Raw genomic sequence first — 57,671 nt, 5'->3', positions numbered from 1 at the left:
TTTTCATGTTTAGGTGATGCAAATTACAATTTCAGCCAATAAAAAGAAAAAAAAACGTGTTTGTAACGGATTTTTATCTATTCGGCAAGGATAAATGGCTTTTCTTTTGAAATTGTTGCTGAATTATAAGCTTTAAAGTGAAAATATTAAATTTTGGCTGCTGTAAGCCTTATCTTTAATATTACCCTAAAGTAATGGTCAGCATCTTTTGAATAGTTAAATAATGCATTTTCGCGATAGGTATAATCTAATCGCTTTTTAATGTTTTCCATCCCCGCGCCAAAACCCGATTTATCAATAACAGGTTTGGTTAAATTTGCTGTTTCAATGATAAGATAATCTTCTTCTTGTTTTATGCTCACCTCTGCCGGATCAGCTATTGTTAATAGTTCTCCGTGTTTAAATATGTTTTCTACCAGCGTAATCAGTACCATCGGAATAATCTGCAGGTTCCTGATCTCGTCATCATACCAGAATCGGAGTTGAATATGGTGATCATTACGGAGCTGGTGTAGATTAATGAGGTTTTCTACCTGGTTAATTTCTTCTGCTAATAAAATAAATTCCCGGTCTTTATTGCTGTCGACAGAATAACGCATCATTTCTGAAAGGGAAAGTATGGCCTCTGCAGCTACAGGAGAAGAATCCCGGGCGTTTTGGTAAATGAAATCCAGGGTATTGAACAACAAATGAGGCTGTATCTGGGCTTTTAGAAATGCATTTTCGGATTTCGCAATCTGAATGATATTGTTTAGCCGCAGTTTTTCCAAATCCTCAATTTTTTTTCTTTCTTCTAAAAAATTAAGTAAAAAGTAATAACTGGTAGAAAAACACATGAAATATATGGCCCTGTAAATTGGCCCCGCAAAAAAAGAAGCCGTAAATTCTATTTTAAAAGGTCCGTTATAGTTTGTGTAGTTGATTACAAAATAATCTAAAGCTACAATTAATACTAAATAACCAGCTAGCTCCAGCAGGATAAATAAGGGTAATTTCCACCATCTACCTTTAAGCCTTTTTAACGCAGCAGCAAGCACAACATGTGCATGAAAATAAAAAGTAGCTACGTTAAAGCTATAGAAAATAATATAATTACTGATGGGAGAGAATTTTCCGACAAAAATGCCAATGATAATGGCTTCGTAAAATATGAAGATAGTCCAAATTAAAATATGAAGCTTTTTATCCAATATCCAGCTTAGGATTTTACGAAATTTATTTTTCTCATCTATTGTTGTGTTCATTTGGCTAGTTAATTGGGGGACGGCTATATATGGTTGACAGAAAAAACTGATCGTTTTATCGTTGGGAAAGCAAAAATACTAAAAAATTAGTTTAAGAACGATTTGTTTTGATCGTTTTCTCTTTGATGTACTCCTGAATGCTTTCACGGTAATTATTCCCAACATTGATGGTCAGGTCGTTGATCATTTTTAATGTATTACCATCTACCTTTTCGATATAGTTTTTAGCAATAATAAAGGAACGATGGGCCTGTACAAAATTCTGATAATCCTTTAAAATGATTTTAATTTCTGATAAAGCAATGTATGATACGATGGTCTCGTTTAGGGTGAAAATACGCACGTAATTTTGAAGGCTTTCTACAGCTACAATATCAGCGTACCTCACTTTAATGAGGTTGTTTTTTTCACTTTTGTTCCGTACAAAAAAATAATCATCCTCTTGCTTTGTGGTAACATTGGGGATGCTGGGGGTATGTGGAAAGAGGTGATTAATGGTTTCTGCAAAGCGGGAAAAGGTATAAGGCTTTAATAAATAAGCACTGGCATACATTTCAAAAGCTTCGTAAGCATATTTAGAATGCGAAGTGGTAAAGATTAATTTATCGGTTTTATGCCTGATGGCCTTTGATAATTCAAGTCCCGAAATCATGGGCATATCCACGTCGATAAAGATAATATCAACCTGTGGTCCGGCAGTAATTTCTTTTAAAGCCTGCAGCGGATCAGTATACGATTGAATTAACTGAACGTTTGTGAGGTTATTTATATACGCTTTTATCCCGTTGACGGCATGGTTGTCGTCATCGATTACGATGCAAGTTAGTTTCATTAGGTGTGTGTTATGTTTTACTAAATTATAGCTTGCATTTGTAATTAAAGAAATTATTTTTGCTTTGTATTTTTTAATAGAGATAATTGTAAACAATATGATACGTGTTTGTTTTTAGCATGAAATCTTGCTTAAAAGAAAGCCAAACGGCTAAAATAGGATACAAGAAATAAAACAAAATAATTCAATTGCTTGTATAACAATATATTGCATTTTGATTCGTAGTAATTAGTAAGTATATTTAATTACCTAAACATTCATCCAGAAAATCCCTAAACCTTTTTTACATGAAAAATAAAATCCGCACAACCAATAGATTAAACGTATCCATCACCAAAAAAGTAATAGAATTACAAGAAAGAGGATACGATTGTGACTTTCTTTTACTGGCAAACGGCAGCTTGTTATGTATGCAAACAAATCTAAAATATCCGGTAAGTACAGTAGCCATTAAACAGATGGAACATGGGTACGATTTCTTTAGCCATTCCTACAAACACGTACATACTATAGAAACCGGCAATGGCGAAAGGGGAGTACTCTTAACTGAAAAAACATTTTAAAAAAGCATTTCGTTTTCTTACAATTTTATTTCTGGTAAAGGGTAGAAATTTGTGTTACAATTAAATTTTAAAATATGACACATTCAACCCAGCCAACTATACTCGTTACCGGCGCTACAGGAAGCGTTGGTTCTGCATTGGCAGTACAATTAGCCCAAAGCAACATTCCTTTTAGGGCATTAATAAGAACCCTGGATAAAGCAGGGAATTTAAAACAGCTTAATGGCATTGAATTAGTTATCGGTGATTTTAACGATAATCAAAGTATTACAAATGCTTTGAAAGGGATAGAGCAGGTTTTTCTTTTAAGCAATTCATCGGAAGAAGCCGAAAGTTTACAATGCAATTTTGTTGAGGCAGCAGCTAAAAGCAATGTAAAGCACATTATTAAGCTTTCGCAGTTTGCCGCTGATGTAAATTCGCCTGTCCGTTTTCTCCGTTACCACGCTGCCGTAGAGCAAAAAATTAAAGAAAAAGGTTTACAGTATACCTTTTTAAGACCAAATTTATTTATGCAAGGGCTGCTTGGTTTTGCAGTACCCATTAAATACCAGCAGCAGTTTTTTGCCACCGCAGGTGATGCAAAAATTAGCCTGGTTGATATCCGCGATATTGCAGCTGTAGCGTTGGAAGCGTTGATTGCAAAGGATAAAGAAAATAAAATTTACAACATTACAGGCCCTGAAGCCATTAGTCATGAGGAGATAGCCAAACTTCTTTCTGTTGTATTAGGAAAAGAAATTAAATACATCAACGTTTCTGATGAAGAAATGCAAAAAGCTTTACTTCAGGTAGGTTTCCCCAATTGGCAGGCGGCTGGTTTAATAGAAGATTATGCCCATTATGCCCGTGGCGAAGCTGCCATGGTAAGCCATGTTGTAAAGGAAGTTACAGGCAAGGCGCCTAGAAGGTTCGTTGATTTTGTTAAGGAATATAAATCTGCTTTTGAGTAGGAGGGATTAGCGAAGTTTGAGCAATGTGTATGGGCTTTGTAAGTCTGGAACCGTTCACCGCTATGTATTGTGGTGTCAGCTGGTAACATCTGACACCATTTTTTACAGCAATAAAAAAAACTTTCCACCTTTCGTTTTGTTTAGATTTTATTGAATATATTTAAACAAAATAATGACTTACTCCATTTCAGATCTTGAACAGCTTTCGGGCATTCATTCTCATACCATCAGGATCTGGGAGCAGCGGTATAATGCGCTGTGTCCAATGCGGACAGAAGGCAATACCCGTTTATACGATGATAAGCAGTTAAGAAAGCTGCTAAATATTGTAAGTTTAAATAAAAGCGGTTTAAAAATTTCCAAAATATGCAAGCTTTCTGATGAAGCCCTTGAAACACTTTTAGATCAGCAGCTTACTTATACATCTCCAGACGAAGAAGCCGAGTATTATATTTCACAATTAATTAATAAAGGAATAGCTTTTGATGAATTGTCTTTTAATCATTTGATAGATGAAGGCATTGATAAATTAGGTCTTTCATGCTGTTACCGGAAAATTATATATCCATTGTTGGTCCGTTTGGGATTAATGTGGCGAAAAGACGATATTTGTCCTGCCCATGAGCATTTTTTATCCAATATTATTCGTCAAAAAATATTTACACACATTAACAATCTTCCGCCGGCTTCATGTTCTGCCCGTAAATGGCTTCTTTTTCTCCCTGAAGATGAGGATCACGACATCGGATTACTGTTTGCCAACTATATGCTGAGGATGTACAACCACCAGGTTGTTTTTTTAGGAAGTAAAGTTCCGCTGGACGCCATTGAACGTGTATTTAACTCATTAAATGTTGATGAGGTTTTACTTTTTATGGTAAAATCGCGGTCGGCAATTGTTTCACAGAAATATATTGATCAATTATCAGAAATTTGCTCACCTGCCCAAATCCATCTTGCCGGAAATAGTCAGGTTATTGGTAAATTGATGAATATTGATCATATCAATTGGTTTAAAACGCTCGATGAATTTGAAGCAACAATCCATTACCCAATTTTACATGAAAGAAATTTTTGATCAACTTTCTGCAGATTGCAGCCGGCTCACCACCAAGCGGTATAGTACCAGTTTTTCGTTTGGTATTTATTTTCTTGGTAAAGAATTGCGCCTGCCTATTCATTCTATTTATGGTTTTGTGCGTTTGGCAGATGAAATTGTAGATAGTTTTCACCACTATGATAAAAAGTTCCTGCTTGATAAATTTAAGCACGATACCTTCGAGGCCATTAACCTGGGGATTAGTTTAAATCCGATCTTAAATTCGTTTCAAAAGGTGGTCAATCATTATCAGATTGATCATGAATTGATAGTTCTCTTTCTGAAAAGCATGGAAATGGATCTTTCTACCCAGGAATATACATCAGCATTATACAATGAATATATTCTCGGCTCAGCAGAAGTGGTAGGACTGATGTGTTTAAAGGTTTTTACCAATGGGGATGCCGCGCATTATGAACAGTTAAAACCATATGCGATGAAACTTGGTTCGGCTTTTCAAAAAGTAAATTTTTTACGGGATGTTAAGGCTGATCACCAGGCCCTGAACCGGAATTATTTTCCCAACGCTAATCTTGCGCTATTTTGTGATCACCAAAAAAGGGAGATAGAGCACGAAATTGAGGCTGAATTTGCTATTGCTTTAACAGGAATCAAGATGCTGCCTCCAAGCTCCCGCAATGGTGTGTATTTATCATACATCTATTATAAAAAACTTTTTACAAAGATTAAGCGCTTAAGTGCAGAAAAAATTATGACAGAAAGGATCAGGATTTCGAATACACGAAAAGTTGGTTTGATGTTTGATTCCATTATCCGGAATAAATTAAATGTAATTTAAATGGAAGAACAGGTTATTCTGGTAGATGGGGATGATGTGCCGATGGGCCGGATGGATAAAATGGAAGCACATGAAAAGGGTTTGCTTCACCGGGCTTTTTCAGTTTTTATTTTTAATTCAAAAAATGAACTCCTGCTGCAACAGCGGGCTTTGAGTAAATATCATTCTGGTGGCTTGTGGACCAACACCTGCTGCAGTCATCCACGAGTGGGTGAAACCAATATAAGCGCAGCCGAAAGGCGGTTAAAGGAAGAAATGGGCATGCATTGCAACCTGGATTATCTATTTAAATTTACTTACAGGGCCGAATTTGCTGATGGTTTAACAGAGCATGAGGTAGATCATGTTTTTTTTGGAGCAACCGATGATTTGCCATTAATTAACCACGAGGAAGTGGAGTCGTTTAAATATGTTAATCTGGAAACTTTGATAAGCGATATTAAGATCAATCCAGGTATTTATACACCCTGGTTAAGGATCTGTTTAAACGAAGTGATGGAGCATATAAAGCTTAATAAATAAAAAACGGGCATACAGCCTAAGCCATATACCCGTATCTAAATTAACGCTCTCGGGGACAAATATAAGACTAGTTTCTAAAAATCCTAAAAGTTTAACATTTCTTTTACTTTCAGATTATAGTTGGATTTTTGTGATTTATCTATTGATAAATTAACAAGCTAATATTGAATTATTTACAATTAATTCAATATATAATTCATTAACCCTGTTTTTTTTGTCAGTTATATAATTTTTGGCATTTTTCGCAGTAATGAGTCTGCCGGTGGGTTTTACCTAATTCCTTTTTCTTAATTGGGTGTTTACGAAAACATTCCTTTTGGTTGTAAACCTCCCAGTGTTTACTCAAGGTATTTTCCTTTTTCCATTTCAGAAAATCAAAACTGTATTGGCGGGCTTCTTTAACCAAAGCTTTTAATTTTGCTGGCGGTAAATTTTTAATTTTTGTTAGTGGGTGTACCCGGATCCGGTATAACACTTCGTTTTTAATGATATTGCCCACACCACTAAAAATCTGTTGATCTAACAATACATCACAAACCAGTGCCTCTGGCATTTCTTTTAACTTTTTAATGGCTGCTTTGCTGTTCCATTCATCCGCCATTACATCATTTTCCCAATGGTAATGTTCTTTCACGTTTCCTTCCAGCAGATCAACTTTGCAGGTGTAGAAATTCAGCTCGTCTTTTTTAAAAACAAGCCCCAATGTTAATGGCGTTTTTTTACGCTTGTTGATGAGGTAAGTACCAAATAACATAAAATGGATGCGGACGGTGAAATCATCAAAACAAATCAGGAAATGTTTCCCCCAACTTTTAAAATCATTGATTTTTTGACGTAAAAGCCTGTCTTTGTCAATATTTTTAACATTGCCAGAGACTTCCAGCACTTCAGGGTTACCTAAATCGAGCGCCTTTATTAAATCTTTTAATATTACAATTGACGGGCCTTCGGGCATATCATTCCTCCTCTAGTTTCTGAAATTTAAATTTATCTTTTATATGGGCGTTAAAATACCGCCCTTTCGAACCAGAAGCTTTTAATAACTTAAAAATTCTTTCAGGAACATTTTTGTACAGGTATACCATATCGGTTATAAACATGATTTTTAATGTTTTTTGATCTGTGTTATAACTGAAATGTTTAATCACTGATGAAGGCATAGTTAAGGCTGTATCATTAAAAAACAGTTACCATTATAAATGGTTTTATTCGTTTTTGAGCTCCGATTCTTCTTTCGCCACCTTGATTTTCTCCTTTTTAAGATCAATTCTGATCATGTTGTATAAACTCATATACACATTTGCAACCCAAACGATGGAGAAGAAGGCAATAATATAGCCACGCCAATCGGGATAAATTAATGTAAACCTGGTTATAACCAATAAAATTGCAGTAACATAATGGCTGAAACAATATTCGCAGGTAAAAACATAGAAAAATTTCCGTTTAATAAGTTTATTACAGTTTTTAGAGCGGTCTACACAAAACTCGCGTGCTTCTTTAAAAATCTCTTCTTTGGTAACCGTCCATGCTATACAGGCAACGGGTAAGGCCATAATAAAAAGGTAATAAATGTGTGCTTCCATACGCATTAGTTTCGGGTATAAGTACAACCTTAAAGCCTTGAAAATGTTTAGTTAAGCAAGAAACATTTTTAGGTATATTTATGTTAATTACATAATCAAATTAATATGTTATGGAAAGATCAGAAATTTTATCGTTGTTAGAAGTTATCAATCAACAGGTTAGTTCGTCCGTATTAGGTGGTATGGAAGAAGAATATGAAGAACTCGAAAGTATGGGGCTGATTACCATTAACCGCGAATCGGTACAATGGTCATCAGCGATGACACCCGCCGGTATTGCTTATTTAGGGCATGATTAATTTAGTTGTTTAACCACAGAGTAGAAAACACAGAGATCACAAAGGTGGTAGTACATTGGCTATCCATACAGGTAAAGGTTAAACCATATAGATCCACAAAGAAAAACTCTAGATGGTGCAGATTTCTTACCGTGGATTTGTCCGTCTGGACGTAGTCGAAGCCGCTTTAGTTAGATCAATTAATAATTGCCAGATCATAAATAGATATCATATGTTCTTGCATGATCTGATAGTTTAAAATGATTAGGAATTCGTTTAATTTATGTTTAAATCAATATTATTAAATATGATTACTGTTCAAGCCAAATAGCCCTGATGGAAATGGAAATCCCTTTTGGTAGCTTGTTAAATTGTTTGACTGTGAGATTTTAACCAAAAGGATTGCAATGGACAGCAGGACCGAACCCAATTAATGTTTACAGGCATTGCGCTTCAGAAAAACGTTGGCTAAATTTAATAGATTTCTTGACACGCTTTACTACCAAATCCTGACTGATTTATTGCCGAAATTCCAGTAACTTTGCGGTAAGTTTAGAATTGTGCCCAAATAAACCAGCGGTCATTCTAGCTGCAGATATGAACGATTTACAACTTAGAACAGTAAATGTTACCCGATATGTTACGCCTTTGCGCGAAGGGGGCTCTATGCCTGCCATTGCAGAGGCTGATGATAATTTCCTTTACGTATTAAAATTTAGAGGAGCGGGACAAGGTACAAGGGCTTTAATAGCCGAATTAATTGGTGGTGAAATTGCCCGTATATTAGGCTTACGGGTTCCAGAGCTTGTTTTCGCCCATCTTGATGAGGCTTTTGGAAGAACAGAACCTGATGAAGAAATCCAGGATCTATTAAAAGCAAGTGTTGGACTAAATTTAGCCTTGCATTATCTTTCTGGCGCCATTACTTTCGATCCGACTGTAACAACCGTTGATGCTAAGCTTGCTTCGCAAATTGTTTGGTTAGATTGTTTTTTAACCAATATGGACCGCACCTGCCGCAATACCAATATGCTGATCTGGCATAAAGAGTTGTGGTTAATCGATCATGGTGCCGCCTTGTACTTTCATCATTCATGGCAAAACTGGAAAGAACAGGCTGTTAAACCTTTCTTTTTAGTAAAAGATCATGTATTGTTGCCATGGGCTACAGCATTGGAAAGTGTACATGAAGAATTTACAAAAATCCTTACTCCAGAGAAAATTGAATCTGTAATCAAATTAATTCCTGACGATTGGTTGGAGGGAGAAACAAATTTCGAAACCAAAGGGGAACATAAAAAGGCTTATACTTACTTCCTTACGGAAAGGTTATTACATTCTGATATATTTTTAAAAGAAGCACAGCATGCAAGGGAAATTCTTATTTGAGTATGCTGTAATTCGCGTAATGCCGAGGGTAGAGCGTGAGGAATTTATGAATGTGGGCATTATTTTATTCTGTGCGAAGCAAAAATTTTTAAAAAGTATTTTTGTGTTAGATGAAACGAGGATAAAAGCCTTTTCTGCAGATATTGATGTAGTGGAGCTTAAAGAAAACTTATGCGCTTTTGAGCGGATAAGCGTGGCTGCAAAAGGATCGGGATCAATTGGACAATACGACCAGGCTTCGCGTTTCAGATGGCTTACGGCAACAAGAAGTACAGTGGTACAATGCTCTAAAGTGCATCCCGGTTTTTGTGATGATTCTGGAGAAACGTTAATGAGGTTATACCAGGAGTTGGTTTTATAATGACCAATGATCAAATTTCATCAGTTGCCAATTTGCAATTTTAAGTTACTAAAGCAATTAACCTAAATCAGTTTTCAATTGGCAGTTTACCGTTCTTAGTTAAATCCAACAATTAAACAATTTATACAATTTAGCCGGCAATTTGCAATTACCAAGCAATTAACCCGTAATCAATTTCAATAATTAACCCCTTTAAACTTGCCAAAAGAATATTTCAAAAAACTTCAGGATTTACTGAATACTGAACGCGAAGAAGATTTACAATCCTATCTAAAACTTACTGAAAATACTTCTGCAGCTGATAGGAGGGTTTTGGGCTTAACCTGGTATCCGATTGCGGTCAGGAATAATGAAATTGGTCGTGGCGATTATTTAACAGTTGAACTCGAACGGACAACACATCAGGATTTTTCCCATCAATTTCGTTTTGGTTCTGCTGTGGTATTATTTTCTAATCATGATGCTAAAAATGATCGTATAGAAGGTATTATCACACACCAGAGTGGAAGCCGGATGAAAATCAGTTTACGTGTAGATGAGCTGCCAGACTGGACCAGGGATGGAAAACTTGGTGTTGATTTGCTTTTTGATAACAACAGTTATGATGAGATGCAAAGCGCCCTTAAACAGGCCACACATTTAGCGGATAATGATGCTGAAAATAAACTGATCCGAATTTTAACAAAAGGCGAAAAACCTTCATTCCGCGGAGAAGAAAAGTTTATTATTCCCAATAATTTAAACGATTCGCAGCAGTTAGCCGTTAATAAAATTATTTCTGCAGATCATTTAGCTGTAGTGCATGGTCCGCCGGGAACAGGAAAAACAACCACACTAGTACATGCCATAAAATCACTGGCAAAACACAATGATCAAAAAATCCTTGTTGTGGCACCAAGTAATACCGCAGTAGATTTACTCACCGAGAAATTAGCTGCAGAAGGGTTAAAAGTAATCCGGGTTGGAAATCCGGCAAGGGTTTCGGAAAGGTTGCTTGCAGCTACGCTAGATCATCAAATGGCTGGTCATCCTGAAATGAAAACCATTAAAATGCTAAAAAAGCAAGCCAGTGAATACAAAAACATGGCGCATAAATACAAGCGTAGTTTTGGTAAGGCAGAACGCGAGCAACGCAAAGCCCTGTTTGATGAAGCGCATAAAATTGGAAAAGAGGTAGAAAAAACGGAACAGTATATTATGGATAATCTGTTTACTAAAGCACAGGTTATTACGGCCACTTTGGTAGGTGCAAATCATTACACGGTCCGTAATTTAAAATACAATACCATTGTAATTGATGAAGCCGGACAGGCTTTAGAGCCTGCCTGCTGGATCCCTATTTTAAAAGCCCAAAAAGTAATATTGGCAGGTGATCATTTTCAGCTTTCGCCAACCATAAAATCAAATGAAGCAGCAAGAAATGGTTTAAGTAATACTTTACTTGAAAAGGCAGTAAATCTTCATCCAGAATCTGTTGTGTTACTTAAAGAGCAATACAGGATGCATAAGGATATTATGGGTTATTCATCTAAAGTATTCTATCATAACGAGCTAAAAGCACACCATTCGGTAGCAGACCATTTGTTATTTGCAGGTGATCAGCCGATACAGTTTATCGATACAGCAGGTTGCAGTTACGATGAGAAATTAGATGGAACCAGTACAACAAACCCAGAGGAGGCCTCATTTTTGATCAAACATTTAATGCATCTGGTAAATGATTTAGCCATTCAGCCTTCAGGTAATTTTCCATCTATTGCCATTGTTTCTCCGTATAAACAGCAGGTACAGATTTTAAAAGTATTGATACAGGAGAATGAAATATTAAATCCTTACCTGGATAAGATAACCGTGAATACCATTGATAGTTTTCAAGGGCAAGAGCGGGATGTGGTGTATATCAGTTTAACCAGAAGCAATGCTGAAGGAACTATTGGCTTTTTATCAGACACGAGAAGAATGAATGTAGCCATGACAAGGGCCCGTAAAAAGCTGGTTGTTATCGGTGATAGCGCTACACTTTCGAAATCTATTTTTTATGCAGAATTTATAAAATATGCAGAAGAACTTGATGCTTATCACAGTGCCTGGGAGTTTGCAGACCACTTGTAGCCATAAAACTTACCATGGTGATGGGTAAACTAAATAAAAATAGTTAATTTTACATTAATTGTCCCTCAGTGTATTTATAATATTAGTGTTTTTAAATAAATAGTGATTTTAAAATACATCAATAATTATAGTATCCGCCGAACTATATTAACTATTTATGACTGAAACGATCAAAATTCTTATTGCAGATGATAATGAGATGATGAGGCTGGTAATGAAACGTTTATTTACTAAGTACCTCAACTCGCCAAGTATTGCAGAAACCAAAGATCTACCTGATACTATAAACTATCTGAAGGAAGAAACGATTGATTTTCTGCTCTTAGATATCAACATGCCAAGGGGTGATAGTAATCCTGCTACTGTAAGAGAAATTTTAGCCATACAGCCTGGTATAAAAATCTGTATGTTCAGCGGTAATGACAAGGCGCTTTTAGAACAAGATTATCTGAATGCCGGCGCAATTGGTTTTGTTCAAAAAGATGAGAACATGAGCGATTCACTTCAACAGGTAATCAATAGCGTTCTTAATTAAGCTTTTTCGAGTTTCTTTTCTTCTCCCAGCTTACCAGAGATACTTGCTCCTGCAATTAACAATTCATGGGTTATTGTTTTGGTATATTCGGTTATTTCAGATTTAAAATCTTTTACCGAAGATCCTGAACGGATTTCTTCCAGGCGTTTTTCCCATTGTCCGGTAAGTTCGGCCTGCGCAATTTGTTTATCCTTTACCACTTCATAAACAGCCAAGCCTTTATTGGTAGGCACCAGGTTTCTTTTTTCCCTGGTAATGTATTCTCTTGTAATTAAAGTTTCGATGATGGATGCGCGTGTAGCTGGCGTACCAAGGCCACTATCTTTCATGGCGTAACGGAGTTCTTCATCTTCAATCTCTTTACCGCAGGTTTCGAGTGCTTTTAATAACGATGCTTCGTTATACATCGGTTTGGGCTTAGTCTGTTTTTCTAAAAGAGATTTTTCTGTAATGGGTAATAACTCACCAACCGCTACTTTTGGCAAGGCAGCATTATCTTCGTCTTTTTTATCGTCTTCCGGATCATTAAAAACGGCCCGCCAGCCTGCAGAACGAATTACAGTTCCGTTTGCTACAAAAGTAACGCCTGATTGTATAGTGATTTTGGTAAGTTCTTTTAAACATTCCTGATGGAAAGCCTCAATCATCCGGCCTACAACCATATCATATACAGCTTGTTTATCAGTACTTAAGCCATAAGCCTGTTCGCCCGTCGGTAAAACCGCATGGTGATCGGTTACTTTTTTGGCATTAACGCTCCGTTTATTTAAGGTAATTGTTTGTAAAAACTGTGCCTGTTTTCCAAAATCGGCATGGCCGGTAAACTTTGCAATCAGATCTGGTACGCCGGCAAAAACATCGTCACCAATATAACGTGATCCGGTACGGGGATAAGAAACCAGTTTGCTTTCGTACAGGTTCTGTAAAATATTCAGTGTTTGATCTGCTGTATATCCTTTTTTCTTATTCGCCTCTTGTTGTAAACTACTCAAATCATGCAAGAGGGGTGGTGGTTCTTTTCTGGGTTTAGCTTCTACGGCCGTAATGTTTCCACCGGTCGGGAAACCAGATGATACATCTTCTACCAGTGCAAATAATTTTTCAACCTCTTCTTTATCTTTATAATTGGAGGTAGAAATGGCCTTAAAAGCCTGCTCATCTTTGCTGAGCAAAATGCTGATCTGATAATAGGTTTGCGGCACAAAGTTTTTGATCTCTAAAAAACGGGCGCAAATCATAGCAAGGGTGGGTGTTTGTACTCTTCCCAAAGAAAGCACTGTCCGGTTACCTGCGGAGATACTCAAGGCCTGCGTGGCATTCATTCCCACTAACCAATCCGATTCAGACCGGCAATGCGCCGAATTGAATAAAGTGTCGTAATCTGTACCTGGTTTTAGATTTCTGAAACCATCTTTTATCGCTTCATCTGTTTGAGAAGAAATCCAGAGGCGTTTAAAAGGCTTTTTACACTTTAAATAATAATAAATGTACCTGAAAATCAATTCGCCCTCACGCCCGGCATCCGTTGCTACAATAATTTCGGTAGCCTCATCAAAAAGTTTTTTAATGGTATCGAGTTGTTTTCTTACGGCAGGGTCTTCTACAAAACCATCTTTTGTTTTAATCTTCCTTACCGCAAGTTTGAATTTTTGGGGCAACATGGGTAAATGCTGTTTTCGCCAGCCGATAAAACCATAATCCTGTGGTGGTGCCAATTGTAATAAATGCCCGAATGCCCAGGTAAAAGAATATCCTTTACCTTCAATGTATCCATCTTTTCTGGTGGTTGCTCCGAAAACTTTAGCAAGCTCACGACCAACAGAGGGCTTTTCTGCAATTACAATCTTCATGAATGGGCTTATCTTTTCAACCCCAAAGATGCTTAAAATAATGGCAATAGATTAAAAAAATTACTCACAATAGGCCTTAATGCTCATTTTTGCAAACAATTATGTGCTAAATTTGTCCATGATCCGTACTGATAATTTTTATATCAAATTGATTAACAATTCGGTAATACATCAATCCACTGCTACAATTGATTTTTATTAATGGACAAAATTTATGATCTGCTTGGGAATAAGATAAAAGTGACGCTCCAACCTCAGCTTATCCGGGTATACAGTAATGCCGAGCTTTGGCAATATCTTGATGGCAAGGCGGATAGCAGATTTAAACTCATGGTTGAGGTTATTAAGGCAGATTATAAAACGCATTTTGGTAAGGTACTTGCCATATCAAACGATTCGCTTATTGTCGAAATCCTTGTGCATGTTTATTGCGATTACCTGGGATTATCTTTTAACCGTATGGTTCGGGTAAAATGGATTCAGGCTTTGGTTAATAAGCTGCTTAAACGTGCCGAAGTGGTAGATTGTGGCGAAAAAAGTGTAGATAGTAACCGCTGGGTGTGGGATTTACTGGCTGGAAGTAAATCTTTTTTTATCTACCTGCTGCCTAAAAACCTTAATGCTAAAAATATTAAAAAGCATTAATCTACCTGTGCCGCAAAAATCTGTTCCTGATTTAGAATTACACTTGCTGCCAAAGTTTCATTTAAAAAGGCAGAATTATATTGCTGATCTGAATTATTGATGAAAAGCACTGTGCGGTCTGAAATGGTATTAATTACCTGATCGGCCAATTTTGCAGGAACAGCCGGACAACCCTGACTTCGACCTAATCTGCCCAGTTGATCGATACTTTGCTGACTCACATAACTTGCCCCATGCACTACAATCGATCTTTCACGGGCATTGCTGTTGAAGCCTTGATCCATACCATCCAACTTCAGTGAACGGCCATGTTTACCGAAATAAATTTCACCGGTTAAATAAAAGCCTAAACTGCTCTGGTTGGAGTTAATGTTATTAGAGAAATAAGAAGGTTTATCACCTCCGCTGTTTTGTCCGTGGGCAACCCAGGTATTTAGTAGCAGTTTTTTAGCTGCTAAATCAATAATATAAAGACGCTTTTTACAGCTTTCCTGATCGAAATCGGCAATGGTTAAGATAGATTTTGCATGTAATAAACCCGAATATTTCATGTTGTAAAATCCGGTTAATGCTTTTTCGAAAACCTGTTCACTTAATCCGGCAGAATCTAAATGAACCTGGTGATAAATATTTAAGATGTATTTATTGTATAAACTATCTGCAGCGATGTTTTTGACTGTTTCTTGTTGTGTGTGTGGAAGCTCCGCGGCTTTCCAACTTGTTCCGACAATGCTCATACCCGCTAAAAAAATCGCAGCAATGCCCAGGATGTGTTTCTTCATTCAGTATAAATTTGTTTGATAATGAACTACTTATACGGAGGTTTTAACTAAATGTTGTCCAATTGGGATTTGTATTGCTAGAAATACAGTTGGTTTTACATTGAAATGACTTAAAGGTGTATTATAGCTTTTGAGAATGCTAGCTTTGTTTTGTCGGTATAATATGGCTAACAATGTTTATCTTTTATTGTTATCTCTTAAATCTGTTCAGTATGAAAATTTTATTAACTGGTGCAAATGGTTATATCGGTACAAGATTACTTCCGCTCTTACTGGAAGAAAAACATGAAATCGTTTGTATGGTTAGGGATAAGCGTAGGTTCATTTCCCAATCTGACTTAAGCAATCAGGTTAAGGTTATTACCGGCGATTTACTTGATGCAGAAACTTTAAACGAAATTCCTGAAGATATTGATATCGCTTATTATCTGGTACATTCCATGTCTTCGAGTCAATCGAGTTTTAGTGATATGGAAAAGGCCTCTTCAGAGAATTTTTCGCGGGTGATTAAAACAACAAGTTGTAAACAGATTATTTATTTAACGGGGATTGCAAACGATGAACATTTATCTAAACACCTGGGTTCGAGGTTAGCCGTTGAAGAAGAGCTTAAATCATCGGGAAAGGCCTGCACCATTTTGAGGGCGGCCATTATTATCGGTTCCGGAAGTGCCTCATTTGAAATTATACGTGATTTAACAGAGAAAATTCCGTTTATGATCACGCCAAAATGGGTCGAAACGCGCTGTCAGCCCATCGGGATTCGAGATGTTTTAGCTTATTTGATCGGTGTGCTGCACAACAATAAGGCTTATAACCAAACTTTCGATATTGGTGGTCCTGATATATTAACCTATCGCGAAATGCTTTTGGGCTATGCAAAAGAACGTGGGTTGAAAAGATGGATTTTTACTGTTCCGGTTTTAACGCCAAGGCTATCTTCACTTTGGTTAAATATGATTACACCCGTACCTTACTCTCTTGCAAGAAGTTTGGTAGATAGCATGAAAAATGAAGTGATATGTAAAGATAACCGTATCAAAGAAGTAGTACCACGAGTTTGTTTAAGTTATGCCGAATCATTGCACCTGGCCTTTGAAAAGATCGATCAGAATTCTATTGTTTCGAGCTGGAAAGACGCTCTAAACCGCGGTTACCTCAATTCTAATTTTATGGACCAGATTAAGGTGCCACAAAACGGTACTTTACAATATAAAGTTAAAATGCCATTTGAACGTAAAGCAGAAGAAGTTTTTGATAATATCTGGCGCATTGGTGGGAATAGAGGCTGGTATTTTATGGATTGGCTCTGGCATTTACGTGGATTTTTGGATAAAATGTTTGGAGGGGTAGGCACACGCCGGGGAAGAACCAGTAATACAGATCTTCAGGCTGGTGATGTATTGGATTTTTGGCGGGTTTTGCTAGCGGATAAAAAGGCTAGAAGATTACTTCTCTACGCCGAAATGAAAGTGCCGGGTGAGGCCTGGCTCGAATTAAAATTGGTAGAATTTCATGGAAAGGCATTCCTATCCCAGATTGCCACTTTCAGGCCAAAAGGATTATGGGGCAGGGTGTATTGGTATGCCATGTGGCCTTTTCACATTGTGCTTTTTAAAGGCATGGCGAAAGAGATTACCACTTACAAGCCCAATAACTAAATCTATTTGCCTATTTTTGTGGCATAACGAATAAAGAAATGCCAAACGAAGAAAATGATTACTCTTTTTGGACCAAGTATAAAAGATTTGCCTCTACAGAAATTTTAATGTACCTCATTATGATTATTGGGATCGGTTTGGGGATTATTTTTTTAAGCTAAAGACAAGTTTTAAATAATCAGCCGAATTTACATCGTTAATAAACTTCGAAAATTCAGCATATTGTGCTGCAGGGAATGTTCCGTCATTCATAATAAATTTTCTGTAATAGGTTAATTTATTGCCTTCTAAGCTGGTTTTACAAACATATTGACCAAAGTCGCTTTTAAAGATTTTATTCTGACCTGTAATTAATCCTGTATTCACATTATCGGGCAAGGTATATATAATGGTATCTTCATCTGTATAACCACGATTAATGTAAACAGGTAATGTTCTGTTTTTTATTTCAGGAATGGATTTTTTGATGTTAAAGGCATTCAGCTGTAGAAACATTTTATCACCGTTAATAGGGGCGTAATTTCGAATATTAACGGTAATATCTTCCGTTAGTTTCGGCGAGATGTCTTTTTTCTGGACAAAGACCACCGATTCAAAATCTATGTTGTCGATATTATAAGTTGTTTTAAGCAATTTATGCTGTTCGGTAATCGGTTTTCCGATCAGCTCTTCCTGGTTATCGTATTGCGAACCTTCATAAACCGTATTCATTTTTCCGGTGATGTTTCCATCAGCCAGGATTGCCAGGTTTGCCTTTCGTACCTGCAGGTTTTCGGCAGTTGTTAATTTTGGGGTCTGTAATAATTTCCCTCCTTCAGGCATACAAGCTAGTACCAGACGGTCGTCGGTAAAGGTGCTTAAAAAACCAAAGGGAATTTTCTGACTGGTGCATTCCAGCCACGTGGTGTCGCCTTTTAATGGCATGCACAAAATAATATGGTTACCCTGCACCATACTTGCATATTTTGGATCCATGCTCTTTTTTTCTGAACCTCCTTCTACCACGCAATAATACGATGGGATATCTGCAGCACTCAGCAAACTTTGCATGTAATTTACCAATGCCTTACAGTCGCCATATCCCAGGCGATCTACTTCGCTGGCCGCAATAGGCTGGAAACCACCAATACCAATCTGCACACTAATATATCTGGTTTTATCCTGGAGATATTGATAAATTTTCCGCGCTTTATCCTTATCGGTTTTTTCGTTCTTCACCAAATCTTTTACCATTTGAATGGTTGCAGGCGACAATGTTTTACGTTCTTTTAGTAGATCATCATAAATCCATTTGCCGAGCTCTTGCCAGTTGGTGTAATTGCCTTTATGGTTGTAATAGTAAAAATCGAGCGGAGCAATCTGTATTGTTGTGGCGTAAGTTTCGTGCGCAGGACTATAAGGCTCTGTTCTGACGGCCAAAATGTTATTTACTTTCCAGATGGTTTTTTTCTGTTTTTCATCGTTAATTACTTCCGGGGATCCAGTGTAATTCTGGGTTTTTACCCTGATTTGATCTGTAGGTTTACAAATGAAAGTATAGGTGCTCTTTTCTACTGAAACATCATCTGCAGGTTTTGGTGTCCAGTCGGGGATAATAAGGTTTTGTTTATTCCTGATTTCGTAATTGTAAACGATGGTATAAGGATATTGATTTACCGAAGGAAGATAATGTTTCACTCGACTATCAACAAAAAGCGAGAAGCCATCTGCAGCGCTCACATCTGCAAAATTGTTTTGCGAGAATTTAGTGATGGGCACACCTACGCTATTGTACACTTCGCCCTTAATTCCCTTAATTGAAATGTTTTTATCGTAATAAATCACTAAACGGGCCTCATCTTCACCGTTTTGGTTAAACACTGTAATGGCCTTTTTAACGCTCAGCATTACATTATCCGGCGCACGCATGTCAATCACTGTTTCCTCATTACGGATGCAGGCATTGGCGCGGTTACGCAGGTTGGCAGGAATTAAATCAACATCATAGTTATCCTGGGCAAAACCTGTTATGGAGATAAAAAGCAAAAATAATATCGTGAACAAAAATTTCATCTAATTTGCTTTTTTTAGTAAAAACTCTGTTTTCTGGTTCTGAATAATCTTGCTATAAAATTCTTTTAAGTAAAGGTATTCATCTGGTTGATAGATGGCATTGTTAAACTGCAAAATCTGGCTTATGGTAATGGTATTATCCTGCAGGCCGGTTTGTAGCAGGTATTTTCCGCCAGCATTAGGCAAACCAATAGCCATGTCTTTTGGTTTTTCCAACAGTTCGTACTTTTCGGGCAAGGTAACATTGATAATAATGCGCTCATCTGATGCCGCTCCTAAATCAACAGGATAGGTGCGTTCGTTTAAATTAAACGGATTTTTAGAAATATTATTGATGAAAAATGGACTGAGGTAAAATTGTTTATTGTTTGATCCGTCATTAATGGTAAATTCAATCTCGTATTTTTCTGTTAAAGTGTTTTCTACGCTATCCAGATTGGAAATGCTGTGATCTAAAATTTTAATTCTTGTTAAGCGTTCATCCAGTTTTTCTACATATTCATCAGGGGAGCTGTAGCGCAAAATATCTTTTCTTTTTGCATAAGCAGCGTAACCCATAGTATGTGTTATCATCGTTCCTGTAATTTTTCCATCGGTCGTCATTTTTCCGGTAAGAATGTAACTGGTAACAGATTTCTGGCTGGCTTTTAAATCAATCCAGTAAGAAGGTTTTTTCAGGTTAATAACTCTTCCCTGGTCATTAATGCATCTTAAAGGCAATAAAGCAAAGGGCAGGAGCGGTTCAGTGGCATCCAATAAATAACTTTTATCGCCGATATTTACCTTGGCCACCAGGTAGTTAAAATCGCTCATTACCGGATAAAGTTTATTAACGGTGCCGTTTTCGCGTGTAGATAGGAGCACAGCCTCTGCATCCAGGTTAGCCGCAGAAAGCGCAGCAATTAAACTCAGGTTTACATCTGCAACATTCCCAGATCTGGTGTCGAATGCTTTTTTGATGTTATCTTCTGAATATATTCCATAATAATTATTCCATTTGATCTGTTTTTTGATATAATTATAAATCGATTTGGCTTTTTCAAAGTCATCAGTGCTGCCTTTGGTAATGGTTGGAATCAGGTCTTTGTAAACATCTTTCCTCCTCATCTGATCGCCAAGGGTTTTATAATTGGAGAGCTCATAATCTACATCTTTCCAGGTTTTGGTATAAGATGTTTTTCCACCATTTATATTTTGTACATCAGAAAGTTCGAAATAAATCGCTGATTTAAAATTGCTTGGCGCCGTCATGTTATCTTCCTCTATAAACGCAGGAACATTTTTCATCAGGTAGGTCATCTTCGAACAGTCGATAGCAACACCCGATAGCCGCAAACATTCTTTATTCAGTTCTGATTTCTGATCGGTTAATTTCTGGAAACCACGTAACGAAACATTGTAGTTATATATGCCCGGGATGTAAGCCACGTATTCGCTTGATACCTTCGGAATATCGCCCTGAAACTCCCATGTTTTAAAGTTAAACAGGTTTGGCGATCTTAAAATATAACTGTATTCAATCACCGATCCTTCTTTTAAGTTAGGGAGTGTAAATTTGGTTAAACGGGTATATTTGGATCTGTTTTCGGTAAAAACAGCTTTTTTATCCATTACCGTTTCCACAAAATTATTATCAATATAATTAAAGGTAGAGGCTTTTAACTCGCTGATGGTTTCTTCGCGGTTGCTATCTTTATAAGTCGGGATTACAATATTGGCTTCCTTAAAACCCTCTTTTTTGTAAATTTTGATTTTTACGTGGTGCTCAAAAATTAAAACCAGGCTATGCGTATTATCGTCTATTTGAATCGAAGTGGTTCCGAATTCTTTTAAAACAATGGCATTGGCATTGCTATCCAACGTTTTTCTGTCGAACTGGTAATCATCATGGGTAATGGCCCCATAGTTAAAGTTTTGAGCCTGAACGGTTAATGATATAAATAATAGAAACAGTAAACTTAGCGTCTTATTCATTTGAGCGTATATAAATTGGCGCAATTTAGTGGTAGAAACTAACATTCTGAAATAATTTGACAATTAAATTTATAAATTAATAAAGAGGTTTTACAGAACTAATGAAACCTTTTTAGCACTTTTGAAAAAAAGAATTTGACATTCCGATTCAAATCTAAATGTCGCCAATCTCACATCTTACAAAATGAAATTAAATTTAAAACGCCCTTTAGCATTTTTCGACCTAGAAGCTACAGGAATAAATGTTGGAGCTGATAGAATAGTAGAAATTGCAGTTTTAAAGGCTATGCCAGATGGCGCAGAAATTGTTAAAACATGGCGTGTAAACCCAGAAATGCCTATTCCATTGCAAACTTCGTTAATACATGGTATTTATGATGAAGACATTGCAAACGAGCCAACCTTTAAAACCCTTGCTGCAGAAATTGCCGAATTTATAGGGGAAAGTGACCTGGCCGGATACAATTCGAATAAATTTGATATTCCGATGCTTTTAGAAGAATTTTTAAGGGCTGAAGTGGATTTCGATATGAATAACCGCAAATTTGTGGATGTACAGAATATATTCCACCAGATGGAACAACGTACGCTAAAAGCGGCTTATAAATTTTATTGCCAGGAAGACCTGGTTAATGCGCATGCTGCAGAAGCTGATGTTATTGCTACTTATAAGGTTTTACTGGGCCAGTTAGAAATGTATAAGGAAACCGAGTTTGAAAGCAAACAAGGCATAAAAAGTATTCCTGTGGTGAACGATGTAGATGCACTGCATATTTTTACCAACATCAATAAACCGGTAGATTTTGCCGGCAGATTGGTTTATAATGACGAGAATGAGGTGTGTTTTAACTTTGGTAAACATAAAGGCAAAACTACCCATCAGGTATTCTCTGTTGAACCAAGTTATTATGCATGGATGAAAAATGGTGATTTCCCTCTTTATACCAAGAAGAAACTGGATGAAGAATGGGCAAAGTTTAATGTCAAGAAAAATGAAAACAGGGCTCCAAGACCACAAAACCCTGCTCCGGCAAATAAACCACCGTTTCAAAAGAAACCACAGCCTAAACCAGAAAAACCTACAGAACCTCTAAATAACGATATGTTAGAGCAGTTGAAGATGAAATTTGGCAAGTAGTTAGGTAGGTTAATTGTTTAAACTGGTTAATCGGTTAATTAACTTATTAAAAGTTAAAATATCACCATGCGCTTATCGCTAATCAACAAGCTCGATATAAATGAAATCAATAAAAATATTTAGTCTTTTGTTTTGTACTGCATTTTATGCTGGTGCACAAACCACTTTACCAATAGCTTCTGAATTTCAGAAAACCTATCAAAAGGAAACCAGGAATACAAATGGAAAACCTGGTAAAAACTATTGGCAAAATACTTCGAAATACGATTTGAATGTTGATTTTAACCCAACAAGCAGGTTGTTAAAAGGTAAGGTGCAGGTAACATATACCAATAACAGTCCTGATACGCTGAAAGAAATCTGGTTTAAGCTTTATCCAAATCTATATAAAAAAGGAACGCCTAGAAAAGCAAAATTTTCAGAATCTGATCTTGGCGAAGGAGTGGCGATTGAAAACATGGCAGCCAATGGAAAGTCGATTTCGGATTTTAAAATTGATGGCACCAACATGACGGTTAATGTTCCGGCTGTTTTACCAGGTAAAACCATTAGTTTTTCCATCAATTACAGTTATACTTTAAATAAAGGCTCGCACATGCGTACAGGTCAGGTAGATGAAGGCTCACATTTTGTGGCTTACTTTTTTCCAAGAATAGCAGTGTATGATGATGTTGATGGCTGGAATAAATTCCCATACACCGGTGCGGAAGAGTTTTATAATGATTTCGATCAGTTTAACGCTTCCATTACAGTGCCTGGAGGTTATGGCGTTTGGGCGACAGGCGATTTGAAAAATCCTTCGGAAGTTTTCCAGAAAGAAGTTGTTTCGAGAATGTTGTCGGCTGAAAAAAATGATGCCGTTATTGATGTGATTACCGATAAAGACCTGGCTGATAAAAAAGTAACGCAGCTAAATGCTTTCAATACGTTTAAGTTTGAGGCCAAAAACGTTACCGATTTTGTATTTGCGTTGAGCGATCATTACCTATGGAAATCGAGCAGTTTGGTGGTCGATCCTAAAACAAAGAGAAGAACCCGTGTAGATGCCGTTTTTAATCCAAAACACAAAGATTATTATGAAGTAATCGATTTTGCCCGTAAAACGGTGGATGCGATGAGTTACACTTTTCCAAAATGGCCTTTTCCGTATAACCACGAAACCATATTTGATGGTTTAGACCAAATGGAGTACCCGATGATGGTGAACGACAACCCGGTTGATAATCGCACGGATGCCATTACTTTAACTGACCACGAAATTTTCCATACCATGTTTCCGTTTTACATGGGCATAAACGAAACCAAATATGGCTGGATGGACGAAGGTTGGGCAACAATAGGCGAGTGGCTGATTTCTCCAATAATCGATCCGACCATTGTAGATGAATATGGTGTTCAGCCTACTGCTTCATCTTCAGGAGGGAAAGACGATAGCCCAATTATGACCTTAACGCCAGATTTAAAAGGATCTGGTTCTTTTACCAATTCGTACCCTAAACCTGGTTTGGCTTATCTTTTTGTTAAAGATTATTTAGGAGATGAACTGTTTACCAAAGCTTTGCATACCTATATTAAAAACTGGAATGGTAAACACCCGATGCCTTACGATTTTTTTAACAGCATAAACGAAGGCAGTGGCAAAAACTTAAACTGGTTCTGGAAAGCCTGGTTTTTTGAAGGTGGCGTTACTGATATGGCCATAAAAGCTGTTGATAAAACTTCAGGTGGATATGCGGTTACCATTGAAAATAAAAGCATTAAACCTTTGCCAATTGATTTAACCCTAACTTTTGAAGATGGTTCAGTTCAAAAAAATCATAGTACCATTGGTGTATGGGAAAAAGGCAATCAACAGGTTAAAATTGATGTTAAAACAAACAAAAAATTATCAAAAGTGGTGATGGGAAATCCACATACGCCTGATAAAGTTAAAAGTGATAACAGCTTTTCGGTAAATTAGCATTAAAAAGCTTGAATGTTTAGCTTTAAATGAAAAAATGGCTTAGGTTTTAATCTAAGCCATTTTTTTATAACGAATAAATTTAAAAATCTGAGCTTTGGGGTCTTAATTTCATCATTGCAAACTAAAAAAGGGATTTTGCGTAGGATTGAAGAAATCTTTTTTGATCGTAGATACTTGATTGATTGCTTCGGCTCGCTATACCCAGCCTTCATAATGACGAAATTATTTCAGAAATTCGAGTTAAATAAATAAGTTTTCGCCTGCAGTGATGATATTTTCTTTACTGATGAGATTTAAATTAGGGATATGCCCCAGGCTTTTTACTTTAGCATATTGTTGAATATACCTTTCAGTCTCCGGATTTTCATCACCATTAAAAATAATGCCCTTAACGGGAATTTCGTATTGTTTAAGCAAATTGAGCGATAAAAGCGTGTGGTTAATGCTTCCTAAATAATTTTGGGAAACCAATATGACTTCAGCGGCCAATTTTTTGATCAGGTCAATAATGAGTTCATTTTCGTTTAACGGAACCATTAATCCACCGGCACCTTCTATAATTAAATTGTTATCTGTTATCGGGGTGTTGATCTTGTCGAGGTCAATTTCTATCCCATCAATTCTCGCTGATAAATGGGGAGAAAGGGGGTTTGTTAACCTGTAGCTTTCCGGGTGAATGATTGTTTTTTCATTACTTTTTAAGCTATTAATGGTAATGCTGTCGCTCGTGTCCAAATCTCCTGACTGGATCGGTTTCCAATAATCTGCTTTTAATTTTTCGGTCAGGATAGCGCTGACTAGAGTTTTTCCAATTCCCGTTCCTATTCCTGTTATAAAATATGTTGCCATTTAGTTTAATTCTTTAAGGTTTTTAACCAATGAGATGATTTCATCATCGGTATTGAAAGTATGCAGACAAATCCTCAACCGCTCTTTTCCTACAGCTACTGTCGGACTTAAGATAGCCCTCACATCAAAACCTTTACTTTGCAATATGGTTGCCGCCAGTTTGGTTGCTTCATTTGAAGAGAATAATATACCCTGGATAGCGCTTTTGCTATCTAAGGCAGTGATGCTTTGTTTTTTCAGCTCTTTTCTGAACAGGTCGATTTTTTGATGAATGTGTTGGTGATCTGATTTATCCAAAAACACATAAGCCGACCTGATGGCCACAATATTATGGATAGGGGATGCGGTAGTATAAATAAACGATCGGGCAAAATTAATCAAGTAGTGACGTAAACTTTTGCTACCCAATACAATTGCACCATGCACGCCCATAGCTTTGCCAAAAGTAACAATGCGGGCAAATACTTTTTCTGTAAGGTTTAACTGATGAATTAATCCCTGTCCGTTATTGCCAAAAATACCTGTAGCGTGCGCTTCATCCACGATTAAATTGGCCTGATACTGTTCGCAAAGATTTGATATTTCGATCAGCGGAGCAATATCTCCATCCATGGAATAAACACTCTCTACCACTACAAAAATATTTCCTTTTGCCAGTTTAAGTTTGTCTTCGAGATCGTTTATATTGTTATGATCGAATTTATAACGGGTGGCATGGCTTAAGCGGCAACCATCTATAATACTGGCATGAATCAGTTCGTCGGTAATAATAGTATCGCCACGTTGAGGAACGCTGGATAATAACCCTACGTTGGCATCGTAACCGGAGTTGAAAATTAACCCGTTTTCGGCCAGGTGAAAATCGGCAATCAATTGTTCGGTCTCTTCGGTGTATGCGGTATTACCACTGAGCAACCTCGAACCTCCTGCGCCATTTAAATAATGTAGAATTGTTGTAATATGGTCATCAATTAGTTTTTTCAACTCAGCAGATCTGGCAAAACCTAAATAATCGTTTGAACAAAAATCAAAAGGAAAGTTGTTGACAGATAAATTCCTGATGGAAAGGTTGTTTTTCCGATCCTGAAGTTTGTCCTTAAGAAACTGTTCAATTTTGCTCATCGGTCAAAAATAGAAAAAGCGTCCCGAATAACCGGAACGCTTTTAAAAAATATAATTAATTACTCTTTTTATGCAGCTTATCCTTGTGCAGGAGGATTAGAAACTACAGGTGCCTTATCTTTTTTGCCTCTACCCATTCCTTTTCTCATTTTCTCTCCTTTTTCTTTAGCTTCAGCACGGAAAGCATCCATTTTTGTTTTCTGTTCTGCCGTTAAAATGGCATCCACTTTAGCTTTTTGCTCATCTATTGCAGCTTTGCGTTCTTTCATCTTGCCTTTCATGTCGCCTTGATCAGCAGATCTCCAGGCATCCATTTTCTTCGCGTTTTCTAACTCGATGGCATAGATTTTTGTTTTCTGATCAGCGGTTAAACTTAACTGTTTTTCTAATCTTGAAGTTACCTTGTCTGCACGTTGTTCAGCAGTCATTTTTGGCATTGCCCTTCTGGCATGTTTTGTTGAATCCTGAGCAAATGCAGCGGTTAAACCCATCACTGCAATTGCTATTGTTAAAATTGCCTTTTTCATGTTATGTTTTTTTATGTGTTTGTTATATCAATAGATACATAAAAATGCAAACGGTTTAATCGGCGGTTGTTAAAAAATGTTAATTTTTATTTAATTGTGAGATTGATTTCTGCATTTGCGCCATCATTTGGGTCAGTGTTTCCATAGTTGGATCTGGTGCAGGCTCTGGCAAAGATGTAGATATATAGGCTTTGGCTCTCCAGATTTCAAGGATATCATCTGCAGCAATCGTGTAAGCATCATATACCTTATTATCTGATATCAATTTCAAATCTTTATTTTCCCTGAAGCGGTTGCCAGCCCTTTTATATACTACGCCTTCGTTTTTACTGATCACGATGTAAGTTTCTCCGGTTTTAACTTCATTCCAGTTGTCTAAATATTCGCCAATAATTACACTACCCGGCTGAACAGGTAACATGCTATCGCCCATAATTTCAAATGCCCTAAATGTACCCTGTCTTAAAGCCGCTAAAGGAAGCTGAAATTTTGGAAGATCGCTAATATATTGAGGATCGGAAAAACCATTCAAATAACCTGCACTTGCTTTAACAGGAACCAGTTCGATGTTCTCACGGTCGTTCTGATCTACTGAAATACTAAGTACCCTGAGGTTTGATCCCTGGCTTTTCGGCTTTGGTTTCCAGCTGTCGGATATTTTCTCATTAATGAATTCATCGATGGTCAGATCGAAATATTCTGCTATTTTTTTTAGCAAATCATATTTAGGTTCTGCCCGGTCTTCCTCATAAGCGCCAATCAGCGATCTTTTGATTTCCATAATATCAGCGAAATTCTGCTGTGTATGGCCTTTTTTCTTCCTGAGGTACTTTAAATTATTTGAAATATGCGACATAAAAATAAATTTTAAAATAAATTTGGAATTACTAAAATAGTTAGTAATTTTATGCTCATAAAGTTAGTAATATTATTTTGAATTGCAAGAACATATACTAAATAGTTTAGTTTGAATTTTAAATACAAAATCATGAAAAAGTTTGTTTATATCGTTACCGACAGAAATCGTACAAGTATGCACGTGGGCATGAGCTCTGATTTAATTAAGACACTGGATTTCTACAAACAGATGCCAAACTTGTTTTTTGATAGCGGGCAGCAATTAACCCGTTTGGTGTATTTTGAAGAGTTTAAAACAGAAGCACAGGCATTGGTTCGTTTTAAATCGATCAGCAGGTTTACACGTATGCAGAAGGAGCGTTTGGTGAGGTCTTGCAATCCTGACTGGATTGATTTAACCATTGGGCTTGATTTCGAAAATATTCTTTTGCATAGAAATATCACCAATCAGGTTAAGCTTACCTTTTCGAACTTATCTTAATAAAGTTCAAATAAAAGATTGCTATGAAAAAGATAGGTATGTATAAAATTAATGCTTGAATGACAGGTCCGGTTTTCGGTATCCAATCATTCAAGCATTAAATAGCTTATTTATCGGTTAATTTATCAGGATGTTAATGTTTGTGGTTTTCAATGGTCTAACTTTCCAACATTTCAACCTCTAAATATTTTAATTTTACAACTATATAAAGCAATTTGAAATGATGTGAAATTTAAGTAAGATTAACAGGTTATTGTTTTATTCAGCACCTAAGCTACCTGAGAGCATCTCAGTTTTATGATGCGCCTGAACTTTCCAACTTTAAAACCTTCCAACCATTCTAACTACCATCCAGGCGCAAAGGTTAAACCAAATACCCCGGTTTTAACATCTTTCCGTTGAAACGGAATTGCATAATAAGGTTCTAATACAAAGTAACCAAAAATATTTACCCTTAACGAAATCCCAACACTCATTGCCGGCACACGTTCGGTTGTGGCTTGATAGGTAACCGGTTTTCCTTTCGAATCTAAAACAGGCACACCTTTCTCTAATAATGGCTCTGTAGTGTAAGTAGGCTCACTTTTAAATTTAACTTTAGTATCGTTAGTCCAGGCTAAACCAGCATCAAAGAAAAGGTTCAGATCTGAAAATAAAAACTTTGATGGTATTGCAGCCAATTTTTTAGGTCCGGTAAATGGTAAACGGACTTCGAAATTAAATACAGCAATTTTACTTCCTGCTAATTGATTGATGTCAAAAGATTCGGACGACTGGGCCGAAGTATTTTTGTAAATAGAGTTTGATTCGTAACCCCTGATCAGGTAAGGATAGCCAACATACATCGGATAAAGCCTGTCTGCATCTTTACCAATTCTTAAAGTATTGTAACTTCTTACCGCTATTGTTACTGGTTTCGCTCTCCAATATTTACGCAGATCGGCAGTTATACCCGCAAAATTATAAGTGCCCAGGTATTTTTCTCCACCTATGCGGTATCTATAACCATCAAGTGGTGCCGTTAATCCAAAAATAGAATTGTCGCCAACAAAACCCGCGTTTAATTGATAAAGGGTAAATGAATTTAAGGGTATTCCAACCGCATCGGCCGCTACATCATTTGGAACCCTGCTTTTGTCAGAGCCCAAAAAATAACCGTTCGAATCGTAATAATTACTGTATCGGTCAACACGGTAACTGTAATGCGAAAATGCCCCGCCAAGTTCAAAACGGTGTATTTTACTAAAAGGGTAAGCTCCAAAAACCTGAAATTGATCTTCAAACGTCCTAACAATATCTGTTCTGTCTACCTGTGCTTTAGTAGTTTGATTGTCGCCATTAGGAATATTTTCATAACCGAATGATCTAAAGCCAGATACATAAGGGATGTGAGAAATGGCAGCTCCCCAATTGATCCTGCTTTTTTGGTTGATATAACCTACTAATCCACCTGCATCGTATATTTCTCCATTTACAGAGATATTTGCAATAATCTGATTTGTTCCTAATATATCACTAAACATTCCTACAATACCACCTGAAACACCTGTTCCGAAGCGACTGGTAGAAACGCCAACACCACTATTCGCCAGGTAATCTAATCTGAATTTTGGTCTATAAGGAACTATTCTCATAGAATCGGCAATGATTTTTTCAAACCTGTCGAAATTATTCAGATTAGAATTAATGATGTTTACCCCAATATTTTCCATAGGAGGGAGGATCGCGGCATCAAAGTTTTCTTCGCGGTTACCAATGCGTTTGGCTTTAAAGCTGCTCAGCTTTGCATTATATAGGGTGTAACGTTGGTAACGGTAATAACTGTATACGATATCATCGGTTGTTGAAACTGAAATTGCCGGTGAAAACTCTGTAATTCCACTGATACCCGTAAAGTAATCGGTTAACTGATCAACGGTGTTATCGGCAAAATTGTATTTATATAAATTTCTAAAACCATCTCTGTTAGATAAGAAATAAATATTCTGACTGTTAGCTGAAAATTGCGCATTTAAATTGTTTGCTCCGGGAAAAACATCCAGATTGCTCACGGTTTTAGACGCAATATCGTAAACTGCGAGGTTGATCGGTAATACGGCATTGATTACATTGGCCTGAATTGCTGCCCGATCAGATGAAAACACGAGTTTTTTACCATCAGGAGAATAACTCGGTGCATAATCAGAATACACATCGTCGGTAATCTGGGTTACGGCTTTGGTATCGAGGTTATAAGAGAAAATATCACTTTGACCTTCAACCATGCCTGAAAATGCAATATCTTTTCCATTCGGTGACCATGTTAAGTTACCAAACTGCTGCACCTGGGCCATCGGGGTTTGCGAAACGGTAGTTCCGTTTGCAACATTAATCACCATCATCTGGTTTCTTCCCTGGCTGAAAATACTAAACGCAAATTGTTTACTATCGGGTGACCACGCTCCGGCAGATTCGATAAAGTTAAAATCATCAATGTGGCCATTGGAGATCTGGCTGCTTAATTTTCGGATAATCCGCCCTGTTTTTGCATCTGCAAGGAATAAATCGATACCAAAAAGATCTTTTTCAGACATAAAGGCGAGGTATTTCCCGTCTGGACTAAGGGCAGGGGCCACATTCATGTTTCCTGCATTCTTATTATCAATAATTTTTGTTCCTGTAATTTTAATCTGAGAGCTATCTGCCTTTAACATTGGTTTATAGTGCGCATCGATGGAGTTTTTCCAAAGACCAGACAATGTTTTATCGTCATAACCAAAAGTATACCTTATCGCATTTTCGTAACCATATTTTGCGGTATTTTTAAATAATGGAACAATGGTGGTATCACCATATTGCGAACCAACATAAGTCCAGAATGCCTGACCATAACGGTACGGGAAATATTTGTTGGAGTTGGTTAAATCTTTTAAAGATGGAATATCACGGTTTAACATGGCGTCACGCATCCACATGGAGGTAAAGGCATCTTTTTTACCGATAGAAAGGTATTCAGCCATACCTTCAACCATCCACAATGGGGTTTGACCCACATTTTCGAGGCTAATCGAATCTTTTTCCAGTAAAAGGTGGTATTGAAAAGCATGTACAAGTTCGTGACCTAAAACGTGTCTGGTTTGACTATTCAACTCCATTACAGGCATAATTACCCTGTTTTTGAGGGCTTCGGTAACCCCACCGGTTCCAATGCCAATTTCTCCGTTCAAGACGGTTGTTTGTTGGAAATCGGGGTGATTGTTATATAAAATAATCGGGTTTTTCTTTAAAAAAGTATCCCTGAATACTTCCTGATGCATTTTATACCAGGTTTCGGCATCCTGAGAAAAGCGCTTTAACAGTTTCTCATTTTTAATGTAATAGTAAATTTCAAAATGGGGTGTCTGTAAAACTTTAAAATCAAGTTTTTTATACCTCACTTTATTTTGACCGAAGTATTGGGCTTTAGCGGAAAAAGAAAGAATAAGCAAGAGCAATATGGAACCATACCGTTTTAATAAAGTAGCGCCTATTTTCATATGTGTGGTTTTAGTAATGATTGTTCAATAATTTGCGGAAATGGAATGGTAACAGATCCGGAAATAAAAATAACAATAGTTTAAAAAACTATTAAAAATTTAACACTTTTTAAAATATTACGCCTGTTTTTGGAAGGTTTTTATTTGTAAAAGCTTGGTTTAAATAAAAAAGTATTAACGCTGATTATTATTCTCGTTTTTCTTTCTTTCTTTTTCTTCCTGACGCTGTTTTCTTCTCAATTCGCGCTCTTCTTTTCTTGTTAAGGGAACTGTAGCCGCTGGCGGAGTTTGAACGGGTTCCGTTTTCTTTTCCTCTTTTTTAACTTCCGGATCTGTATTTACAGGCACCTCGGTTACAGGTACATCAGGTACGGTAAAATCGGTCGAATCTACCATTACACTATCGGTTGATGTGGTATCTCTAACAATCTGTGGACTAGGGCAATTGTAGGTTCTGGTAATATCAACAGTAGCTTTGGGGAAAGCACCATAAGTATAACCAGATTTGGGATCCAGGTATACTTTTTCCATAAATTTCGCAAAAATAGGTAAGGCTGTTCTTGAACCTTCACCCTGTTCGCCATTTTTAAAGTGCGCAGTTCTTTCATCACAACCTACCCAAACCCCGGTAACCAGGTCTTTAGTCAGGCCCATGTACCAGGCATCAACATAATCGGATGATGTTCCTGTTTTACCACCAATCTGGTTGTTTTTCTTAAATAAATTTGGCCATTCCCATAACGCTTGTGAAGTTCCTCCAGGTTCTTCCATACCACCGCGGAACATGTAAGTCATTAACCAGGCAATTTCTTCTGTTAAAACGCGTTTGGTTTTTGGCTTAAATTCGTCAATTACGTTGTTATCCTGGTCAGTAATTTTCTCTACCAAAATAGGATCGGTTTTAATACCCTTGTTCATGAAAGTAGCATAAGCTTTTACCATTTCGTAAACGGTAACATCGTTTGAACCTAAACTCACAGATGGAACGGATTCTAAATGGCTATCAATACCGCATTCGTGTGCATATTTAACCACATTATCCCAACCCACCTTTTCGGTAACCTGTGCGGTAATGGTATTAACCGATTTTGCCATCGCCCAACGCAAACTCATTTCACGATAAGAAACGCTGTAATCGGCATTTTTTGGCTCCCAATATTTGGTCTGGCCTTTATCCTGATAAGCAATTTTAACCGGTTTGTCTGTAAATTTATCGCAAGGACTCATACCTTGTTCCAGTGCAGTTAAATACGCAAAAGGTTTAAAAGTTGATCCAGCCTGACGTTTAGCCTGGTTAACGTGGTCATATTTAAAAAATTTATGGTCAATACCACCCACCCAAACTTTTATTTTTCCGCTGGCTGGTTCCATGGTCATCATACCGGTATTCATTATTTTTCCGTAATAACGGATGGAATCCAATGTAGAAAATAAAGTATCGCGATCACCTTTATAAGTAAAAATCTGCATCCTTTTCTTTTTATTGAAATAGGCTTTAACAGAATCGGGGCTATTTGGGAATTTCTTTTGTAAAAGCGCATATACCGGCAGGTTTTTCATTGCCCTATCTGGATAATCTACTTTTTGTTTTTCGGAATCATACCAGGGATCTTCATTACCCCAAACGCTATAAAACCTGCGCTGTAAGATTCTCATTTGATCTGCAACTGCTTCTTCAGCATAGCCCTGAAGCCTTGAATCAATCGTGGTGTATATTTTTAAACCATCTTCATAAAGGTCATAACCATTATCAGTGCACCACTTATCGAGGTATTTTGCTACAGCAGCCCTTAAATAAGAATCGCCATCGCTGCCATCCTGCATTTTACCTTCTTTTAATTTGATGGGCTGCTTTGAAAGCTCCGTCAAACTATCCTTACTCAGGTATTTGTACTTGTTCATCTGCGCCAGCACCACATTTCTTCTTTCTAACGCCTTAACAGGGTTTTTAGTTGGATTGTATAGTGTAGTACCCTTTAACATCCCCACAAGCATGGCAGCATCAGTAGTAGATAAATCTTTCGCTTCTTTATCAAAATAAATCCGGCTGGCCGTTTTTATTCCGTAAGTATTATTACCAAAGGAAACGGTATTCAGGTACATGGTTATAATGTCGTTTTTAGAATAGTTAGACTCCAGTTTTACTGCCGTTTGCCATTCTTTTAGCTTAACAATCAAAGTTCTCACTACAGGAATTTTGATCAATAAACCCTGCGATTTATTATAACGGGTGCGGTAAAGGTTTTTTGCCAGTTGTTGGGTAATGGTACTGGCCCCTCCATCTTTACCTAAGCCTATTACTGCACGGCCAACAGCCTGTACATCAATCCCCCAATGTTTGTAAAAACGTACATCTTCGGTGGCTACGAGTGCCTGTATCACACTAGGGGCAATTTCTTCGTAATTTACCGGGGTTCTGTTCTCTTTAAAATAGCGGCCAATCAGTTTTCCGTCAGCAGTATAAAGCTCCGAACCTACACGAAGGGTAGGTGCTTTAATATCGCGAACACTTGGAGAGTAACCAAAAAGCCACAAAAAGTTAAGCTGAAGCGCAGAAAAGAAAACTATTATAAAAAATAAAACTATTGTAGAATAACGTAAGTACTTGTTTTTTATCTCTTTAAACATATTGGATAAGATGATCTTTAGGTAAAAGTCGTGGCGTTAAATATAAAAAACTCTCTATGCAAATTAACGTATTTAATTTACTTATTTTTTAGTTCTATATTTAAATTGTTAACCCATTGCTTTATCTAAAATAATTTATAAGTATGAAGAACGAATTTAAAGACTTAATTGTACAGGGAGATAAGAAGTTTTTACTAAAAAACCATAAAACAGACTTTACCGGTGGCTATAATAAGGAAAAGGCGAAGGATGCACTGGTGAATTCGAAAATTGAACTTAATCACTTACAGGAGAAATTATATGCAGCCGGAAAACATGCCATACTGATTATTTTTCAGGCAATGGATGCCGCAGGAAAGGATAGCGCTATCGAACATGTAATGAGCGGTTTAAATCCTCAGGGATGCCAGGTTTATAGTTTTAAAGTACCTACAACTGAAGAATATGAACATGATTTTTTATGGAGACATTATAAAGCGCTGCCAGAACGTGGCCGGATTGGTATCCATAACCGTTCGCATTATGAAAATGTGCTAGTGTGCAAAGTTCATCCAGAATATATTTTAAGTGAAAATATTCCTGGTTTTACGGAAGTTAAAAAGATCAATAAAAACTTCTGGCAGCAACGTTATAAGAGTATTAAAAACTTTGAGGAACATTTAACGGCCAATGGAACTGTGATTTTGAAATTCTTTTTGAACGTAAGCAAGGATGAACAGAAACAACGTTTTTTGGATCGGATAGAAGACCCAACAAAAAACTGGAAATTCTCATCAGGCGATATTAAGGAAAGGGCTTTGTGGAATAAATATATGGATGCATACGAAGATGCAATTAATGAAACAAGCACGGAAGAATCTCCCTGGCACATTATTCCGGCAGATAAAAAATGGTTTGCCCGTTTGGCCATTAGTGAAATCATTACAGATAAACTGAAAAGCCTGGATCTTAAATTTCCTGTTTTGGGTGAAGAGGAAGTGGCCAAACTCGGCGAAACGAAGAATATTCTGTTAAGTGAATAAAAAAATGCAGGTCTATAAGCCGGGTTCTGTTTCCTGATTGCTCAGGCTTCTATCATTTATCCACTATAAACGTTGCCGTTTATCTCTAACGACCTACCCACTAACATCGGACGGGCAGCCCTTTATCCCGACGTAAAGTCGGGATGTTAGCCTATTTGGTCTTTCAACTCCCGGGGTTTACAAACCACTGCAGTCGCCTGCAATGCTCGTGCGCTCTTACCGCACGTTTTCACCCTTATCCCGAGGCCGCAAGCGGATACGGGACGGTATATTTTCTGTTGCACTAATCCGTGGCCCAGGTTTTCATTCCTGAACCCCTTTCCGTTAGAAAGCGGGATGCCCTGCGTTGCCCGGACTTTCCTCTCTCCCGATAAATCGGAACAGCGATAGAACAACCTGCATTTTGAGCAAAGATGGGGTTTTTATTCATATTATCACAATTGTGATAACCCTATTCATTTGCTAGTGCATATATTTCATCCAGCACTTTTTTAGAAAATCTAAAATTCGTCTGTTGTATTTTTTGAAAAATGGGTTTTACTGAGATAATTATACCAACATTTTTTGCCTTTAAAATTATACCTAATGTACCTGTGTAAAGAAGGTTTAATCTTTCAGCTGCTTTTCTACCTTTATTATCATCTAAAATAAGAAGAGAACTTTCTGATTCCATCGCTAATGCAATAGCACTTGCTTCACCAGCATCAATATCGAGAGAATTTTGAAATGAAATATTCTTTGGTGATCTGATTTCAATCCATTCAGGTAAAGGAGAACCGAATTCGGCTAAAATAGTAGGAGTGGTTACAATTTGTGAAAAAAGAGACCTTAAAAGATTAAGCTCTCCAATATTTTCTAATAAAATGAAGCAGGTTGTATCAGCGATTACAATTTCATATTTTTTCTGCATCGCTTAACATTTCTGAAACGGGATAATTAAGTAATGAAACGCCGTAATCAGAAAGCAACTCAGAAAAGGTACGCTTTGGTAAATCAGCCATAGCAGCGGCCTGACCCAATGATAACTTTCCAGATTCGTAAAGTTTTGCTGCGATGAAACGTACAGTATCATGCTCATGTTTGCCTAAGCTATCGGGAACTTGAAGGGTTATCGTTGTCATACCTTAAATATACGAATAATATTTATTTACAACCCTGCAAATCTTTCGAAACCTTTGTGTAAGGCACAAATCCCAGCTTATTCCCAAACGAATTGGTTACAAAAACCATTACCTGGGCTACATCAATATCCGCCAACTCGGGAAAAGCAGGCATTTTTTCCTTATATTCTTTGCCATGAATGACAAAAGTTTCGTTTGCTCCATTTTTGATGAAACAGGCCAAACGCGTCTTGTTTGCTTTTAGGAAAACGGAATCGGTTAGGGGCGGTGCAAGCTGGCCTAAGCCTTCTCCGTTTTCGCCATGACAATTCTGGCATTTGGCTTTATAAATGTCTTTTCCGTTCGACATGTAATTTTGGAGGTCGATCGTCTCCTGGTTCTGGCAGGAAACAATAATGGCGATAATGGAAAGTAAAAAGGCAGAATTGATGATGTATTTGCGCATGTATGTTTGTCGTAAAAATCGTCATCTCGAACGGAGTATAGCGAAGTCGAGAAATCTATCGAGTTAGATCTCTCCATTCCACTGCGTTCCAGTCGAGATGACGAACTTAGATTATTACTTTTTATATTCAGCCAATAAAACCGGAATATCCTTTTTCAATTGCTCTACCTGATCTTCCTTGGTGCCATCATAAGCACCGCGGATCCGCCTGTCTTTATCGATTAAAACAAGGTAGCCTTGGTGGATATAACCATCTTTAGCGGTACTGTCTTCGCCAACTGCCACTAAATAGTTTTTCTCGGCCAAAGTGTATACACTATCTTTAGTACCGTAAAGAAATTGCCATTTCGGGCCATCAACACCCAACTTTTGAGCATACTTTTTCAAAACGTGCGGCCTGTCGTATTTAAAATCGATGGTGTGTGAAACGAACATCACATCGGGATTGGTTTTAAAATCATTATAAACCGTCATTAAGTTGCGGTGCATGGTTGGGCAGATGGTGGTACAGGAAGTAAAGAAAAAATCTGCCACATAAACCTTTCCATCGGTAGTCTTGTTGGTGGTTACTACGCTATCCTGATTCAGAAATGACCAATCTGGTATGGTTTGATAAACGGTATCAATTTTTTCTACGCCGGCGGCATCTTTAACGGTTTCGGCATGGCGCTCGCCATAAAATGGAAGTTTACGTTCTTGTTTGCAAGCGGTAAATATTGAAATGGCTAACAGGGATGTTGCCAGATATGCTGTGAATTTATTCATGATTTTATTTTAAAAATGTAAATATACGAGGTATTTTTCTTAAGAGATTAATTGTTTCATGAAGTCCGGGGTAAGATGTCGAAAAGTCCGGAGTTTGGGCGTTTAAAATATTACGGTTTCATATCTTTCAACCTCCGTATTCAGACTCCTGACTTATTTTTTACGTACTTTGTCGGCTCTGCTAAAAACTTCTGTTTACAACTTTCTGAACAAAAATTATAGGTAATTTTATTATAAACCGCACTTTTCGACGCATTTGTTTTAATTTTCGTTTTACAAACTGCATCTACCAAAACTTTTTTAGCTGAATCGATCGGGCTTGTTTTTCCGCTGTCGATTATGGCATTTGCATTCGATTTTAAGCTTATTGTTGCTAATGAAATGATGATGATTGCTGAAATTGATTTTTTCATATTTATATATTTTAAAGTCCGAAGTAGGTCCGAAGACCGAGGTTTGGGTGCTTTGAGACTATACTCTTAGACTTCCAACTTCGGTCTTCTGACGCCTGACTATTCTATTTAACCTGGTACGCTTTAATCAACGAATCCGATTCTCGCGTAACTTTGATATAACCATCCTCTACAGCCCTGATTTTAACCATTTCTGTTTTATAGTAATCAAGGTCTTCCTGTTCGGTTTTTCCTTTGAAATCATCTTTAAAGAAATGCATCCAGTCCATCATTTTCTCGTCTGTCGCATTTAATCTGGTAATTAAATCGTTGATTTTTTGTTTTTCCAGCACTGCATCCGGAGCGAGTTTAACCTGATCAGAAATCAAGATTTTATCGAGTTTCATTTTATTCTTAACTACTTTCTCCCCATCGATCATCAATTTATCGTGGATATTAAGCACTTCCTTGCGTATAGCTTTCGAATCTGGCTCTGTTTTACAGGAGAAAAACAAAACTGTTATCAGACTGAGTAATACCATGTTTAATCTGTTCATATTGTTATGATTTAAAAATTATAAGTAATTCCGACATAAACTTTTCCGGCACTCATCGGGTGGTCGGTTTCTGCTTCCCAGATATTTTTTTGTACACCGGCATTTAAGGCCACATTTTTGTAAAAAACGTCTACACCTGCACCGCCCATCAGGTTATTCATTACATGTTCTCCGGTTTTTTGACCTTTGTATTTTTCTCCGCCAGAATATTCATAAAAGAACTGAGCCGATGGCATGATTTTTACGTCTTTGCCGATACTTTGTGTATAAAAAATATTCAGAAAACTGGTGGTGCTGTTGGCAATGCCTTCATCGCGGCTATTGGTACCATTAACTTTATAAGAAGTATTTAAACTTGCTCCGAATTTCCCCAGGCCAACCATGTAGTTTAAATATACAAAACCATCTGTACTGCCTGTGCCAGCTTGCATTAAGGATGAATAACGGATACCTGCATTGTTTTTGAAATCGTTTTTACCCGTAGGCAACTTAATTCCTGCACCTGCAACCAACTGCTGTTTAAAGTTATCCTCGAGTTTTTGAACCAGGTGATAACCGGCATACAGATTGATATCGCCAACACCAGAAATAGATGAAGTATAACCATTATAACGCTCGCTATTAGAAACGTAAGGCAAAATGGCATTAATTTCGAGTTTGCTGTTGATGAAATATTTCCCCCTGATTTCTAAAGAACGGTAAAGTTCGTAATCTCCGGGATTACCAGCATGGTTCGTAATTGGGGAATCCTGACTTCTGGCCGGGATAAAGAAATTTCCTCCACTTGGGAAAAGAGAATGCGATTGCCCTTCGTAACCGCTGAAAGACCGATAACGGTATAAAAGACTGATGCTATTGCGATTATAGTAAGGAGTAATGCCCATAAAACAGCCGCAGATATCGCAGGCAAAAACCTGACTGCCCATGAGTACAAAAACTAAAATTAATAACTTACGCCTCGCTGTATAATGTATTTTTGATAAATTCATTGTCTGTTAATGTTTTTAAAAATGCTTTAATCTGCTCTTTTTCTGTTGAGCTTAATGGAATACCGTTTTTTAATTGCACATCGAGATTGGCCGAAGCTTTTACGCCTGAATTGTAATGTTCCAAAACCTCATCTAAACTGTAAAAACGACCATCGTGCATGTACGGACTGGTATATTCGATATTTCGTAAGGTAGGTACGCGGAATTTACCAAAATCAGATGCAATACCTGTAATATGCGACCGACCTTCGTCGCTACTTATTAAATCCAAGCCATTACTTCGGTAAGAAAAATCGGTAAAAAATGGTTCTGCATGGCAGGAAGTACATTTTTCTTTAAATAAGTTATAACCAGCCGATTCTGCAGTTGTAAAGGAGATTCCTCCTTCTTTACGCATCACCTTATCGTATTTCGAATTGCCAGAAACCAAAACTGCGGTAAATTGGGTAATGGACTTCAAAATAAGCTGCGAATTGATTTCTGTTGAACCAAAAGCTTGTTTAAATAAGTCAGGGTAAGGTGCTGTATTTTTTAGAAACGCAACGATGGTTTCTATATCCGTGCCCATTTCGCAGGCATCGGCAATGGCATTAAGTGGCGAAGTTTCGATGTTTTTTACGCCACCATCCCAAAAGAAAGCTTTTTGCCAGGCCAGGTTAACAAGGGGAGGTGTATTCCGCTTTCCCTGACAATTGTTTACGCCATGGCTTACTTTATGATCGAGCTGGGTAAACGCAGCAAACTGCTGGTGACAGCTTCCGCATGAAACACTTTTATCGGCCGATAACCTAGCTTCATAAAATAATTTCTTTCCCAGCGCAAAACCTGCATTGCTTAACTTATTGTCTTGAAAATTGTATGCCGGGGCAGGGAAATTTGCCGGAATGGAGAAGGTAATCTTCTTTTCTTCCGGTATTATTTCTTCTTCATTTTTGCTACAAGCATACATCATCGCAATGCTTATCAAAAGCACTGCGATAACGGTTATTTTCCTCAACATTAATTATGGATGTGATCTAAACGGAATAAACCATTTGTATAGTTATTGGCTACAATTACAGAATTTGCACCACCCATAGTGAAATTTAAAGTAGCGAAACTCACATCGGTTTTACCTGTAAATAATGCAGCTGCATTTACAATGAAGTGCATGTTTGGCTTACCATCTGTGCGTACTCGGAGTGGGTTAGCCGCATTAATTTCGGTAGCAAATGTTCTGATCGTATTATTCGGATCGGTTACCCCTCCGATATGAAAAGTAAGGGCATTTCCAGCTGCTGTAGATTGTGGTGAAGTTCCTTCCAGTTTAACAAAAATGTAACCACTGTTCCAAGTCCAGAACATACCATTGATGGGATCTAAAGCACCGGTTTGTGCGCCGGCAAAGTTACGGGCATAATCTACACCAATGGTGTATTCGATTTTGGTATAATCGCCCGTTGGTACATCTTTTAAGGTAATGTTTGTCGATTCGGCTTTCGAAGCGTCAATTAAAAAATAGCTTTCAGGAATTAGATAAGTTGTTCCATCAGCTTTGCTTAATTTGATGTTGCTTACATAATATTTAAAGATGTTGATTTTGAAATCTTCGCCTTTGGCATTTTTATAAGTGGTGGTACTTAAAACCAGCGGGCTTCCGTTTACCTGGTTTTCGAATTCAATCGAAAAAGTAGATTTAGTATCTGCGGTAACTTCATTGCTGTCTTTTTTGCAAGAAGATAATAGTATAACAGGGCATAACAATGCCAAAAAGTATTGTGATAATTTCATTTTAAGAAAATTGGATAAGTAAAAATTAATTTACTGTCATTCTGATCCGATAGCTATCGGATGCAATAAAGAATCTCTGGCATTTCAGCAGAAATTAACATTACAGAAAATGGCAGTTCTAGTGGTTCTTAAGAAAGAGATTCTTCGCTATGCTCAGAATGACAAATAGCCAACCTTAGCGATAGCATAAACTTTCGCATTAAAACCACAAAAAAATACTTAAACCGTTTTCGGTGGATGAAAAATAGAAATGGAGAGGTCTTTAACCGGTTTTTCGATGTAAAGATTTTCTGATGTAATGATAAAATAAGGGATATGATGATTTAAGGCTACTGTCTGAAACTTGGGTTCAGCTTCCGTAACTCTTTTTAAGTTTTCCTGGGTCTGTTTGTTTTTACCTTCAAGGTCTTTTAACTTTTTAGCCAGGAAACACTGTCCATCACAATGAAGTTCAGGGTGTTCTTTATTGATACAAAATACACTGGTAATGTATTCTTTGTTCATTTTATAACCAGAATAGATTACCAACTGCATAAACCCGTTGCTAACGGTGCAGGTAATGATAAGATATATTAAGATTTTTTTGAACATGGTATTGCGCTGCAAAAGTATTAAAGAAATTGGTTGCAGCAAAGAAAAAATAAAAAGGCATATAGATTTCTTAAAACTTTAGATCTATTTAGAGTTGTATAGTGCAATATCCTTTAAAAATTTAAAGTCCTTAAGGTTTAAGGTATAAAGTTCTAATTCGTGAAACATCGCCGTAGATGCAATCAAAGCATCTGGTAGATTAAGATTGTGGGATAAAGAAAATTGCTCTACTAATTTTACTGCTTGTCTGGATATCGGGGAAGAAATGGGTAGAACAAGCAATTTATCTATATCTTTTCTAATCAAACTTAATTCTTTCTTATTTCTTGCTCCGTAAAGTAATTCAGCGCATGTAACATCAGAAATTGCAACATTATTTTGACCAATATTTCTAAAGATATCAATCATTAAATCATTCCCTTTATAAATTTCAATAAAGATATTTGTGTCACATAGAACCATTATCTTTTCCAAGATTTTTCGCGAAGTTCTTTTGAATCAATATTATAGTCGCTCCAGATACCTTTAGATAAGGAAAAATCCACTATTTTGGCTGATTTTTCCGAATCAGTGATTCTTAATTCCGCATCAATATCCCATGATTTTAAAAAGTTTAATAACGCATCAATTTTACGTTGCTCTACATTATCTTTTAAAATTATCGCTGTCATGACGTCTCCTTTATAGCGTAAATATAAGTAATCTATTTTTATTGATAGATTTTCAACTTAAGATTTTATCTTTTTTTCATAGCTCATTCTGTAGATCTATGTCTGTTAGTTAATGCTTCAATCAAAATTACAATGAAAGTTTCCTGCAGTGTGCGGCATCAAATCATGAGCAATCAGTAAAAACCCTGATTATTAAATTCACCTGTGTTTTTAGTTTAAAATAATTTTTACTTATCTTGCCTTACACAAAAATGAAACCTATGAAATTATTTAAAACTATCGCAGTAATGGTGGTATTATCTTCCTGCGCGAAAAAAGAAGTGCGAGATGTACCACCAACTTTTAACGATCCAAACTGGACGAGAATTGAAATTGCGGATGGAAAAGAAGCCCACGCTGTTTATGGAGATATCGATGGTACGTTAATGGTGTCAACCCTTACTGAAATTTATCAAACTACTGATAAAGGCAAAACCTGGCTTAAAACGAAAGTAAATCATCAGCCTATTTATGGTTTTATGTCGGTTAAGGATACTGTTTTTGCGTTACAAGCCAATAGTCTTAAAAATAAAGCCAATGAATTACTCGCCACTTTTAGTCAATATTTTACTTTGGATAAAGGCTTTACATGGAAGCGATGCAGTCAATATAATGTTTCTGAAGAAAGATCGCAGGAATTTGCAACCATTGCTTTAGATAATCAGGTGAAGATTAAACTAAAAGAAAACTTAGAACCTGTTAATGGTAACCCGAATCATCATTATATCTTAAAACGCGATATTGAAATTTTCGAAAAAGGGTTTTCAAAAATACTTGCTGTTCCATTTGATAACCAGATTACCAATTTGCATGTAGATCAATCGGGGAGATTGTATGTTTCTGCTACAAGGAGTATTCATGATAAAAAAACAGGAAAATCTGTTGGAGCTGAAAAGAATGAGCCGGCTGTTATTTATATTTCTAAGAAAAATGTGAGGGAGTTGATTGATCAAAAGTAGTATGTAATTGTTATGCTATTTAAGCCTCTGATCCTGATGTAAAATTCGGGACAGGGTGACTATACTAATCAAGACTGCATTAAATAAACACAGATGAACATTATTCACCTGTGTTTATTCTTTTTTGTCGGTTGGTTAAAATTTGATTCTTAAATAACCCATTTATGGTTGATTGATAAGTTGTTGTATATGATTACCCCAAATTTCATAACCTTTTTCTGTTGGATGTACGTAATCAAGCATCATTCCCGGTAAAAAGGTGCCATCAGCGTTAAGCATGTCCGGACCAATATCAACCAAAGTAATTTTATTTTCTTTTGTGAATAGGGCAAGCTGACGATTGATTTCATTAATCAATATACGACGGTTGCTCTTTGGATCCTTTTCCCGAGGAAAAATAGCCATTACAATTAACTTGGCATGCGGAACCTTTGACCGTACACGCTTACAAATTGCACTTATCCCTTCCACAATTTCTTCTGCAGTATTCATTCTCGCATTTTCTGTTTGGCTGGTATTATTTGTTCCGATATTGATGATCGCCGTTTTTGGTGAAAGCGCATCAAGTTCGCCATGATCTAAACGCCAAAGCACATTCTGAGTTCTATCCCATCCAAAACCCAAATTAAGTACACGAAATTGGCCGAAATATTTCTGCCAAGACTTTGGTCCGTTAGGCGTTTTTAGTTTGCCATTAATATCTCTAACTTTTGGCTCACCGCCCCAAAAATGAGAAATAGAATTACCAATTAAAACAATTTCAGGTTGGATGGAATCTTTAATTTTAATCACCTCTGCGTGGCGTTTGTACCAATCATAACTATCTTGCTCTAACTTTGGCACGGGTATTATTGCCGTATTTGTTGGTTTTTCTTTATCCAGGCTGCTATCTCCCATCAGTTCAGATAGGAGCGGCTCCATAGCCCTTGCCCAGGCTTTGGCACCTTCTGGACTTGGATGAAGCCAATCAGGCATCATGGTTTGGTTTATCGATCCGTCAAGATTTAGAAACACATGGTTTACATCGCAGTAAAATATATTTTTTCCATCAGCCAATTTAGAAACAATATTAGATGCACGTTCCAATATAGCCCGGTGCGATGTGGGGTTTGGCCCACCGTAACAACCCGGGAAACTTCTTAAAATAATAATTTTAGTATTGGGAAGTTTTTGTCTTAATTTTTTAATGATTTCTTCAATACCACCGGCAAGTTGATTTGCGGTATGGCGGGTAGGATAATTTTTTTCATCCACGTTATTTGTCCCAATTTCTAAGGTAACAACTTTAGGCGATTGTCCTTCCAGTTCACCATGATCAATATTCCAAAGAATATTTTCAGTACGGTATCCACTAAAGCCTAAATTAAGTGCTTTACGTGGAGCAAAGAATGTATTCCATGTTTCCTGGTATTGTGGCTTTTCAAAATTATTAGTGATTGAATTGCCAATCATTATTAAATCAAACTTTTCGTTTGCAACTAACTTAAGTTTTTCATCGTGTCTTTTTCTACTATAACCTTCGGTTGAAATTGCCGCAGGATTTTGAGGTAAAATTGCTTTAGCAGGGACAGTATTTAGAAAATTTTTTAAAAGTGTAGTTAATTCATTATTGTTTTTCCAGTTATTTTTGTTGGAAGAAGGATCTTGCAAAAGGTTAAATTTTGCTTTCCCATCGTATCCAATCCATGTTTTGGTATACTCAGAGCCACTATTTATCCACAATGCATTCTCATTTTTATAATAACAGACAAATAAATTAGAGATAGGCTTTAAGGGAGGAGTTATGGCTGGAATAACCGTGCCCTCTATTAATGTGTTTAGGTTTGATGCAGAAATTAACACAACATCATTTGGCTGTTCGATATCTTTAAGCCTTTGGATAGTTCTTGCTGCCAGATTACCACCATTGCCTAAGCCCATAATAATAAATTTTTTATCGCTTAATTTTAGTGAGTCACATTTGTTTTTTAACATTTTAAACGCTTGTTCACTACTTGTCAAAAGTATATCTTTTTCACTTTTGTCTATTTTAGAAATCTGATAATTTAGAACAACTACATCAAACCCCATTTCATCTAAGTAATTTGAAACAGGCAAATTTTCTTTTTTTAAACTAAGTGCATAATTTTCATCAGCAAGCAAAAAAACTGTTCCTTTCGGTGCCGTTTCCTTTGTACGGATAATTCTTAAAAATGGATTTTCTGTACCTTTTGTATTTTTAACAACACTTTGTTTAGTTAATGATTCTCCGTTAATAGATAAGAAGTTTTGTGCTTTAGTTATTCCAGTAAAGCAGAAATAGAATATAAATATAAAGTATTTTGATAATTTCATAGATATCATGTGTTTTTTTAAGATTGGCAAAAAAACAAAAAAACACAGACACCGTTAGATATCTGTGTTTTTTTCTCTTTATTTTCCTGATTTCCTAGGATAAATTGCAATTAATTAACCCTATGCCTGTAAATCAGTCATTACCGCTTTGATTTTTTCGCCAAGTTGTGCGTTAACCTTCTCAAAATCTTTTCTATCTGCTAAAGGCGCATTTACGCTGCAGTAGAATTTAATTTTGGGTTCTGTACCACTCGGACGGGCAGAAACAATGCTTCCATCTTCAGTAATAAATTGTAAAACATCAGATGTTGGATAATCCAGTTTAGTTACTTTTCCGCTTGCTAAATCTGTCTCCTGGCTTAATTCGTAATCTTTCAAAATAGAAACTTTCGATCCACCCAATGTTGCAGGCGGATTTTCCCTGAACTTAACCATCATCGCTTTAATTTCTTCGGCACCCGATTTACCTTTTTTGGTCAGCGAAACTAAATCTTCTTTATAAAGACCGTATTCTACATACATATCCAATAAGGCATTGTATAAACTTGCACCTTTATCTTTATAATAAGCAGTCATTTCAGAAATAAAAGCCGCAGAAACAACGGCATCTTTATCGCGTACTAAATCGCCGATTAGGTAACCGTAACTTTCTTCACCACCACCAATAAAGTATTTTTTACCTTCCAGTTCCGTCATTAACTGACCGATATATTTAAACCCGGTTAAGGTATTGTAATAGGTTACATTTTTCTTTTTAGCAATTGCTTCGATCAGATTAGAGGTAACAATGGTTTTAACAATAAACTGGTTACCGTCTAATTTACCGCTATCCTGCCATGCCGAGAGTAAATAATTGATTAATAAGCAGCCGGTTTGGTTACCGTTAAGCAATACCCATTGTCCGTTATTATCTTTCACTGCAATACCTACGCGGTCGGCATCAGGATCGGTCGCCAATACTAAATCGGCGTCAATTTCCTTTGCTTTATTCATGGCAAGGGTTAATGCTTCCTTTTCTTCCGGGTTAGGGTATACTACCGTCGGGAAGTTTCCATCCGGTGTGCTTTGCTCTTCAACAAGGGTTACGTTTGTAAAACCAAACTGCGCTAAAGCTTTAGGAACTAAAGTAATTCCTGTTCCGTGGATAGGAGAGTAGACAATTTTTAAATCATGCTGTCTTTTTATGGCTTCCGGAGAGATTGAAAGGGCAGTAATACCGTCTAAGTAAAGTTTATCAACCTCTTCGCCAATTAATTCAATGTTAGTCTCAACCCGGTCGAATTTAACTTCGTCGATGCTCTTAATTTTATTTACCTCATCAATAACCAGTTTGTCATCAGGAGAAGTAAACTGGCCACCATCAGCACCATAAGCTTTGTAACCGTTATATTCTTTAGGATTATGCGATGCTGTTAACATTACGCCACTTTTGCAACCAAAATGACGCACGGCGAAAGATAATTCAGGTGTTGGTCTTAACGCCGAAAAGAAATAAACTTTTATGCCGTTTGCAGAGAAAACATCAGCTGTAATTTTGGCAAAATAATCAGAATTATTTCGGCTATCGTGTGCAATAGCCACGCTGATTTTTTCGCCCGGATATTTATTGTTTAAATAATTTGCTAAACCCTGGGTTGCCGTACCAATGGTATATTTATTGATGCGGTTAGAGCCAGCACCCATAATACCACGTAATCCACCTGTTCCAAACTCTAAACTCCTGTAAAACGCATCGGTTAATTCGGTAGTCGCATCTTTATCTACAAGGGCCTGTATTTCTGCCTTGGTTTTTTCATCATAATTTCCACTTAACCACTGGTTGATTGTGGCTTGTGTTGATTGGTCAATTGCCTGCATTGAGCTGTTTTTTTAATTTAATATCTGGTGTTGAACAAATTTTAGTGGATGATGTTTGGTTAAAAACTATTTATTTTCATCCATCCAAATTTTATTTTGTTGAGGGTGTTGCTTTTAAGCTGCTTTTGCTTATTTTCACGCCCCGATACAATAATAAAGAAAATTACATATTCCACTATTAAAAATGAAACCATCATATTTTTTCTATAGCCAAAAGTAATAAATAAATTATGATAGCTTCATTACCTTTAAAAACAATAGGCATTAAATGAAAATATTAAAATTTGGGGGTACTTCTGTAGGTAGTCCCGAGCGCATGACGAAGTTGTTGGATATCATTAATCCAAATGAAGAGCAGATTGTAGTTTTATCAGCCGTGTCTGGTACTACAAATAGTTTAGTAGAAATTGCAAATTATTTTTTAGCTGGAGATAAGAAGAAGGGAAGCGAGTGCGTCGAAAATCTATATCAAAAATATAAAGCTTTTGTTATTGAGTTATTGCCCGTGGCCGAATTTCAGGAACAGGGAAATGAAGTAATCGATTATCACTTCGGCTTTTTGGCTGGATTAGCAAATGATATTTTTACTTCCATTGAAGAGAAAGTAGTATTGGCACAGGGTGAATTGTTATCTACAACTTTATACCATATTTATTTAAAATCGATCGGTGTTGCATCGGTATTGCTGCCTGCTTTAGATTTTATGAAAACGGATGAGGATAACGAACCTGATATTCCTTTTACCACAAAACATTTAACGCCTCTTTTGGAGCAGCATAAAGACAATAAATTATTCATTACTCAAGGATACATTTGCCGCAACAGTTTTGGTGAGGTAGATAACCTTCGTCGTGGTGGCAGCGATTATACGGCATCATTATTAGGCGCTGCAATTCTGGCTGAAGAGGTTCAAATCTGGACGGATATCGATGGCATGCACAATAACGATCCACGTATAGTTAAAGGCACTAAACCGATTGCCCAGTTATCATTCGATGAAGCGGCTGAGTTGGCTTATTTTGGCGCAAAGATTTTGCACCCTCAATCGGTTTTTCCGGCACAGAAATATAAAATCCCAGTTCGTTTGTTAAACACGATGGAACCTTCTGCTGCAGGTACCTTGATTACCCACGATAGCGAAAGAGGTAAAATTAAATCGATTGCAGCCAAAGATGGCATTACCGCAATTCGGATTCAATCTAGCCGTATGTTGTTAGCTTATGGTTTCTTGCGTAGGGTTTTTGAAGTTTTTGAGCGTTACAAAACACCGATCGATATGATTACCACTTCGGAGGTTGCCGTATCGTTAACCATTGATGAAACCGCTCATTTGCCACAAATTATCGCAGAACTGGAGAGTTTCGGAACCGTAGAAGTAGATACCGATCATAGTATTGTATGTGTGGTTGGCGACTTTGGTTCAGAAAAACATGGTTTCGCCAGCAGGGTTTTAGAAGGATTAAAACACATTCCAATCCGTATGATTTCTTACGGAGGAAGTAACTATAACGTTTCGCTTTTAATATTGAGCGAATACAAAACAGAAGCTTTAAGAAGCCTGCACAACAGGTTATTCGAATAAGAGGAAAAAGGCACCGATAGCTAACAGCAGGCCGATAAGGAAATGAAAAGCCAGAAAGCTTGCCGGTAGCATTCCATTTTTATGTTTTTTGTAAGAATTATATAATCCTGCAGAAAGAATAAGGATGATAAATATGGCAGCTGCTATCTTCATTTTTTGATAAATAAAAGGAATAGAACAATAAGGAGTAACACGATAAAAAACCGGATTTTTCCATTGTACTGTTTCTGGGTAATTCTTCCATGCTTTAAATCCAGGTAGTTACCCAAATAAATTAGCCCAAAGAATAAAATTAAAATTATAATAAGGAATTTGAACATGTTCGCCGATAAAGATATATCAAAGTTTAACAATATAGAAACACCTTTTTACTACTATGATACCGATCTGTTGCAAAAAACCTTGCGCACCTGTGCAGATGCAGCGGCTCCGTATCAATTTCACATTCATTATGCACTAAAGGCAAATTTCAATAGTGTGCTATTAAAGCAGATCAAAGAAATTGGTTTCGGTGCAGATTGTGTAAGTGCAGGAGAGGTAAGAAGAGCTGTTGAAGTTGGCTTCGACAATAAAAAAATCGTTTTTGCCGGGGTAGGTAAATCTGATAAAGAAATTAATGAAGCCCTTGATCTTGATATTTTCTGCTTTAATGTAGAATCTATCCAGGAACTTGAAGTGCTAAATGAGCTTGCAGGTAAAAAAGGTAAAACCGCACAGGTGGCCATCCGAATTAACCCAAATGTTGATGCACACACCCACCACAACATTACCACCGGTTTGGATGAAAATAAATTCGGTATCAACTCATGGGATTTGCCAGAATGTGCTGATACTTTAAAAGCGTCGTCAAACCTGAAATTTATTGGAATCCACTTTCACATTGGTTCACAGATTACCAATCTGGATGTATATAAAAACCTTTGCGTTCGCGTAAATGAATTTGCAGCCTGGTTTGAAGATAAAGGATTTAATCTTAAAGTATTGAATGTGGGTGGTGGTTTAGGGATCGATTATTACAATCCTGATCATCAAATTCCTGATTTTGAATCATATTTTAAGATTTTTAATGAGTTTTTAACCGTTAAACCTGGTCAGGAAGTACATTTTGAATTGGGTAGGGCCTTAGTTGGCCAATCAGCTTCATTAATTACAAGAGTATTGTACATCAAAAACGGAAAGAAGAAAAACTTTGTGGTTTTAGATGCAGGTATGACCGAATTAATGCGTCCGGCATTGTATCAGGCCTATCATAAGATAGAAAATTTAAGTCGGAAGTCTGAAGTCGGAAGTCCGGAGTCTATGGCTCTCAAATACGATATTGTAGGGCCAATTTGCGAAAGTACTGATTGTTTTGGTAAAGAGGTTGAGCAGCCTGAATCTTTCAGGGGCGATATTTTTGCCATTCGTAGTGCCGGCGCTTATGGCGAGGTAATGGCTTCGAAATATAACCTGAGAGATGCCATAAGATCGGTGTATAGTTACGAGATATAAAAGAGATTTCGTCATTGCGAAGAGGAGCGACGAAGCAATCTTACAACAATCGCTATAATCCATAGTAGTAAGATTGCTTCGTCGGCTGAAAAAGCCTTCTCGCAATGACGACCTTTATTATTTTAAATCGTTTCCAGATACAATTTTTGCAAATCGACTGCCGAAATACCCTTTGCATCCAAAGTATGTACAAGTGATCCCTGCTTCATAATGCCGATTCTGGTACCCACATGTACTGCATTAAAAATATCGTGTGTAGCCATAAATACACTTCGGCCATCCTGTGAAAGCTGTTTTACAATTTCACTAAACTCATCAGTTGCCTTAGGGTCGAGGCCGCTTGTAGGCTCATCCATCAAAATCACCTGGGCATTTTTGGCTACAGCAATCGCAATTCCTACTTTTTGGCGCATGCCCTTGCTGTAACTGCCCACCCTTTTATGAAAAGCACCTGTTTGTAAACCTGCCTGCAATAAAAATGCTTCAAGTTCCTCTAATTTATAGGTATAACCCGCAATGCGGCTAAAAAAATCAAGGTTTTCTATACTACTCAGGTGACCGTAAAGCATTACCACTTCTGGGATATAAGCTAAAAACTGTTTCGTTTGTTCATGGTGTGGACTAACCACTATTCCGCTTACCTTTGCTTCGCCACGAGTTGCAGCGGTAAATCCTAAAAAAAGATTAATGGTAGTGGTTTTGCCTGCACCGTTCTGTCCTAATAAACAAAATACCTCTCCTGCTTCGACCTTTAAATTCAGGTTATTCAGGGCAACATGCTCCTGGTATTTTTTGGTTAATCCGATTGCTTCTAACATAAAATAAAAGTAAGTTCATTGCGGTTTGATCATTGTTGATCAAACCACTTAAAAATTAAAATTTTACCCCTAAAGAGAGCCTGATGGTAAATGGTTCTCCCTCTACAAAGAAGTAATTGTTCCCTGTGTAAGGAAAATCAGTGGTAATATCACCAGCTGCCATGTAACGTTTATTGGTTAAGTTATCTGCAATTATCCTGAACATGTATTTTGGATTGCTAAAACTCAATCCTGCATCAAATTTGGTGTAATTAGGCAGGTAAGTATCTCTTTGGCTGATGGCCGAAAGTTTGATAATGGTGGTTTGACCGGCACTGATTGAAATTTTGTTATAACCTTTTAATGGAATGCTGTATTGCAACCAGGTATTAAATACCTGTTGAGGTACATCAGGCATTTTCTGTCCCACAATTGAAGGATCATCTGCTGTTGGGTTCAGGTTGTTATCTTTAGTTATCCTGGCATCTACGTAGGTATAATTGGTGATTAGCGATAGCCTGTCAGTAATATTTCCGATTATATCCACTTCAAACCCATTGCTTACCACTTCACCTAACTGCAGATAATAAGCAATTGCCCCCGCAGAAGCCGCGTAACTTCTGAAATCTCTTGCCGCAACATTTCTCTTTACTGCATGGAAACCATTAACAGTAGTTAACAAACGCCCATTAAACCAGTTCTTTTTAAAGCCCAGTTCAAAATTATTACCGAGTTCAGGCTCAACAGGCTTAGAGGCGGTAACGGTTTTTTGTCCGGCCTGCGGACCATCAACAGTTTCGCTTACCACCTGACCGGTTTTAGGAACAAATGATTGATCATAAAGGAAATAAACAGACGATGTAGAGTCAGGCATAAAACTTAGGGCTGCACGCGGCGAAAAGGCATGTTGTTTGTAATAATCAGGTGTACGTGGACCTTTTGTTGTGGTAAGGATATTCTTGTTGCGGTAATCTGTATACCGTGCACCAATGGTTAGCAAAAATTTATCAAGCGCGATGTTATCATAAACATAAGCTGCCGAATAATGAATGTGATTTTCTTGTCTGATTGATCTTTTGGTTATGTTTACCGTATTCGGATCTACATAAAAATTAGGGTTATTCCGTTCAAATGGAGTAGCATTAGTGCCATAATATGTGGATAGGGAATCTTTGCCAGTGGTATAGTCGCTTCCAATCAATAAGGTATGTTTTAATACACCTGTTTTAAATTTACCCGATAAAAACAGGTTCGTATTGTAGGTTTCGCCCAATATATTCGAGTTGCTGGCAATACGATTGGTTTTGCCCTGATCGTTAAAACTGATCGAAGTTCTGTTATTTGCCGATACCATGTACCATTGATTAGCCGGGGCTTTAACAAAGTTCGATTGCGAGGTAAGCTGCCAGTTTTCATTAAATTTATGAATGGCGCTAAACCTAAAGGTATGTGTTTGCGAAATACTCAGGGGTAAGCCGATTCCTGCACTGAAATTTAGGCTGATCGGATCCTGCAGTACATCTTTATCCTGACGTAATTTGTTGATAGATGAACCGTTTTTAACCTCTCCGCGAATGTAATTGTATTCGGCAATCAGGTAAGTACGTGGACTGAAATTGTATTTTAATACCGGAGCAATTACATATTTGGTGGTTTTCATGTAATTGAGGTAAGAATCCTGATGCTGAAATGCGGTATTGAAACGGTAAGAAAAGCCCTTGCTTTTTAAAGCACTTCCAATATCTGCTGTAGCGCGGAACAGGTTATAATTGCCACCGGTAACCTGCACATTCAACAATTTTTCCTTAGGCGATTTGGTTACAATATTCAACGTTCCGCCAGGTTCGCCCAAAGCGCTTATAAAACCCGCCGGACCTTTAATAAACTCCAGGTTTTCAATGATGGATTCATCATCAAGCGTTGCCCCTAAAACCAGGCGGTTTGGCATGCCGTTAATCGTGGTGGCGGCATTAAATCCCCGTATTTTTATTGATGCCGAATTATCAAATGGCGAACTGTTATAACCAAAATATACACCACTTGCATTTCTGGCCATATCTTTTAATTGCAATCCGCCTTGTTGTTGTATTAGGGCAGCAGAAATGCTGATGATATTCTGCGGCATTTGCAACAAGGGAACCTGCATTCTTAACGTATTGGATAGGGTGTCTTTTTTGAGTTTTACGGCTTTCTGCCCATCAATGCGGACTTCGTTAAGCTGACGTGTTTTTGTCGTTGAATCCTGCGGGGATCTATTCCGTTTTTCATGCTGAGCGAATACTTGTGGAACCGAAATAAATAAAAGTAAGATGAGGTAAAGTGTTTTCTTCATTTTTGTGTGATTGGTATGTGTACTCTTGTTTGATTTAAATTTTGTGCTTGAAGCTTTTAGAAAGAAAAATGATCAAAAAGCTGATGACAACCAGGTATAAAATACCCCAAATAATATCGGGATTTTTTTTTATCAAGGTTTGAAGTTTAAATTCAGGTAGGTTCCGTAAATCATTTAATGTTAGTTTCTTATCAGCTATGACATAACCACTCATAAAATCTACCCAGGTTTTTTGAAATGCATTTACTTGATCCTGATATGACAGGTAATCTTTAAGTCCTGTTTCAGTAATTCCATTTAGCATATATTGGATTTTTGTCGCCGGATTAATCCAGCTTAATTTAAAAGCCGATGTATTTTGCGCCTCGGGATATTGGTTATAGTTCGCAACTACGTGCGTCATGCGGCGACCTAGAAGATCGTAATATGCAGCAAAGCGTGTATTGCTGTTTTCGCTGGTATCCGATGGAGATCTTAACTTGCTGTAATTTGGGTTATTGATGTAAAACGTATCGATAAGCAGTTTAGGGGGCAATGCCCATACCGTTTCACTATTTTCCCTCAGGGCTACAGCTGCATCCGCCTTTAAAGGGATTGGATGATATAAACGTACAATAACATTGCACAACGCTGGTAGAAGCATGAGGAATAAACACCACATTCCTAGTAGATAAAGTGCATTGTGTACAGAAGTTTGGCCTAATCTGATGATAAAAAAAACTATTGCAAACCAGAACAAAAGATAAGCACTCACGCTAAACAGCCATAATAGTGCTGCTGATAAATCAAAAGAAATCAATGTAGCCGAACTGATGAAGCCGATAATACTAAGCAGCCAGGTTAGTACACCAATCAGTATAAACCTGAAAATAAGTTTATAACTGATGATTTTGCCAAAATAGATGCCCTGTACCGAAAGTAATTTATCAGTTTGCTGTTCCTTTTCTCTTGATAAAACATTGTAAGTTAAAGCGATGGCAAGCAAAGGCAGCAAATAAATAATCACATAAGCAAGATCAAAATTGCCAGAAGCAAGCATTTCGGGATTTGAAATCTCTGCATTAGCCCCCTGCATAAAATTGCGTTTACGTGTAATTACATCATAATAAGGCATTAAGTCTCGCTGTCCTACAGATAAAGCACTGATGGAGTGAGGTTTACTAAAAGCATATAAAGGGTTTTTATATTCTATTACAGCTGGAATGCCGGCCTGATTAAATAGGATTTTCCCTTCTTTCGTAGTGGTATCAGCAAAGAAACTCGCTTCTGCCTCTTTGAATTTCTTTTGGTATCCTGATGTTAAACTATCAATGGCCACTAACTGCTTTTCGGTGAAGCGATAACCATAATAAATGCTGTAAAATCCCGTCAAAAAGAAAAAACTGATTAAAAGAAGCATGAATTTTTGTCTTACAAGCAACCTCAGTTCAAATAAAAAGATGATTTTAAACAGCTGCATAATTAAGGGCTAAAGAACGTGAAGCAATAAACTGAAGTAAAAGAACAAGTACTAAAATCCATCCTGTTAATGAAAGAAAGGCTACTTTTTTCTGGAGTAACACCTCATCAATAGGAGGTAACTGATAGTTAAAATCTTTGAGTCGGCTAAAATATTTCGGACCAAGCACATATTCCCCCTTTAAATCTTTGTTATGCATGGCCAGTTGCATATTCAATTTCCTGATGAGGTTGTTGCGGTAAGCCTGGGCCTGTTTAAAAAAATATTCATGATGGTAAAAATCTGTGCCAGCCAGTGTCATCGACAAACGTTTGGTAGATAAAAAAGGATTAAAAATGCCCGAGGAATTTAAAAAATGCTGTTGATTAGCAAAAGTATTTTCCACCTCCCTGAAATAATGGTTAAAAGCCAAAGTCCTGTAATCCTCATTAAACTGAAGTGTTAAGCCATCTATGTTGAAAGGTAATGCCGAAACGCTATCAACATGATATTTTTTGAGCAATCCTTCAATATAACGTTCACCACGGGCGTTGTAAGGATCTTTTCCATTTAATCCTTTCCTGTAACCCTGCTCCACCAAATCACTAAAAGCAGCTCGCGACATTAACGGATAACTGCGGTCTGCCACACCGGTTATTACCTTGGGAAAAATGATGCTCATAAAAATCCAGAAACATAAGGCACTTAACAATGCCTTTCCCGAATGGTTACTGATTGCTGAAATAATGGTGCCCAGTAAGGCGATCAGCAAATAATACAAGGAGTAAGTTATAACGATCCATAAAAACCGGGGCAACAGTAAAGCGGTATCGGGAGCGCATAAAATAGCTATATCTAGTACGATGAAAACCGGCAATACAACCACCACAATGAGCAGATAATTGGCTAAAACTTTTGCCCAAATGATTTTAACGCTGCTTAAACCTTGCGCCAGCAGCATTTTAAGTGTGCCACTTTCTTTTTCGCTGGTAATACTGGTAGAAGTATTAAATAACAGCAACAGCGGAACGAGGAGTTGTAAAATAAGCGCAAAGGTTAGGTTTCCAAAACGCATGGCAGAATCATTGTTCTCTGCTTCGCTATTGCTGATTTCGTGCTGAACATGGGCCTCAATTCGGTAAATGTTTCCTGTATAATCGTTAATGCCCGTATCAAAAACGTTGAGTATGTTCACTGGTTTAAACAGGTAGGTTCCAAAATGGGCTGCGTCGTGCGGGTTGCGTTGCTGATGTTCCCATTGTTGCCTGAATAGGGTATTGGCTGCCAAACGCTGTTTATGGCTGGTTTGGTAGCTTAACAGCGTGCACACTGTTGCTGCAATAAATAATAACCAGATCATCATCGCTGAAATCAGAACAGTTTTGTTCCGGTAATTGAGCAACAGTTCTTTTTTAATCAGCATCTGCCAGCCGGCAAAACCTTTCATTCCCATCTGAAATTTATGTTTATTTAATGCATCAAAGTTGCATTATATTTTACATATTTGCAACTACATTGCATTTACTAATTTTATTTTTTTCATGTTTAAAGATTTTATCCGTAGAAATAAGTATCCTTTTTTTAAGCAGCCCGATGCGATGGATTGTGGTCCGGTTTGCCTTAAAATGGCTGCAGCCTATCATGGTAAAAATCTTTCCATGCAATATTTAAGAAAACTGTGCAGAATAGGGAAACAGGGCACCACTATGCTCGATCTGATTGATGCGGCAGGCAATCTGGGTTTTAAAACACTTGCCGCTGAAATACCCCTTAGTAAATTAAATAACGTTCCGTTACCTTGCATACTACACTGGCAAAAAGAACATTATGTAGTGCTTTATGAAGTAAATGATCAATACGTTTACATGGCCGATCCTACTTTAAATAGTAAGATTAAACTGAATATTCAAGATTTTTTAGCCGGTTGGACAATCCATGCAGAAAAGGAAGCTGGCCGGGTTTTACTGTTACAACCCGGGCAAGCTTTTAACAACCTGAAAGAAATCCCTGAGCATAAAACTTCATTATGGTCTCTGTTGCCTTACCTCAAAATGCACCGCAAAAGCTGGTTGCCTATATTGGCGAGCTTGATTTTAGCCAGTGGCTTTTCACTTGTTATACCATTGCTTACCCAAATGGTGGTTGATAAAGGGATCAATGCAAAAAACACCAATTTACTTTTATTGATTTGTCTTGGTCAG

Annotated in this window: 54 protein-coding genes and 1 other RNA gene (1 of these 55 only partly in view); 20 read left to right on the top strand and 35 right to left on the bottom strand. The window is 37.2% G+C overall.

The window, feature by feature from the left end:
• Positions 1-146: 146 nt before the first annotated feature.
• Together R2R28_RS17260 and R2R28_RS17255 are read right to left on the bottom strand one after the other, a co-directional pair.
• The gene (locus tag R2R28_RS17260; RefSeq protein WP_316826932.1) at positions 147-1,244 is read right to left on the bottom strand and encodes a sensor histidine kinase; all 1,098 of its coding nucleotides are present in this window, start codon (positions 1,242-1,244) and stop codon (positions 147-149) included.
• Between the two features lie 91 nt (positions 1,245-1,335).
• Positions 1,336-2,076, bottom strand: a complete 741-nt coding sequence (locus R2R28_RS17255; RefSeq protein WP_316826931.1) for a LytTR family DNA-binding domain-containing protein — start codon at positions 2,074-2,076, stop codon at positions 1,336-1,338.
• 287 nt (positions 2,077-2,363) lie between these two features.
• On the opposite strand from R2R28_RS17255, the gene R2R28_RS17250 reads away from it, so the two are divergent.
• From R2R28_RS17250 to idi, 5 genes are all read left to right on the top strand, one after another.
• On the top strand, positions 2,364-2,639 hold the full coding sequence (locus R2R28_RS17250) for a hypothetical protein (protein ID WP_316826930.1): 276 nt from the start codon (positions 2,364-2,366) through the stop codon (positions 2,637-2,639).
• Between the two features lie 74 nt (positions 2,640-2,713).
• The gene (locus R2R28_RS17245) at positions 2,714-3,592 is read left to right on the top strand and encodes an SDR family oxidoreductase (RefSeq protein ID WP_316826929.1); all 879 of its coding nucleotides are present in this window, start codon (positions 2,714-2,716) and stop codon (positions 3,590-3,592) included.
• A gap of 172 nt (positions 3,593-3,764) precedes the next feature.
• The gene (locus R2R28_RS17240; protein WP_316826928.1) at positions 3,765-4,670 is read left to right on the top strand and encodes a MerR family transcriptional regulator; all 906 of its coding nucleotides are present in this window, start codon (positions 3,765-3,767) and stop codon (positions 4,668-4,670) included.
• Positions 4,654-5,490: a phytoene/squalene synthase family protein gene (locus R2R28_RS17235; RefSeq protein ID WP_316826927.1), complete on the top strand. Its 837-nt coding sequence runs from the start codon at positions 4,654-4,656 to the stop codon at positions 5,488-5,490. Before R2R28_RS17240 ends, R2R28_RS17235 begins: the two co-directional genes overlap by 17 nt.
• Positions 5,491-6,012, top strand: coding sequence for an isopentenyl-diphosphate Delta-isomerase (gene idi / locus R2R28_RS17230; RefSeq protein ID WP_316826926.1), 522 nt, complete (start codon positions 5,491-5,493; stop codon positions 6,010-6,012).
• A 217-nt stretch (positions 6,013-6,229) separates the two neighbouring features.
• On the opposite strand, the gene R2R28_RS17225 is transcribed toward idi, so the two are convergent.
• The 3 genes from R2R28_RS17225 to R2R28_RS17215 are packed head-to-tail and all read right to left on the bottom strand — an operon-like array spanning position 6,230 to position 7,598.
• A complete protein-coding gene (locus R2R28_RS17225) occupies positions 6,230-6,967 on the bottom strand; it encodes an endonuclease (protein ID WP_316826925.1) in 738 nt (245 codons plus the stop codon).
• Between the two features lies 1 nt (position 6,968).
• Complete coding sequence (locus R2R28_RS17220) at positions 6,969-7,172, bottom strand: KTSC domain-containing protein (protein ID WP_316826924.1); 204 nt, start codon at positions 7,170-7,172, stop codon at positions 6,969-6,971.
• A 45-nt stretch (positions 7,173-7,217) separates the two neighbouring features.
• Positions 7,218-7,598 carry a hypothetical protein gene (locus R2R28_RS17215; RefSeq protein WP_316826923.1) on the bottom strand — a complete coding sequence of 127 codons (381 nt, stop codon included), beginning with the start codon at positions 7,596-7,598 and terminating at the stop codon, positions 7,218-7,220.
• Between the two features lie 110 nt (positions 7,599-7,708).
• Between R2R28_RS17215 and R2R28_RS17210 the strand changes: the two genes are divergently transcribed.
• From R2R28_RS17210 to R2R28_RS17190, 5 genes are all read left to right on the top strand, one after another.
• A complete protein-coding gene (locus R2R28_RS17210) occupies positions 7,709-7,897 on the top strand; it encodes a hypothetical protein (RefSeq protein ID WP_316826922.1) in 189 nt (62 codons plus the stop codon).
• 576 nt (positions 7,898-8,473) lie between these two features.
• Complete coding sequence (locus R2R28_RS17205) at positions 8,474-9,265, top strand: HipA family kinase (RefSeq protein WP_316826921.1); 792 nt, start codon at positions 8,474-8,476, stop codon at positions 9,263-9,265.
• Entirely contained in the window at positions 9,243-9,626 is a 384-nt protein-coding gene (locus tag R2R28_RS17200; RefSeq protein WP_316826920.1) for a DUF3037 domain-containing protein, read from the top strand. Before R2R28_RS17205 ends, R2R28_RS17200 begins: the two co-directional genes overlap by 23 nt.
• Before the next feature lie 198 nt (positions 9,627-9,824).
• Positions 9,825-11,738 carry an AAA domain-containing protein gene (locus R2R28_RS17195; protein ID WP_316826919.1) on the top strand — a complete coding sequence of 638 codons (1,914 nt, stop codon included), beginning with the start codon at positions 9,825-9,827 and terminating at the stop codon, positions 11,736-11,738.
• A gap of 157 nt (positions 11,739-11,895) precedes the next feature.
• A complete protein-coding gene (locus R2R28_RS17190; RefSeq protein ID WP_316826918.1) occupies positions 11,896-12,273 on the top strand; it encodes a response regulator transcription factor in 378 nt (125 codons plus the stop codon).
• Here R2R28_RS17190 and topB read toward each other — a convergent pair.
• Complete coding sequence (gene topB / locus R2R28_RS17185; protein ID WP_316826917.1) at positions 12,270-14,123, bottom strand: DNA topoisomerase III; 1,854 nt, start codon at positions 14,121-14,123, stop codon at positions 12,270-12,272. The two genes, R2R28_RS17190 and topB, sit on opposite strands and share 4 nt — an antisense overlap.
• A gap of 201 nt (positions 14,124-14,324) precedes the next feature.
• Between topB and R2R28_RS17180 the strand changes: the two genes are divergently transcribed.
• Positions 14,325-14,768, top strand: a complete 444-nt coding sequence (locus tag R2R28_RS17180; protein ID WP_316826916.1) for a hypothetical protein — start codon at positions 14,325-14,327, stop codon at positions 14,766-14,768.
• Here the strand turns inward: R2R28_RS17180 and R2R28_RS17175 are convergent.
• Complete coding sequence (locus tag R2R28_RS17175; protein ID WP_316826915.1) at positions 14,765-15,550, bottom strand: murein L,D-transpeptidase catalytic domain family protein; 786 nt, start codon at positions 15,548-15,550, stop codon at positions 14,765-14,767. The genes R2R28_RS17180 and R2R28_RS17175 overlap by 4 nt on opposite strands.
• 212 nt (positions 15,551-15,762) lie before the next feature.
• On the opposite strand from R2R28_RS17175, the gene R2R28_RS17170 reads away from it, so the two are divergent.
• Positions 15,763-17,211 carry an SDR family oxidoreductase gene (locus R2R28_RS17170; protein WP_316826914.1) on the top strand — a complete coding sequence of 483 codons (1,449 nt, stop codon included), beginning with the start codon at positions 15,763-15,765 and terminating at the stop codon, positions 17,209-17,211.
• A 144-nt stretch (positions 17,212-17,355) separates the two neighbouring features.
• Here the strand turns inward: R2R28_RS17170 and R2R28_RS17165 are convergent, their stop codons facing one another.
• Positions 17,356-19,263 (bottom strand): DUF3857 domain-containing transglutaminase family protein, encoded by a 1,908-nt coding sequence (locus tag R2R28_RS17165; RefSeq protein ID WP_316826913.1) that lies wholly within the window; start codon positions 19,261-19,263, stop codon positions 17,356-17,358.
• Positions 19,264-21,237, bottom strand: a complete 1,974-nt coding sequence (locus R2R28_RS17160; protein WP_316826912.1) for a DUF3857 domain-containing protein — start codon at positions 21,235-21,237, stop codon at positions 19,264-19,266.
• Positions 21,238-21,421: 184 nt separating this feature from the next.
• Between R2R28_RS17160 and R2R28_RS17155 the strand changes: the two genes are divergently transcribed.
• Both R2R28_RS17155 and R2R28_RS17150 read left to right on the top strand, forming a co-directional pair.
• A complete protein-coding gene (locus R2R28_RS17155) occupies positions 21,422-22,375 on the top strand; it encodes a 3'-5' exonuclease (RefSeq protein ID WP_316826911.1) in 954 nt (317 codons plus the stop codon).
• 100 nt (positions 22,376-22,475) lie between these two features.
• Positions 22,476-24,335 (top strand): M1 family metallopeptidase, encoded by a 1,860-nt coding sequence (locus R2R28_RS17150; RefSeq protein WP_316826910.1) that lies wholly within the window; start codon positions 22,476-22,478, stop codon positions 24,333-24,335.
• Positions 24,336-24,578: 243 nt separating this feature from the next.
• On the opposite strand, the gene bioD is transcribed toward R2R28_RS17150, so the two are convergent.
• From bioD to R2R28_RS17130, 4 genes are all read right to left on the bottom strand, one after another.
• Positions 24,579-25,187, bottom strand: a complete 609-nt coding sequence (gene bioD / locus R2R28_RS17145; protein WP_316826909.1) for a dethiobiotin synthase — start codon at positions 25,185-25,187, stop codon at positions 24,579-24,581.
• Entirely contained in the window at positions 25,188-26,309 is a 1,122-nt protein-coding gene (locus tag R2R28_RS17140) for a pyridoxal phosphate-dependent aminotransferase family protein (RefSeq protein ID WP_316826908.1), read from the bottom strand. It lies immediately after the preceding gene.
• Positions 26,310-26,386: 77 nt separating this feature from the next.
• Complete coding sequence (locus tag R2R28_RS17135) at positions 26,387-26,836, bottom strand: hypothetical protein (protein WP_316826907.1); 450 nt, start codon at positions 26,834-26,836, stop codon at positions 26,387-26,389.
• Between the two features lie 79 nt (positions 26,837-26,915).
• The gene (locus R2R28_RS17130; protein ID WP_316826906.1) at positions 26,916-27,692 is read right to left on the bottom strand and encodes a LexA family transcriptional regulator; all 777 of its coding nucleotides are present in this window, start codon (positions 27,690-27,692) and stop codon (positions 26,916-26,918) included.
• A gap of 132 nt (positions 27,693-27,824) precedes the next feature.
• Here R2R28_RS17130 and R2R28_RS17125 point away from each other — a divergent pair, with 132 nt between their 5' ends.
• Positions 27,825-28,175, top strand: a complete 351-nt coding sequence (locus tag R2R28_RS17125; RefSeq protein WP_316826905.1) for a GIY-YIG nuclease family protein — start codon at positions 27,825-27,827, stop codon at positions 28,173-28,175.
• 344 nt (positions 28,176-28,519) lie between these two features.
• Here the strand turns inward: R2R28_RS17125 and R2R28_RS17120 are convergent, their stop codons facing one another.
• Both R2R28_RS17120 and R2R28_RS17115 read right to left on the bottom strand, forming a co-directional pair.
• On the bottom strand, positions 28,520-31,690 hold the full coding sequence (locus R2R28_RS17120; RefSeq protein ID WP_316826904.1) for a peptidase MA family metallohydrolase: 3,171 nt from the start codon (positions 31,688-31,690) through the stop codon (positions 28,520-28,522).
• A gap of 174 nt (positions 31,691-31,864) precedes the next feature.
• Positions 31,865-34,318 (bottom strand): transglycosylase domain-containing protein, encoded by a 2,454-nt coding sequence (locus R2R28_RS17115; protein WP_316826903.1) that lies wholly within the window; start codon positions 34,316-34,318, stop codon positions 31,865-31,867.
• Positions 34,319-34,461: 143 nt separating this feature from the next.
• Here R2R28_RS17115 and R2R28_RS17110 point away from each other — a divergent pair, with 143 nt between their 5' ends.
• Positions 34,462-35,340, top strand: coding sequence for a polyphosphate kinase 2 family protein (locus R2R28_RS17110; protein WP_316826902.1), 879 nt, complete (start codon positions 34,462-34,464; stop codon positions 35,338-35,340).
• Here R2R28_RS17110 and rnpB read toward each other — a convergent pair.
• The 13 genes from rnpB to R2R28_RS17045 form a co-directional block, all read right to left on the bottom strand.
• Positions 35,340-35,743, bottom strand: an RNA gene (gene rnpB, locus R2R28_RS17105) — RNase P RNA component class A. The two genes, R2R28_RS17110 and rnpB, sit on opposite strands and share 1 nt — an antisense overlap.
• Positions 35,744-35,791: 48 nt before the next feature.
• Positions 35,792-36,250 (bottom strand): DUF3368 domain-containing protein, encoded by a 459-nt coding sequence (locus tag R2R28_RS17100; protein ID WP_316826901.1) that lies wholly within the window; start codon positions 36,248-36,250, stop codon positions 35,792-35,794.
• On the bottom strand, positions 36,234-36,461 hold the full coding sequence (locus R2R28_RS17095) for a UPF0175 family protein (protein WP_316826900.1): 228 nt from the start codon (positions 36,459-36,461) through the stop codon (positions 36,234-36,236). The genes R2R28_RS17100 and R2R28_RS17095 overlap by 17 nt, the downstream gene beginning before the upstream one ends.
• 22 nt (positions 36,462-36,483) lie before the next feature.
• Positions 36,484-36,906, bottom strand: a complete 423-nt coding sequence (locus R2R28_RS17090) for a cytochrome c (RefSeq protein ID WP_316826899.1) — start codon at positions 36,904-36,906, stop codon at positions 36,484-36,486.
• Between the two features lie 114 nt (positions 36,907-37,020).
• Positions 37,021-37,671, bottom strand: coding sequence for an SCO family protein (locus tag R2R28_RS17085; RefSeq protein ID WP_316826898.1), 651 nt, complete (start codon positions 37,669-37,671; stop codon positions 37,021-37,023).
• Positions 37,672-37,811: 140 nt separating this feature from the next.
• On the bottom strand, positions 37,812-38,084 hold the full coding sequence (locus R2R28_RS17080) for a YHS domain-containing protein (protein WP_316826897.1): 273 nt from the start codon (positions 38,082-38,084) through the stop codon (positions 37,812-37,814).
• A gap of 104 nt (positions 38,085-38,188) precedes the next feature.
• On the bottom strand, positions 38,189-38,620 hold the full coding sequence (locus R2R28_RS17075) for a hypothetical protein (protein ID WP_316826896.1): 432 nt from the start codon (positions 38,618-38,620) through the stop codon (positions 38,189-38,191).
• Positions 38,621-38,631: 11 nt separating this feature from the next.
• A complete protein-coding gene (locus R2R28_RS17070) occupies positions 38,632-39,609 on the bottom strand; it encodes a transporter (protein WP_316826895.1) in 978 nt (325 codons plus the stop codon).
• A complete protein-coding gene (locus tag R2R28_RS17065; RefSeq protein WP_316826894.1) occupies positions 39,572-40,609 on the bottom strand; it encodes a cytochrome-c peroxidase in 1,038 nt (345 codons plus the stop codon). Before R2R28_RS17065 ends, R2R28_RS17070 begins: the two co-directional genes overlap by 38 nt.
• Positions 40,609-41,379, bottom strand: coding sequence for an MbnP family protein (locus tag R2R28_RS17060; protein ID WP_316826893.1), 771 nt, complete (start codon positions 41,377-41,379; stop codon positions 40,609-40,611). The genes R2R28_RS17065 and R2R28_RS17060 overlap by 1 nt, the downstream gene beginning before the upstream one ends.
• A gap of 219 nt (positions 41,380-41,598) precedes the next feature.
• Positions 41,599-41,970 carry a hypothetical protein gene (locus tag R2R28_RS17055; protein WP_316826892.1) on the bottom strand — a complete coding sequence of 124 codons (372 nt, stop codon included), beginning with the start codon at positions 41,968-41,970 and terminating at the stop codon, positions 41,599-41,601.
• Positions 41,971-42,054: 84 nt separating this feature from the next.
• The gene (locus tag R2R28_RS17050) at positions 42,055-42,444 is read right to left on the bottom strand and encodes a type II toxin-antitoxin system VapC family toxin (protein WP_316826891.1); all 390 of its coding nucleotides are present in this window, start codon (positions 42,442-42,444) and stop codon (positions 42,055-42,057) included.
• Complete coding sequence (locus R2R28_RS17045) at positions 42,432-42,641, bottom strand: hypothetical protein (protein ID WP_316826890.1); 210 nt, start codon at positions 42,639-42,641, stop codon at positions 42,432-42,434. Before R2R28_RS17045 ends, R2R28_RS17050 begins: the two co-directional genes overlap by 13 nt.
• 260 nt (positions 42,642-42,901) lie before the next feature.
• Between R2R28_RS17045 and R2R28_RS17040 the strand changes: the two genes are divergently transcribed.
• On the top strand, positions 42,902-43,639 hold the full coding sequence (locus R2R28_RS17040; protein ID WP_316826889.1) for a hypothetical protein: 738 nt from the start codon (positions 42,902-42,904) through the stop codon (positions 43,637-43,639).
• Between the two features lie 162 nt (positions 43,640-43,801).
• Here the strand turns inward: R2R28_RS17040 and R2R28_RS17035 are convergent, their stop codons facing one another.
• Positions 43,802-45,973 carry a GDSL-type esterase/lipase family protein gene (locus R2R28_RS17035; RefSeq protein WP_316826888.1) on the bottom strand — a complete coding sequence of 724 codons (2,172 nt, stop codon included), beginning with the start codon at positions 45,971-45,973 and terminating at the stop codon, positions 43,802-43,804.
• 120 nt (positions 45,974-46,093) lie between these two features.
• Positions 46,094-47,830: a phospho-sugar mutase gene (locus tag R2R28_RS17030; RefSeq protein WP_316826887.1), complete on the bottom strand. Its 1,737-nt coding sequence runs from the start codon at positions 47,828-47,830 to the stop codon at positions 46,094-46,096.
• Positions 47,831-48,098: 268 nt separating this feature from the next.
• Between R2R28_RS17030 and R2R28_RS17025 the strand changes: the two genes are divergently transcribed.
• Positions 48,099-49,412, top strand: coding sequence for an aspartate kinase (locus R2R28_RS17025; RefSeq protein ID WP_316826886.1), 1,314 nt, complete (start codon positions 48,099-48,101; stop codon positions 49,410-49,412).
• Here R2R28_RS17025 and R2R28_RS17020 read toward each other — a convergent pair.
• Positions 49,401-49,565, bottom strand: coding sequence for a hypothetical protein (locus tag R2R28_RS17020; RefSeq protein WP_316826885.1), 165 nt, complete (start codon positions 49,563-49,565; stop codon positions 49,401-49,403). The two genes, R2R28_RS17025 and R2R28_RS17020, sit on opposite strands and share 12 nt — an antisense overlap.
• Before the next feature lie 165 nt (positions 49,566-49,730).
• Between R2R28_RS17020 and lysA the strand changes: the two genes are divergently transcribed.
• The gene (gene lysA / locus R2R28_RS17015; protein ID WP_316826884.1) at positions 49,731-50,903 is read left to right on the top strand and encodes a diaminopimelate decarboxylase; all 1,173 of its coding nucleotides are present in this window, start codon (positions 49,731-49,733) and stop codon (positions 50,901-50,903) included.
• A 122-nt stretch (positions 50,904-51,025) separates the two neighbouring features.
• Here lysA and R2R28_RS17010 read toward each other — a convergent pair whose 3' ends face one another.
• Genes R2R28_RS17010 through R2R28_RS16995 form a run of 4 tightly spaced genes read right to left on the bottom strand, consistent with a single transcriptional unit; the run spans position 51,026 to position 56,917 of the window.
• On the bottom strand, positions 51,026-51,721 hold the full coding sequence (locus R2R28_RS17010) for an ATP-binding cassette domain-containing protein (RefSeq protein WP_316826883.1): 696 nt from the start codon (positions 51,719-51,721) through the stop codon (positions 51,026-51,028).
• A 55-nt stretch (positions 51,722-51,776) separates the two neighbouring features.
• Complete coding sequence (locus R2R28_RS17005) at positions 51,777-54,032, bottom strand: TonB-dependent receptor (RefSeq protein ID WP_316826882.1); 2,256 nt, start codon at positions 54,030-54,032, stop codon at positions 51,777-51,779.
• A 34-nt stretch (positions 54,033-54,066) separates the two neighbouring features.
• A complete protein-coding gene (locus R2R28_RS17000; RefSeq protein WP_316826881.1) occupies positions 54,067-55,491 on the bottom strand; it encodes an ABC transporter permease subunit in 1,425 nt (474 codons plus the stop codon).
• Positions 55,478-56,917 carry a DUF3526 domain-containing protein gene (locus R2R28_RS16995; RefSeq protein WP_316826880.1) on the bottom strand — a complete coding sequence of 480 codons (1,440 nt, stop codon included), beginning with the start codon at positions 56,915-56,917 and terminating at the stop codon, positions 55,478-55,480. Before R2R28_RS16995 ends, R2R28_RS17000 begins: the two co-directional genes overlap by 14 nt.
• A 94-nt stretch (positions 56,918-57,011) precedes the next feature.
• On the opposite strand from R2R28_RS16995, the gene R2R28_RS16990 reads away from it, so the two are divergent.
• Positions 57,012-57,671, top strand: the start of a protein-coding gene (locus tag R2R28_RS16990; RefSeq protein WP_316826879.1) for a peptidase domain-containing ABC transporter. The gene runs 1,542 nt beyond the window's last position; 660 of the gene's 2,202 nt are visible here — the first part of the coding sequence; the start codon lies at positions 57,012-57,014; its stop codon lies off the right edge, out of view.

Origin of the sequence: Pedobacter miscanthi (assembly GCF_032678605.1) — a bacterium.
Classification (GTDB): domain Bacteria; phylum Bacteroidota; class Bacteroidia; order Sphingobacteriales; family Sphingobacteriaceae; genus Pedobacter; species Pedobacter miscanthi_A.
The sequence above is the reverse complement of the archived record's forward strand: the minus strand, read 5'-3'. Positions and strand labels throughout refer to the sequence as shown.

What these genes read in the sequence shown, in the direction of transcription:
- R2R28_RS17020 (WP_316826885.1), bottom strand. Translation starts at nt 49,565, where the DNA reads ATGAAGATAGCAGCTGCCATATTTATCATCCTTATTCTTTCTGCAGGA.
- R2R28_RS17170 (WP_316826914.1), top strand. Translation starts at nt 15,763, where the DNA reads ATGAAAATTTTATTAACTGGTGCAAATGGTTATATCGGTACAAGATTA.
- R2R28_RS17085 (WP_316826898.1), bottom strand. Translation starts at nt 37,671, where the DNA reads ATGAATAAATTCACAGCATATCTGGCAACATCCCTGTTAGCCATTTCA.
- R2R28_RS17155 (WP_316826911.1), top strand. Translation starts at nt 21,422, where the DNA reads ATGAAATTAAATTTAAAACGCCCTTTAGCATTTTTCGACCTAGAAGCT.
- R2R28_RS17000 (WP_316826881.1), bottom strand. Translation starts at nt 55,491, where the DNA reads ATGCAGCTGTTTAAAATCATCTTTTTATTTGAACTGAGGTTGCTTGTA.
- R2R28_RS16995 (WP_316826880.1), bottom strand. Translation starts at nt 56,917, where the DNA reads ATGAAAGGTTTTGCCGGCTGGCAGATGCTGATTAAAAAAGAACTGTTG.
- R2R28_RS17075 (WP_316826896.1), bottom strand. Translation starts at nt 38,620, where the DNA reads ATGAACAGATTAAACATGGTATTACTCAGTCTGATAACAGTTTTGTTT.
- R2R28_RS17035 (WP_316826888.1), bottom strand. Translation starts at nt 45,973, where the DNA reads ATGAAATTATCAAAATACTTTATATTTATATTCTATTTCTGCTTTACT.
- R2R28_RS17225 (WP_316826925.1), bottom strand. Translation starts at nt 6,967, where the DNA reads ATGCCCGAAGGCCCGTCAATTGTAATATTAAAAGATTTAATAAAGGCG.
- R2R28_RS17025 (WP_316826886.1), top strand. Translation starts at nt 48,099, where the DNA reads ATGAAAATATTAAAATTTGGGGGTACTTCTGTAGGTAGTCCCGAGCGC.
- lysA (WP_316826884.1), top strand. Translation starts at nt 49,731, where the DNA reads ATGTTCGCCGATAAAGATATATCAAAGTTTAACAATATAGAAACACCT.
- R2R28_RS17165 (WP_316826913.1), bottom strand. Translation starts at nt 19,263, where the DNA reads ATGAAATTTTTGTTCACGATATTATTTTTGCTTTTTATCTCCATAACA.
- R2R28_RS17255 (WP_316826931.1), bottom strand. Translation starts at nt 2,076, where the DNA reads ATGAAACTAACTTGCATCGTAATCGATGACGACAACCATGCCGTCAAC.
- R2R28_RS17095 (WP_316826900.1), bottom strand. Translation starts at nt 36,461, where the DNA reads ATGACAACGATAACCCTTCAAGTTCCCGATAGCTTAGGCAAACATGAG.
- R2R28_RS17220 (WP_316826924.1), bottom strand. Translation starts at nt 7,172, where the DNA reads ATGCCTTCATCAGTGATTAAACATTTCAGTTATAACACAGATCAAAAA.
- R2R28_RS17055 (WP_316826892.1), bottom strand. Translation starts at nt 41,970, where the DNA reads ATGTTCAAAAAAATCTTAATATATCTTATCATTACCTGCACCGTTAGC.
- R2R28_RS17250 (WP_316826930.1), top strand. Translation starts at nt 2,364, where the DNA reads ATGAAAAATAAAATCCGCACAACCAATAGATTAAACGTATCCATCACC.
- R2R28_RS17045 (WP_316826890.1), bottom strand. Translation starts at nt 42,641, where the DNA reads ATGACAGCGATAATTTTAAAAGATAATGTAGAGCAACGTAAAATTGAT.
- R2R28_RS17010 (WP_316826883.1), bottom strand. Translation starts at nt 51,721, where the DNA reads ATGTTAGAAGCAATCGGATTAACCAAAAAATACCAGGAGCATGTTGCC.
- R2R28_RS17260 (WP_316826932.1), bottom strand. Translation starts at nt 1,244, where the DNA reads ATGAACACAACAATAGATGAGAAAAATAAATTTCGTAAAATCCTAAGC.
- R2R28_RS17135 (WP_316826907.1), bottom strand. Translation starts at nt 26,836, where the DNA reads ATGAAAAAGGCAATTTTAACAATAGCAATTGCAGTGATGGGTTTAACC.
- R2R28_RS17005 (WP_316826882.1), bottom strand. Translation starts at nt 54,032, where the DNA reads ATGAAGAAAACACTTTACCTCATCTTACTTTTATTTATTTCGGTTCCA.
- R2R28_RS17160 (WP_316826912.1), bottom strand. Translation starts at nt 21,237, where the DNA reads ATGAATAAGACGCTAAGTTTACTGTTTCTATTATTTATATCATTAACC.
- R2R28_RS17100 (WP_316826901.1), bottom strand. Translation starts at nt 36,250, where the DNA reads ATGCAGAAAAAATATGAAATTGTAATCGCTGATACAACCTGCTTCATT.
- R2R28_RS17150 (WP_316826910.1), top strand. Translation starts at nt 22,476, where the DNA reads ATGAAATCAATAAAAATATTTAGTCTTTTGTTTTGTACTGCATTTTAT.
- R2R28_RS17130 (WP_316826906.1), bottom strand. Translation starts at nt 27,692, where the DNA reads ATGTCGCATATTTCAAATAATTTAAAGTACCTCAGGAAGAAAAAAGGC.
- R2R28_RS17235 (WP_316826927.1), top strand. Translation starts at nt 4,654, where the DNA reads ATGAAAGAAATTTTTGATCAACTTTCTGCAGATTGCAGCCGGCTCACC.
- R2R28_RS17240 (WP_316826928.1), top strand. Translation starts at nt 3,765, where the DNA reads ATGACTTACTCCATTTCAGATCTTGAACAGCTTTCGGGCATTCATTCT.
- R2R28_RS17205 (WP_316826921.1), top strand. Translation starts at nt 8,474, where the DNA reads ATGAACGATTTACAACTTAGAACAGTAAATGTTACCCGATATGTTACG.
- R2R28_RS17180 (WP_316826916.1), top strand. Translation starts at nt 14,325, where the DNA reads ATGGACAAAATTTATGATCTGCTTGGGAATAAGATAAAAGTGACGCTC.
- R2R28_RS17115 (WP_316826903.1), bottom strand. Translation starts at nt 34,318, where the DNA reads ATGTTTAAAGAGATAAAAAACAAGTACTTACGTTATTCTACAATAGTT.
- topB (WP_316826917.1), bottom strand. Translation starts at nt 14,123, where the DNA reads ATGAAGATTGTAATTGCAGAAAAGCCCTCTGTTGGTCGTGAGCTTGCT.
- R2R28_RS17120 (WP_316826904.1), bottom strand. Translation starts at nt 31,690, where the DNA reads ATGAAAATAGGCGCTACTTTATTAAAACGGTATGGTTCCATATTGCTC.
- R2R28_RS17200 (WP_316826920.1), top strand. Translation starts at nt 9,243, where the DNA reads ATGCAAGGGAAATTCTTATTTGAGTATGCTGTAATTCGCGTAATGCCG.
- R2R28_RS17125 (WP_316826905.1), top strand. Translation starts at nt 27,825, where the DNA reads ATGAAAAAGTTTGTTTATATCGTTACCGACAGAAATCGTACAAGTATG.
- R2R28_RS17190 (WP_316826918.1), top strand. Translation starts at nt 11,896, where the DNA reads ATGACTGAAACGATCAAAATTCTTATTGCAGATGATAATGAGATGATG.
- R2R28_RS17030 (WP_316826887.1), bottom strand. Translation starts at nt 47,830, where the DNA reads ATGCAGGCAATTGACCAATCAACACAAGCCACAATCAACCAGTGGTTA.
- R2R28_RS17245 (WP_316826929.1), top strand. Translation starts at nt 2,714, where the DNA reads ATGACACATTCAACCCAGCCAACTATACTCGTTACCGGCGCTACAGGA.
- R2R28_RS17070 (WP_316826895.1), bottom strand. Translation starts at nt 39,609, where the DNA reads ATGAATTTATCAAAAATACATTATACAGCGAGGCGTAAGTTATTAATT.
- idi (WP_316826926.1), top strand. Translation starts at nt 5,491, where the DNA reads ATGGAAGAACAGGTTATTCTGGTAGATGGGGATGATGTGCCGATGGGC.
- R2R28_RS17060 (WP_316826893.1), bottom strand. Translation starts at nt 41,379, where the DNA reads ATGAAATTATCACAATACTTTTTGGCATTGTTATGCCCTGTTATACTA.
- R2R28_RS17215 (WP_316826923.1), bottom strand. Translation starts at nt 7,598, where the DNA reads ATGGAAGCACACATTTATTACCTTTTTATTATGGCCTTACCCGTTGCC.
- R2R28_RS17090 (WP_316826899.1), bottom strand. Translation starts at nt 36,906, where the DNA reads ATGCGCAAATACATCATCAATTCTGCCTTTTTACTTTCCATTATCGCC.
- R2R28_RS17210 (WP_316826922.1), top strand. Translation starts at nt 7,709, where the DNA reads ATGGAAAGATCAGAAATTTTATCGTTGTTAGAAGTTATCAATCAACAG.
- R2R28_RS17140 (WP_316826908.1), bottom strand. Translation starts at nt 26,309, where the DNA reads ATGAGCAAAATTGAACAGTTTCTTAAGGACAAACTTCAGGATCGGAAA.
- bioD (WP_316826909.1), bottom strand. Translation starts at nt 25,187, where the DNA reads ATGGCAACATATTTTATAACAGGAATAGGAACGGGAATTGGAAAAACT.
- R2R28_RS17080 (WP_316826897.1), bottom strand. Translation starts at nt 38,084, where the DNA reads ATGAAAAAATCAATTTCAGCAATCATCATCATTTCATTAGCAACAATA.
- R2R28_RS17065 (WP_316826894.1), bottom strand. Translation starts at nt 40,609, where the DNA reads ATGTTGAGGAAAATAACCGTTATCGCAGTGCTTTTGATAAGCATTGCG.
- R2R28_RS17110 (WP_316826902.1), top strand. Translation starts at nt 34,462, where the DNA reads ATGAAGAACGAATTTAAAGACTTAATTGTACAGGGAGATAAGAAGTTT.
- R2R28_RS17040 (WP_316826889.1), top strand. Translation starts at nt 42,902, where the DNA reads ATGAAATTATTTAAAACTATCGCAGTAATGGTGGTATTATCTTCCTGC.
- R2R28_RS17175 (WP_316826915.1), bottom strand. Translation starts at nt 15,550, where the DNA reads ATGAAGAAACACATCCTGGGCATTGCTGCGATTTTTTTAGCGGGTATG.